This is a genomic window from Comamonas aquatica NBRC 14918 (assembly GCF_000739875.1).
Lineage (GTDB): Bacteria > Pseudomonadota > Gammaproteobacteria > Burkholderiales > Burkholderiaceae_C > Comamonas > Comamonas aquatica.
Genome location: NZ_BBJR01000002.1, coordinates 1 through 43,367, shown reverse-complemented (window position 1 = coordinate 43,367; position 43,367 = coordinate 1). Strand labels below are relative to the sequence as shown.

Annotated in this window: 36 protein-coding genes, 1 tRNA gene and 1 pseudogene; 15 read left to right on the top strand and 23 right to left on the bottom strand. The window is 66.7% G+C overall.

From position 1 onward, the window contains the following. From CA2_RS17360 to CA2_RS01250, 4 genes are all read right to left on the bottom strand, one after another. The coding region (locus tag CA2_RS17360) for a tyrosine-type recombinase/integrase (protein ID WP_081888814.1) at window positions 1–1,236 on the bottom strand (1,236 nt) is incomplete at its 3' end. A 431-nt stretch (window positions 1,237–1,667) separates the two neighbouring features. Next, a complete protein-coding gene (locus CA2_RS01260; protein ID WP_042411758.1) occupies window positions 1,668–2,375 on the bottom strand; it encodes a DUF1266 domain-containing protein in 708 nt (235 codons plus the stop codon). Beyond that, window positions 2,372–3,586 (bottom strand): hypothetical protein, encoded by a 1,215-nt coding sequence (locus CA2_RS01255; RefSeq protein WP_042411780.1) that lies wholly within the window; start codon window positions 3,584–3,586, stop codon window positions 2,372–2,374. Before CA2_RS01255 ends, CA2_RS01260 begins: the two co-directional genes overlap by 4 nt. Continuing rightward, window positions 3,568–5,877, bottom strand: coding sequence for a hypothetical protein (locus CA2_RS01250; protein WP_042411778.1), 2,310 nt, complete (start codon window positions 5,875–5,877; stop codon window positions 3,568–3,570). Before CA2_RS01250 ends, CA2_RS01255 begins: the two co-directional genes overlap by 19 nt. 354 nt (window positions 5,878–6,231) lie before the next feature. Here CA2_RS01250 and msrP point away from each other — a divergent pair, with 354 nt between their 5' ends. Then, window positions 6,232–7,212, top strand: coding sequence for a protein-methionine-sulfoxide reductase catalytic subunit MsrP (gene msrP / locus CA2_RS01245; RefSeq protein ID WP_042411757.1), 981 nt, complete (start codon window positions 6,232–6,234; stop codon window positions 7,210–7,212). A 9-nt stretch (window positions 7,213–7,221) separates the two neighbouring features. Continuing rightward, on the top strand, window positions 7,222–7,851 hold the full coding sequence (gene msrQ, locus CA2_RS01240) for a protein-methionine-sulfoxide reductase heme-binding subunit MsrQ (protein ID WP_042411748.1): 630 nt from the start codon (window positions 7,222–7,224) through the stop codon (window positions 7,849–7,851). 39 nt (window positions 7,852–7,890) lie between these two features. Here msrQ and miaB read toward each other — a convergent pair whose 3' ends face one another. The 3 genes from miaB to CA2_RS01225 form a co-directional block, all read right to left on the bottom strand. Beyond that, window positions 7,891–9,219, bottom strand: coding sequence for a tRNA (N6-isopentenyl adenosine(37)-C2)-methylthiotransferase MiaB (gene miaB, locus CA2_RS01235; RefSeq protein ID WP_042411746.1), 1,329 nt, complete (start codon window positions 9,217–9,219; stop codon window positions 7,891–7,893). A gap of 129 nt (window positions 9,220–9,348) precedes the next feature. Next, window positions 9,349–9,735: a hypothetical protein gene (locus CA2_RS01230; protein ID WP_042411776.1), complete on the bottom strand. Its 387-nt coding sequence runs from the start codon at window positions 9,733–9,735 to the stop codon at window positions 9,349–9,351. A 108-nt stretch (window positions 9,736–9,843) separates the two neighbouring features. Continuing rightward, complete coding sequence (locus tag CA2_RS01225) at window positions 9,844–10,821, bottom strand: bile acid:sodium symporter family protein (RefSeq protein WP_042411745.1); 978 nt, start codon at window positions 10,819–10,821, stop codon at window positions 9,844–9,846. Window positions 10,822–10,957: 136 nt separating this feature from the next. Here CA2_RS01225 and CA2_RS01220 point away from each other — a divergent pair, with 136 nt between their 5' ends. After that, the gene (locus CA2_RS01220; RefSeq protein ID WP_042411743.1) at window positions 10,958–11,782 is read left to right on the top strand and encodes an AraC family transcriptional regulator; all 825 of its coding nucleotides are present in this window, start codon (window positions 10,958–10,960) and stop codon (window positions 11,780–11,782) included. 289 nt (window positions 11,783–12,071) lie between these two features. Here the strand turns inward: CA2_RS01220 and fdhD are convergent, their stop codons facing one another. The 8 genes from fdhD to modA all read right to left on the bottom strand — a co-directional run bounded on the left by fdhD (window position 12,072) and on the right by modA (window position 21,765). Further along, window positions 12,072–12,959, bottom strand: coding sequence for a formate dehydrogenase accessory sulfurtransferase FdhD (gene fdhD, locus CA2_RS01215; protein ID WP_042411741.1), 888 nt, complete (start codon window positions 12,957–12,959; stop codon window positions 12,072–12,074). Between the two features lie 184 nt (window positions 12,960–13,143). Further along, window positions 13,144–14,103 (bottom strand): formate dehydrogenase accessory protein FdhE, encoded by a 960-nt coding sequence (fdhE, locus tag CA2_RS01210; RefSeq protein ID WP_042411737.1) that lies wholly within the window; start codon window positions 14,101–14,103, stop codon window positions 13,144–13,146. After that, complete coding sequence (locus tag CA2_RS01205) at window positions 14,100–14,762, bottom strand: formate dehydrogenase subunit gamma (RefSeq protein WP_042411735.1); 663 nt, start codon at window positions 14,760–14,762, stop codon at window positions 14,100–14,102. Before CA2_RS01205 ends, fdhE begins: the two co-directional genes overlap by 4 nt. After that, a complete protein-coding gene (gene fdxH / locus CA2_RS01200; protein ID WP_042411732.1) occupies window positions 14,759–15,658 on the bottom strand; it encodes a formate dehydrogenase subunit beta in 900 nt (299 codons plus the stop codon). The genes CA2_RS01205 and fdxH overlap by 4 nt, the downstream gene beginning before the upstream one ends. Before the next feature lie 9 nt (window positions 15,659–15,667). Next, window positions 15,668–18,718, bottom strand: coding sequence for a formate dehydrogenase-N subunit alpha (gene fdnG, locus CA2_RS01195; protein WP_081888812.1), 3,051 nt, complete (start codon window positions 18,716–18,718; stop codon window positions 15,668–15,670). Between the two features lie 406 nt (window positions 18,719–19,124). Beyond that, window positions 19,125–20,207 (bottom strand): molybdenum ABC transporter ATP-binding protein, encoded by a 1,083-nt coding sequence (gene modC, locus CA2_RS01190; RefSeq protein WP_042411728.1) that lies wholly within the window; start codon window positions 20,205–20,207, stop codon window positions 19,125–19,127. A gap of 14 nt (window positions 20,208–20,221) precedes the next feature. Then, a complete protein-coding gene (gene modB / locus CA2_RS01185; RefSeq protein WP_042411769.1) occupies window positions 20,222–20,908 on the bottom strand; it encodes a molybdate ABC transporter permease subunit in 687 nt (228 codons plus the stop codon). Window positions 20,909–21,009: 101 nt separating this feature from the next. Continuing rightward, window positions 21,010–21,765, bottom strand: a complete 756-nt coding sequence (modA, locus tag CA2_RS01180) for a molybdate ABC transporter substrate-binding protein (protein WP_042411726.1) — start codon at window positions 21,763–21,765, stop codon at window positions 21,010–21,012. An 81-nt stretch (window positions 21,766–21,846) separates the two neighbouring features. Here modA and CA2_RS01175 point away from each other — a divergent pair, with 81 nt between their 5' ends. Together CA2_RS01175 and CA2_RS01170 are read left to right on the top strand one after the other, a co-directional pair. Then, a complete protein-coding gene (locus CA2_RS01175) occupies window positions 21,847–22,623 on the top strand; it encodes a TOBE domain-containing protein (RefSeq protein ID WP_042411724.1) in 777 nt (258 codons plus the stop codon). 206 nt (window positions 22,624–22,829) lie between these two features. After that, window positions 22,830–23,366 carry a hypothetical protein gene (locus CA2_RS01170; RefSeq protein WP_156105925.1) on the top strand — a complete coding sequence of 179 codons (537 nt, stop codon included), beginning with the start codon at window positions 22,830–22,832 and terminating at the stop codon, window positions 23,364–23,366. Window positions 23,367–23,432: 66 nt separating this feature from the next. On the opposite strand, the gene CA2_RS17110 is transcribed toward CA2_RS01170, so the two are convergent. Beyond that, window positions 23,433–24,455: a DNA/RNA non-specific endonuclease gene (locus CA2_RS17110; protein ID WP_217997611.1), complete on the bottom strand. Its 1,023-nt coding sequence runs from the start codon at window positions 24,453–24,455 to the stop codon at window positions 23,433–23,435. 201 nt (window positions 24,456–24,656) lie between these two features. Here CA2_RS17110 and CA2_RS01160 point away from each other — a divergent pair. Then, window positions 24,657–24,733, top strand: a tRNA-Arg gene (locus tag CA2_RS01160). A gap of 571 nt (window positions 24,734–25,304) precedes the next feature. On the opposite strand, the gene CA2_RS01155 is transcribed toward CA2_RS01160, so the two are convergent. From CA2_RS01155 to CA2_RS01140, 4 genes are all read right to left on the bottom strand, one after another. Then, window positions 25,305–26,609 (bottom strand): tryptophan--tRNA ligase, encoded by a 1,305-nt coding sequence (locus CA2_RS01155; protein ID WP_042411720.1) that lies wholly within the window; start codon window positions 26,607–26,609, stop codon window positions 25,305–25,307. 62 nt (window positions 26,610–26,671) lie between these two features. After that, window positions 26,672–27,340: a site-2 protease family protein gene (locus CA2_RS01150; protein WP_042411718.1), complete on the bottom strand. Its 669-nt coding sequence runs from the start codon at window positions 27,338–27,340 to the stop codon at window positions 26,672–26,674. A 42-nt stretch (window positions 27,341–27,382) separates the two neighbouring features. Beyond that, on the bottom strand, window positions 27,383–28,018 hold the full coding sequence (locus CA2_RS01145) for an L-threonylcarbamoyladenylate synthase (RefSeq protein ID WP_042411716.1): 636 nt from the start codon (window positions 28,016–28,018) through the stop codon (window positions 27,383–27,385). Between the two features lie 108 nt (window positions 28,019–28,126). Further along, window positions 28,127–28,996, bottom strand: coding sequence for a PHP domain-containing protein (locus tag CA2_RS01140; protein WP_042411713.1), 870 nt, complete (start codon window positions 28,994–28,996; stop codon window positions 28,127–28,129). A 234-nt stretch (window positions 28,997–29,230) separates the two neighbouring features. On the opposite strand from CA2_RS01140, the gene CA2_RS01135 reads away from it, so the two are divergent. Both CA2_RS01135 and CA2_RS01130 read left to right on the top strand, forming a co-directional pair. Continuing rightward, entirely contained in the window at window positions 29,231–30,988 is a 1,758-nt protein-coding gene (locus CA2_RS01135; RefSeq protein WP_042411711.1) for a methyl-accepting chemotaxis protein, read from the top strand. Between the two features lie 184 nt (window positions 30,989–31,172). After that, a complete protein-coding gene (locus CA2_RS01130; RefSeq protein ID WP_042411709.1) occupies window positions 31,173–32,957 on the top strand; it encodes a methyl-accepting chemotaxis protein in 1,785 nt (594 codons plus the stop codon). Between the two features lie 205 nt (window positions 32,958–33,162). Here the strand turns inward: CA2_RS01130 and recJ are convergent, their stop codons facing one another. After that, on the bottom strand, window positions 33,163–34,872 hold the full coding sequence (recJ, locus tag CA2_RS01125; protein ID WP_042411708.1) for a single-stranded-DNA-specific exonuclease RecJ: 1,710 nt from the start codon (window positions 34,870–34,872) through the stop codon (window positions 33,163–33,165). Further along, window positions 34,869–35,870 carry a hypothetical protein gene (locus CA2_RS01120; RefSeq protein ID WP_052369783.1) on the bottom strand — a complete coding sequence of 334 codons (1,002 nt, stop codon included), beginning with the start codon at window positions 35,868–35,870 and terminating at the stop codon, window positions 34,869–34,871. Before CA2_RS01120 ends, recJ begins: the two co-directional genes overlap by 4 nt. Window positions 35,871–35,957: 87 nt before the next feature. On the opposite strand from CA2_RS01120, the gene CA2_RS01115 reads away from it, so the two are divergent. Next, window positions 35,958–37,211, top strand: a complete 1,254-nt coding sequence (locus tag CA2_RS01115; protein ID WP_042411706.1) for a lipoprotein-releasing ABC transporter permease subunit — start codon at window positions 35,958–35,960, stop codon at window positions 37,209–37,211. Further along, window positions 37,204–37,881 carry a lipoprotein-releasing ABC transporter ATP-binding protein LolD gene (gene lolD, locus CA2_RS01110; protein ID WP_042411704.1) on the top strand — a complete coding sequence of 226 codons (678 nt, stop codon included), beginning with the start codon at window positions 37,204–37,206 and terminating at the stop codon, window positions 37,879–37,881. The genes CA2_RS01115 and lolD overlap by 8 nt, the downstream gene beginning before the upstream one ends. Before the next feature lie 34 nt (window positions 37,882–37,915). Here the strand turns inward: lolD and CA2_RS18865 are convergent. Beyond that, a pseudogene (locus tag CA2_RS18865) lies at window positions 37,916–39,329 on the bottom strand (methyl-accepting chemotaxis protein). Window positions 39,330–39,473: 144 nt separating this feature from the next. Between CA2_RS18865 and CA2_RS01100 the strand changes: the two are divergent. The 5 genes from CA2_RS01100 to CA2_RS01080 form a co-directional block, all read left to right on the top strand. Then, window positions 39,474–40,310, top strand: a complete 837-nt coding sequence (locus CA2_RS01100) for a TatD family hydrolase (protein WP_042411701.1) — start codon at window positions 39,474–39,476, stop codon at window positions 40,308–40,310. Window positions 40,311–40,393: 83 nt separating this feature from the next. Further along, window positions 40,394–40,957, top strand: a complete 564-nt coding sequence (locus CA2_RS01095; protein WP_245620853.1) for a DNA-deoxyinosine glycosylase — start codon at window positions 40,394–40,396, stop codon at window positions 40,955–40,957. A 3-nt stretch (window positions 40,958–40,960) separates the two neighbouring features. Beyond that, entirely contained in the window at window positions 40,961–41,761 is an 801-nt protein-coding gene (locus CA2_RS01090; RefSeq protein WP_042411698.1) for a class I SAM-dependent methyltransferase, read from the top strand. 54 nt (window positions 41,762–41,815) lie between these two features. Next, window positions 41,816–42,148 carry a FlxA-like family protein gene (locus CA2_RS01085; protein ID WP_042411694.1) on the top strand — a complete coding sequence of 111 codons (333 nt, stop codon included), beginning with the start codon at window positions 41,816–41,818 and terminating at the stop codon, window positions 42,146–42,148. Between the two features lie 66 nt (window positions 42,149–42,214). After that, a partial coding sequence (locus CA2_RS01080) for a GspE/PulE family protein (protein WP_169741435.1) occupies window positions 42,215–43,367 on the top strand: 1,153 nt, incomplete at its 3' end.

The window sequence follows — 43,367 nt, the reverse complement described above, 5'->3', positions numbered from 1 at the left end:
TACATCGATTCGTTCGTGATGCACGCGAAGTAAGTCAAGAGGGCGGACGGTGTAATGCTTTTCTGCTGTGGCGCTGGGCTTGTGCCCTTGAATTTGAGCAACTACCCCGGCAGGTACCTCTAGCCATTCAGTGAGACTTTTAAAGCTGCGACGCAGTCCATGCAGAGTTAAGTCTGGAATGTCTGCTGCTTTGCAAGCTCGGTCGTGAGCGTGATTGGGCTCTGTGATCGCTGCTTGGACTTTGCGGTCGCTGGCAAAGACATATTCGTTGCGGCGCGGCAAGGCGGCAATGAGGTGGTGGACGTAGGGAGTTAGTGGAATAACTCTTTCTCCTTCGACCTTGTCACGGATTTTGAGCCCTCGCCAGTGAAGATCTATATCGTCCCAGCGTATATCTATCACTTCTCCTGGACGCGCTCCAGTCAAGAGAAGAATCTGCAGATAGGCCGAGACAACTGGATTCCCTATAGCGCAGACAGCGGTGAACCATGCTGGTAGTTGCTCTTTCAGTAGTGCATCTTGCTTCACGCGGGGCTTACCCAATGCCTCGCGCGACTTGCGGGTTTTGGCTGGGTTCGTACTGGGAACGATTGATGAGTATTGAGGGTGTTCTGAGCACCAGGTTAGAAAAGTGCGTAGTAGTCGCCAAGCTAATCTTGCGGCGGTTGGGCGTGTTTTACCTTCTGTCGTTGCCCAAGACTCAATGACTGAAGCGCTTAGTTCGCGTAGAGGCAGATGCATGAGTGAATGAAGGGGGCCTGCATTAGTCACGCCACTCCCTCTGGTTCCTCGAATCGCTTGTTTCCCCCCGCTGCGCGTTAGACGCTCATGATCATTGATGTGATGTTGGCCCCAATACGGTGTCCTTTCTTGAAGATAGGCTTGCCATGCTTCTTCAGCCGTAATGGCTTCGATCTTTTCAATTTGCTCTTTTGCCGCTTGTGCAGCGAGCGCATCACGTTTGAGCTGCCTTGGATCTTTTCCCTCGTCGATCAACCTTTGTAATTCGCGAGCCTTGGCTTGAGCGTCGGGGATTTTCCAAGCCTCTGTTCCACCTATGGTGATGCGAATGTCCTTACCTTGATAGACGCCTTGGAATACATAAGAGGGTTTTCCGCTTGGGGTAGCGCGTAAACCAAGGCCGGGAGCGGTTGAGTCCCACATGAAAGCTTGGCGCTTATCGGCAGGGCACTTGAAGGCGTTAATGCGGGGAACCGTAAATGCGACCTTGGCCATAGGGTGTGTTTTACGAAAGTCTTACATCGCCAAGTATGTAAGGGCGAATGTAAGACTTTTTGATGAAAAAAGGCGAATTTAGATCAACACTGAGACCAAGCGGAATGGCTTGAAATTCTTGTATATTGTTGATTTAATTGAATTGTATGTATATCAATCAACAAAGGCAAATGCTGATTTTTTGGGACTCATAATCCCTTGGTCGTCGGTTCAAGTCCGCCACGCCCTACCAAAAAATAACCGATGAAAACAAGGCTCTGCGAGAAATCGTGGGGCCTTTTTTCTTGGGCGGTTGCCACCCGCTGCAGACGCCGACCGCGGATGGCATCGGGGGCTGCAATCGGCTCAACTCCACGGCAAGCGCCGCGCAGGTCCTTGTCGATGTGGGGATCAAGCCAAGCGGAGGTTCACTCGATGCAGCGCAAGCCCGCTCAGGCGGCTGCCGGTGTCGCCACCGTCGCGGCATCGTTGGCCAGTGGCAGATCCCAGCGCATCGCATGCCAGGGGTGCTGGGGCTGCGTCACCCATTGCGCCACGTCTTCGGGGGTGAAGACAGTCCCCAGCACATCGCTGCGCCCGGTAGCTGTCCATTGCGCACGGCCTTGGGCGTAGGCCTGGCCGAAGGCCTGCCAGCTGTCAAAGCACTGCTGGGCGCGCTGGGCATTGAGCATCAGCACCTGCCACTGGGTGGTATCGTCGAGCCAGCCCAGCAATCTGGCGCTGCGCACAAAGAAGGTCACGCGCGCGCAGGCAAAGGCCATGGCGGCACGGGCGTTGTCGTGGCGTTGTAGGCGCTGCAGGTCAAGCATGAACCAGCGCTGACGCAGCGCATCGGGTAATTGCTGGCGCACCTGTGCGTCGCTGAGATCGGTGCGCAGGCCCATGTGGTGCAAGACCATCGGGCGCAGCTGCTTGGCCAGCGATTCGGTGGCGCCATCCAGGTCGCTGGCAAAGCCCCCTTGCATGGCGTGGTAGGCCATGGGGTGGGCCAGCGCCAAAGCCCAGTTGTATGCGGCGCTCCCTGCCTGGTAGCTGATGATGTCGCCGCGCTGCTTGGCGGCCTTGAGGCGCTGGAAGCCGCTGCGCAGCACCCAGTAGATCAGGGCGATGACCAGCAAGAAAATCATCCAGCCGTTCATGTACGCATTCCCGTGCGGCCTGGCCGCTGTTTGGCCAGCAGCAGGGTCTGCTGCAGCGCCGGCGAAAGGTGCATGCGCTCCAGGGTTTCGTGGCCGACGGCATCCTTGCGGGCGGCCACCATCCATTGCACCAACGGTGAGTGCAACTCCAGCAGCGGCAGCAGACGGGGGTGCTGCTGCACCAGCCACAGCTGTTCGTCGTCGGTGCGCAGCGCCTGCACCGTGCACCACGGGGCAAGCCCGGGGTGTGCCTGCAGTAGTTCGGGGGGGCGGCGGACGATGCCCATCGCCAGGGCGTCCTCCGGCACTTCGTCGTTGAGGGGCAGGTGGTTGAGCAGGTCCACCACATCGGCGGCATAACGCGCAATCGGCGGGCGGTTCTGCTTGCCCTTGATCTGCTCGATCTGCAGTGAGCCGTCGGTTTGCACATAAGCGTTGACGGTGATGCGCGGCTGGGCCGAGCCGGTGCGGTAGCTGAACAGCCGCATGCGGCCAGATTCAAGCCCTGTGGCGTAGTGTTCGCCATAGCCACCGCTGAAACCCTGGCGGTTGGCGAACTGGCCGACGCAGTGCCCCATCATCTGGCTCTCATAGGCCATTTCCTGGCGCAGCTGCGGACTGCGGGCATCGAACTCCACAAACGTGCCATGCTGGCCACGCAGCAGCCCTTGCACGGCGTGCTGGCTGTGCGCCACCCGGCCGCTGTTTTGCTTCTTCTCGAAAGCCAGGTGCTCCAGCGTCCAGCGTGCCAGTGCCTGCGGGCAGTTGATGCGCTGCAGCTTGCCTTCCAGCGAGGTGCCTTTGCGGGTGGAGAGAAACTCCACCAGCCGCGTTTCCAGTGTGAGCACCGCCGCGCTGTCGGGCTGGATCCACCACAGCGCAGGCAGGGCTTCGCCGGCTTGCTGGCGGGCCAGCCGCTCCAATGTCCATCGCGCAGGCTCTTGCAGCCCTGCCAGCTCCTGCAACTGCGGGGCATCGTCAATGCGAAGGATGGCCGGCGCATCTGCCTGCAGATTGCCCACCACATGGCGGTAGAAATGGTTGGCCAGCCAGGCGGCCACCTCGGCAGCATCGCCACGCGCGGCGCTGCGCTGCTGGATGTGCTGCTTGATGGCGGGTGCATTGACGACATCGCGCGCCTGGTAGGCGCTGGCCACGGCGGGCGCAACGGGGCGGGTCTCCGTGGCTTGGCTCACCAGAACCTCCACCAGGGCCGACGGTCTGCTGTGGCACTGCTGGACGGTGCGTCGCGCTCGGCCAGTTTGCGCTGGGCACGCTCGATGCCAGAGAGCACCATCTGCTCCTCCTCCTCGCCATCCTCCGGGACCAGGTAGCTGTGGGCTTGCTGGTGCAGCGCCACGCACTCTTCGAGCAGCTCGGGGTAGGCTTCCAGGGCACAGGCCAGGCGGCGCAGTGCATAGCAGTCCTTGAGGGCGATCACTTCGTCCTGGTGCTCGCGCAGGCGTGGCAGCACCAGCTCGGGGCGGGTGCTGGAAAAGAAGTCCAGCAAAGACATCAGGGCCGACAGGTAGTTGCGCCGCACGCTGCGCTGGACATCCGGAGCCAGTTCGCCAAACCATTCGTCCAGGCGCTCCATCCAGATGCTGATTTCATCGTCGCGGTCGAGCCTGTAGAGCGCATAGCCCACACTGGGCAGATAGCGCGTGGGCTCGTGGCGGCTGTAGCCATGCTCCTGGGCGTAGTGCCACAGACGCTCGGCGTCTGCCACGGTCTGCGCGTCGTTGTCCATGCCCACGGAGCACCAGATCAGGCTGTTGTGGTGCTCGGCAAACGGGCTGCTGCCCAGGCCTTTGTGGTGCAACTCGGCCGCCTCGTCGTAGCGCCCCATGAAGCGGTATTTGATGGCCAGGTTGTTGCACAGCATGGAGTACACGTGCAGGTCGGCATCGTGGTGGCGGCCTTCGCCGGTGGCCCAGAAATGCTCGAAGCGGCGCAGGCCTTCTTCGTAATAGCGCACGACCAGCGGCTCGCGGGCGGTCTGTGCGGGCACTTTCTTTTTGCCGCCCATCAGCGGGGCCAGATCGTCGGCATCGTCCAGCACCACACCGGCGGCGTAGCACCAGTGTGCGCCCTCTGCGGTGGGGAAGGGGCGCGCCAGCGCCTCCTCCAGTGGCAGCGCGGCAAAACGCGCCGCCCAGAGTGCGGACAGCTTGTTGCCGTCGGCCATCTCGGGGTGCTGGCCCACGCCGATTTCCAGCAAGGGCAGGGCCAGCTCCAGCTGGCGCTGCTTGGCCAGGCGCATGCCTTCGATCAGCGCCAGCACCGGGTGCTGGGGCTGTGTGGCACGCACCCTGTCTAGGTAGAAGTTGGCCGGGTGCGGTGCCCGGGTTTGCTGGGCCAGCAGGCGGCGCACGTCTTCATCGGTCTGGCTGATGGCCAGCACCAGCGCCCAGGTGGTGGCATGGGCAGGGTCGCCGGGGAACTGCTGCTTGGCCAGGTTGAAGGCGGCGACGGCCGAGCCCGGGCGGGCGTGGAGCACGCTTTCCAGCGCCAGATCGGCGGCCTCGCGCATGCGGCCGGCCTGTACCAGCCAGCCCAGAGACAGGGCGCTGAAGGCATCCGTGTTGTCATCGGTCAGGCTGACGCGGCCCTTGGGCGCCAGCTGCAGCGCAGCGTCCAGTTGCCCGGCCTGGGCACAAGCCTGCGCTTGCAGGCGGGTGATCTTGACCTGGCGGTGGGCTTGCACCGCCTGGGAGGGTGGGGGACTCTCCCGCTGTGCCAGCTTGTGCTCGCAATCCATGAGCAGGGTGGGCAGGCTGTGCGGGGCCAAAGGCAAGACATGTTCCGCCAGCGTCATCCAGCGGTCAAAGTCCACATGCTGGTCGGCGGGGGCATCGCGCAAAGTGTGGATGGCGCTTTGCACCAGGGCCGGCACCTCGGCGTGGCGCCCCGCCTTGTGCCGGTAGTCGGCCGTGCGCACCAGCAGCAAGGCGTCGAGGTAGGCGGCATCTTCGGCCAGCTCCGGGTTGCCGCGCTCTTGCGCGCGTTGCAGCGGGAGCGCGTCGGCCACGGCCTCCCACGCGTGCAGCTGGTGGGCGAGCCAGTTCCAGCTCTGCCAATACCGGTCGTCGTCACTGTCACGGAAGCGCGCGTCGATCGCCTGGGCCGTCGGGGGCAGCAAGGCGCGGGCGGCGTCGGGGTCAAACCCCATGCGGCTGTGAATGTCGCAGAGGTTGAGCCGGATGGCCGCTTCCGCGCGGGCGTGGCCTTCTGCGGCCAGCACGCGCTCGCGGTGCTGCTGCAGTGCCGCGTTGGCCGTGGCAGGCTGCTCCAGCTTTAACCAAAAGTCGTGCAGCAGCGCCAGCTCGTCGGCACTGGCGGGCGCTAAAGGCTGTTGGTTCAGCAGCTCGGCCGCGGCGGCCATCCGCTCTTGGGGCTGGATGGTGGTGTGGCGGTTTTCGCCGTAGTCGTGGAGCAGGTCTCGGGCTTGTTCGAGCAGCGCGTAGAGGGCTTCGCCCTGAAGTGCGGCAGTGGGGTTCATGGTGTCCAAAGGGCAGTCTGTCGGCGTGGGGTCGGTGCCGGTGCACGGTCTGGGGTCGGTCTGGGTGGATGGTCCCGCTTTCCCTGGGTGGCGCTTGGTCGCGCGGCATCGCATGCCCTGCACTCTATCGGAGACGGGCCCTGCGCAGACCGAATCGCCCCGGATTGGTGCTCCATCGCATCTGGGTGATGGCATCGGAGGACAGTGCGATGCGTGTGCGGGCCGAGGCCTGTGGGGCCGGGTGGTGCCCCTGCCGGCCGTGGTGCTTCCGGGGCGGCGCGCGGGCGCTGTGGAACTTCGGCGCTACCGTGTGCTCTGAAGCAGGGCGTGTGAACCTGATCCAAGGATATGACTATGCTGATTCAGACTGGTGCTTCGGGCTTTATCCACCCGCATGGCAGCGAGATCACCCCGGAAGGCGTGTACCTGCGCCGGCGCGAATTGCTGCAGTGGGCCGCCCTGGGCGGTATGACGGTGGCGTCGGGGAGCGCCTTTGCCAAGGCGGACACCCCGGACGCTCTGGCGCCCTTGCGCGCCCTGCCTTCCAACGTGCCGGGTGCGCTGGCCCTGGACAAGCAGACCCCGTTTGCCGATGCCTCCAGCTACAACAATTTCTATGAGTTCGGCCTGGACAAGGGGGACCCGGTGCGCAATGCGCAGGCGCTGCCCACCCGGCCGTGGACGGTGCGTGTGGAAGGGCTGGTCCAGCAGCCCAAGACCTTCGACCTGGATGCGCTGCGCAAGCTCAGCGCCCTCGAGGAACGCATCTACCGCCTGCGCTGCGTGGAGGGCTGGTCCATGGTGATTCCCTGGATCGGCTATTCGCTGTCCAAGCTGCTGGCCGAGGTGCAACCCCTGGGCAGCGCCAAGTATGTGGAGTTCGTCACGCTGGCCGATCCCAAGGTGATGCCGGGGCTGCGGCGCTCGGTGCTGGACTGGCCCTACACCGAGGGGCTGCGCATGGACGAGGCCATGCACCCGCTGACCCTGCTGACCCTGGGCATGTACGGCCACGAGCTGCCCAAGCAGAACGGGGCCCCGGTGCGCGTGGTGGTGCCCTGGAAGTACGGTTTCAAGAGCGCCAAAAGCATCGTCACCATCCGCCTGGTTGAGCGGGAGCCGGGCACCGCCTGGAACAAGGCGGCGCGCAATGAATATGGCTTTTATTCCAACGTCAACCCGGATGTGCCGCATCCGCGCTGGAGCCAGGCCACCGAGCGGCGCATTGGCGAGGGCGGCCTGTTTGCCCCCAAGCGCAAGACCCAGCTGTTCAACGGCTACGAGGCCCAGGTGGGGCAGCTGTATGCGGGCATGGACCTGCGCAAGCACTTCTGACGGGGCGCGATGTCGTTGTCACTGAAAGGCCTGCAGCGCGTGGCGCTGCATCTGCTGTGCCTGGTGCCGGTACTGTGGCTGTTCTCTCTGGCGGCCACCGACGGTCTGGGGGCCAACCCGGCCGAGGCCCTGCTGCGCGACCTGGGTCTGTGGGCCCTGCGTTTCGTGTGCCTGGCGCTGGCCGTCACGCCGCTGCGCGTGTGGCTGGGCTGGACCCGGCTGGCGGCCTACCGGCGCATGCTGGGGCTGTATGCCTTCTTCTACGGCAGCCTGCACTGGGTGTGCTACCTGCTGCTGGACATGGGGCTGGACTGGGCGGCGGTGCTGGAGGATCTGGCCAAGCGGCCCTTCATCCTGGTGGGCACCCTCGCCTGGGGGATTTTGCTGGTGCTGGCCGTCACGTCCATCCCACGGCTCATCCGGCGCCTGGGGGGCAAGCGCTGGCAGGCCCTGCACCGCGCGGTCTATGCGGCGGCGGCGCTGGCCGTGCTGCACTTCTGGTGGATGCGTGCCGGCAAGAACAACCTGGCCGAGGTGGGTGTCTACCTGGCCATCGTGGCCGCGCTGCTGCTGGCGCGCGTGCTGCACCGCTACACCAAGGGGCGGCGCATCGGTCCCCCCAGGCAGCCGGCGCGCTGACGCCTGGACCGGCCCTGTGGGCCGGCCGGGCGCACCTGCTCAGGCCTGGATCAGGACTTCACCGCGCAGGGTGTAGGTCATGGCCTCGGTGATCTTGACGTCGACCAGCTGTCCGATCAGGCGCTCCTGGCCAGGGAAGTTGACCACGCGGTTGCACTCGGTGCGGCCCATCAGCTCGCCGTTGTCGCGCTTGCTGAAGCCTTCGACCAGCAGCTTTTGCACGGTCCCCACGCGTTCCAGGCTGATGTCCTTGATGTTCTGGTTGATCACGGCCTGCAGCTCTTGCAGGCGGCGCAGCTTGACCTCGTGCGGGGTGTCATCGTGCAGGTTGGCTGCGGGCGTGCCGGGGCGGGGGCTGAAGATGAAGCTGAACGAGTTGTCAAAGCGCACGTCGTGGATCAGCTTCATCATCTTCTGGAAGTCGTCCTCGGTCTCGCCGGGGAAGCCGACGATGAAGTCGCTGCTCATCGCCAGATCGGGGCGGATGGCGCGCAGCTTGCGCACCGTGCTCTTGTATTCCATAGCGGTATACCCGCGCTTCATGGCCATCAGGATCTTGTCGCTGCCGTGCTGCACGGGCAGGTGCAGGTGGCTGACCAGCTGGGGGATCTTGGCGTAGGCTTCGATCAGGCGCGGAGTGAACTCGTTGGGGTGGCTGGTGGTGTAGCGGATGCGCTCGATGCCGGGGATTTCGGCCACGTATTCCAGCAGCAGGGCAAAGTCGCAGATCTCGGCCGTGTCGCCCATCTTGCCCTGGTAGGCATTCACGTTCTGGCCCAGCAGCGTGACTTCCTTCACCCCCTGGTCGGCCAGGCCGGCCACTTCCACCAGCACGTCCTCGAAGGGGCGGCTGACTTCCTCGCCGCGCGTGTAGGGCACGACGCAGTAGCTGCAGTACTTGGAGCAGCCTTCCATGATGGACACAAAGGCGGAGGCACCTTCCACGCGCGCGGGTGGCAGGTGGTCGAACTTCTCGATCTCGGGGAAGCTGATGTCCACCTGCGGCTTGGCCTTGGCGGCGCGGGCATTCAGCAGCTCGGGCAGGCGGTGCAGGGTCTGGGGGCCGAAGACCACGTCCACATAGGGCGCGCGCTTGATGATTTCGTCGCCTTCCTGGCTGGCCACGCAGCCGCCGACGCCGATGAGCACGCCCTTTTCCTTCAGGTGCTTGACGCGGCCCAGGTCGGAGAACACCTTCTCCTGCGCCTTCTCGCGCACCGAGCAGGTGTTGAAGAGGATCAGGTCGGCCTCGTCCATGTTCTGCGTGGGCTCGTAACCCTGGGCGGCACCCAGCACGTCGGCCATCTTGTCCGAGTCGTACTCGTTCATCTGGCAGCCGAAGGTTTTGATAAAGACTTTTTTGCTCATGGTGGTCGCAACACAGCCGTCGTGGTGGCGGCTGGTTTTCCAAGTAAAAACGGCCGCCCAGGCAAGCAGGGCGGGCGCAACAGGTCTAAAAAGGGTAGCGTTGAAACGCGGGCAGGGGCGGTCGCCGCGTCAGCGCTTGACCGAATAGTGGGCGAGTTCCTCGGGGGTGAGGATCCACGCCGTCAGCAGCCACTGGGTGCTGGCTTCCTTGACATAGGCCACCCGCAGCTCCTGGTTCAGCACGGTGTGGGCAAAGATCAGCTTGTTGTCGGCGCTGAACAGGCGAAAGCCCGGCGCGGTGCGGATGGGCTGGCCATTGATCTGCGCGTTGGGCACCTGGTCGATGCGCAGCACCCCCACCAGCGCGGTACTGGGGAAGGTGCGCAGGCCGGGGTGGGGCACCGGCTTGATGGTTTGTACGGCAGGCAAGGTGCTGGGGGCTTCTTGGGCCGCGCAGGTGGCAGCCACCGCCAGCAGGGGCGCGGCCATCCAGGAAGCAAGCGAGCAGCGGTTCATGGTGTTCATCCAGGGGCTGACAGACTGCGGCATTCTAAAGAAAACTCCACGCCAGCGAAGCGCGCTCAGATATGGCCGGGCGGGCCGCCGAGGTGGCGGCCGCGCGCATCAGGCCCGTGGCTCCTCCGGGCGGTCGGCGAAGCGCTTGGACAGCACGGCGCAGACCAGCAGCTGGATCTGGTGGAACAGCATGATGGGCAGCAGCAGCGTGCCCATGGCACCACCCACGAACAGCACCTGGGCCATGGGCACGCCCGTGGCCAGGCTCTTCTTGGAGCCACAGAACAGGATGGTGATGCGGTCGGGCAGGTCAAAGCCCAGGCGGTGGCCCAGCCACCAGGTCGTGCCCAGCACCAGGGCCAGCAGCACGCAGCAGGCCACGGCCAGCGCCAGGATCTGCTGCAGCGGCAGCTGCGACCACAGGCCTTCGACCACGGCGCTGCTGAAGGCCGTGTAGACCACCAGGTAGATCGAGGTCTGGTCCACATGCTTGAGCCAGGCCTTGTTGCGGTCCACCCAGGCCCCGATCCAGCGGCGCGCCAGCTGGCCCAGCACAAATGGCAGCAGCAGCTGCAGCATGATCTTGAGCACGGCATCACCGAACGGCAGGCTCTGGGCGCTCTGGCCCAGCATCAGCAGCACCAGCAGGGGCGTGATGAAGATGCCCATCAGGCTGGAGGTGGCGGCCGAGCAGATGGCGGCGGGGATGTTGCCGCGCGCGATCGAGGTGAAGGCGATGGACGACTGCACGGTCGATGGCAGGGCGCTGAGATAGAGCATGCCGCGGAACAGCTCCGGCCCCAGCAGGGGCAGCAGCACGGGCTTGAGCGCGTAGGTCAGCAGCGGGAACAACAGAAAGGTGCAGGCGAACACCAGCGAATGCAGGCGCCAGTGGCCCATGCCCTTGACGATGGCCTGCAGCGACAGCTTGGCGCCGTGCAGGAAGAACAGCAGGGCGATCGCCAGGTTGGTCACCGTGGTGGCGTAGCCGGCATAGACGCCGCGCACGGGCAGGACGCTGGCCAGCAGGAGCATGGCCAGCAGGATGAGCATGAAGTTGTCGGGCAGGAAACGGGGGCGTCGCATGGCAGGGGCGGGGCAAACGTGGCCGCCACCGACGGCGGCCAACAGGGGGTGGGAACAGGGGCAAACCACGGCGGCCGGGCCGCGCTGGCCTGCACTCTAGTACGCTGGCGACTTTCCTGCTAACGACATCAGGCGCATGGATATCGCTGAAACGACAAAACGCCGGGATCTGGCCTCGCGCCCCGTGCCTGTGCTGGCGCGGCTGCCGCGGCCGGTGTATGCGCGCGCCGAGCAGATGCAGCGCAAGGCCGCCACCGTGGCCCACGCCCATGGCTGGGTGCAGTTCTCCTATGCCAGCCGCGGTGTGCTGCAGGTGCAGACGCACCAGGGCCTGTTCATCGCACCGCCGCAGTGGGCCATTCTGATCCCGCCGCACTGCGTGCACAGCGTGGTCAATGCGCCGCACACCGAGATCCGCAGCCTCTACATCGAGACCGGGGCCATGCCGGCCCTGGGCACGGACTGCGTGGTGCTGGAGGTCTCGGACCTGCTGCGCGAGATGATCCGCCACTTCGCCACCCTGCCGGTGGAGTACGCCCAGGAGGGCGCCGAGGGGCGGTTCGTGCAGGCCCTGCTGGACCAGATCCATGCCGCACCACCGGCCGCGCTGCGCCTGCCCTGGCCCGAGGACGAGCGCCTGCGCGCCTGGTGCCGCCACCTGCTGGACGTGCCCGAGGCGCCGCTGCAGCTGGGGGCCTGGAGCTGGGCCCTGGGCGTGTCCGAGCGCACCCTGGGCCGGCTGTTCCAGAAGCAGACGCAGATGAGCTTTCGCCAATGGCGCCAGCGCGCGCGCCTGCTGGCCGCCCTGCCGCAGCTGCAGGACCAGCAGAGCGTGACCGAGGTGGCCCTGGCCTGCGGCTACGACTCGACCTCGGCCTTCATCGCCGCGTTTCGCCAGTTGTTTGGGCGCACGCCTGGCCAGTTCCTGCGCGCCCGCGCTGCGGCCACCTCCTTGTCCTGAAGGGGTGTTTGCGCAGGGGGGGACTGTGGACGGTACAGTGGCTGGGCAACCGGTCCACCACCGACGGTGGGGATGCGCTCCCTCGGCCCTCGCCCGGATCGGCACGGTGGGCTGCAGCGGTGGAAGCGGTGCCGTCGCGTGCTTGGGGGCCCTGTTTCACCCGCGCGTGGCTGGTGCCGGCGATGGTCCGTGGCCAGCCTGCAGCCCGGGTCTGGCGTGGCGTCGCTGGGCTGTTCGACGCGGTTGCGGGCCCTGCTGCGGCCTTGGGGCTGGGGCTGCGCGGCGGTGTTCAGGCCGACTGCGCGCCGGGTGCGTAGAGCACGGCCTGGGGCGGGCGGCACAGGCCCCAAAAGCGCAGGCCGGTCAGTTCGGCCATGCGCACGCCCATGGCCGTGGGGGCCGAGATGGTGGCCAGTGCACCCACGCCCAGCTTGGCGCATTTGCGCACCAGTTCATGACTGCCGCGGCTGGAGAGCACGACAAACCCGGGTTCGCTCAGGCGCCCGGTGCGGGCCAGCCGGCCCAGCAGCTTGTCGAGTGCGTTGTGGCGGCCCACGTCTTCCAGCACCTCGTGCACCTGGCCGTCCAGCGTGGCCCAGCCCGCGGCGTGGATGGCGCCGGCCTGGGCGTTGAGCACCTGCCGGGGCGGCAGGTTGGCGATCGCCTGCAGCACGGTGGGCAGGTCCACCCGGGCCACCCAGTCGCGCGCCGGCAGGGCGTCGAACGACAGGTCCAGCGCGGCGAAGCTTTCCACGCCGCAGACGCCGCAGCCGGTGCGCCCGCTCATGCTGCGGCGGTGGTCCTTGAGGCGGGCGAAGCAGCGCGAGGCGATCTCCAGCTGCACTTCCATGCCGTCCATGCCGGCGGGCAGGCCGGCGGCGGCCGCGGCCACGGGCTGGACGTCCACGCCGTAGCAATCGGTGGCGCTGTCGATGATGCCTTCGCTGAGCGCAAAGCCGATGGCGAAATCCTCCAGGTCCAGCGGCGTGCCCATCATCACCGCGTGGGCGATGCCGTTGAAGACCAGGGCAATCGGCACTTCGTTGGCCAGCACCCGGTCTTGGTTCAGCACGCCACGCTCGGCATGGTGCAGCTGCACGGCCTGGGTGTGCAGCGCGGGGACGGCGGTGGGCGGGGCGGGGGCCAGCGTGCAGGCGGTGGCGGCAGGCAGTGTCATGCGGCGATTATCCCTGCCGTGGCGGAACCATCGCAGCCGCGTGGGTTGTTGCGTGTGGCTCATGAAAAAAGGAGCTGCTGGCGCTCGATCCACAAGGTTTTCAGCACGAAAAAATGCGGAAAACCAGGTGCATCCAACGCCTACAGCTCCTTTTATAGCGGGGCGTGCGGGGGCTGCGCCGGCCTCAGCCCGGCGCACCCAGCAGTGGCAGCATCAGCGGGTTGATGCCGCTGCGCGCCAGGTCCTGGGCTTCCATCTCGGCGTCCAGGGCCAGGCTGGCGAGGTCGTCGGCCACCAGTTCCAACTGGTGGTCGGCCTGCTGGTAGAAGGCCTTGAGGTAGGTCTGGCAGTCGGTGCAGCCCTCGGCCTTGATGGGTGCATGCTCGTCTTCCAGGCACCAGTAGTCCAGCGCCTGCGTGCTGTCGCAGTTGGTGCAGGTGCTGCGCACCACGTGCCACTGGCATTCGCACAGGCTGCACTGCAGGTAGCGCAGGCCGGCCTGCGCGCCGCCTTGCACCAGGCTGCCGGTGGGCACATGGCCGCAGACCGGGCACAGGTGGCGCGGTGCGCCCAGCGTGGCCTGGCCGGTGGCGGGCAAGTGGCTGGCCAGTTGGCGCCAGTACAGCGACAGGGCTGCCCACAGCAACTGGGCCACGCCGGCCTCGGGCAGGGCGTGGGCCTCGGTCACGGCGTCGCTGCGCAGCGCACTCAGCAGGGCCTCGGCCCAGGCGTCGCGCTGTGCGGCATCGGCCTGCTGCAAACGGGCCAGCGCCTGCTGGATGGCGGCGGTCTGCATGCGCGGCTGCTGGGCCATGCGGTGCAGCAATCCATCGAGCAGGGCCTGCCAGTGCGCCGAGCGTGGCCAGGTGGCGGAGTGCAGCGGCGTTTGCGGATGCTGCTGCAGGACCGCGGTCAGGCGGTCGGCCTCCTCGGCGGGCAGGGGCAGGGCCTCGGCCGTGGCCTGCTGGGCGTGGGCCAGGTCGGCCGCCCACAGCAGGTAGTCGGCCATGGCATGGCCCTGGGCCAGGTGCTGCAGGCGGCTGGCGCGCCGCGCATAGGGCAGCTGGGCGGCGGGCAGTTGCACGGGTTCGACGGGCCCCACGCCCGGCGAGCGCTCGGACTCCGGAACGATCTGGATGCTCATCGCGTGCGGCCCCCCTTGGCCTTGGTGGGCGTTGTGGGCGGGGTGCTGATCTCGGCGTGCCAGCGGTCATGGTGGGTGCGGGCCCAGGCATGGCTGACGTAGCCGGTGACCATGCCGCGGATCGATCCTTTGACCCACAGTGCCAGGTAGATGTGGCCAATGATCAGCAAGATCAGGCTAATGCCTGCCAAGGAATGCACCAGCAAGGCGAGGCGCAGCGCCGGGATGGGAAACAGGTGCGCAAAGTACGCGCGCCAGATCATCAAGCCCGAGACCAAGAGCACGCAGATCAAGGCCATCGTGCCCCAGAACAGGAACTTCTGCCCCGCGTTGTACTTGCCAATGCGCAGTTTTTTGCTGTGGTCACCGGCCAGCACAGACTGGATGTTGTCCGCCCAGATTTTGTCTTCCTTGACGAACAGGTTGTATTTCACAAACCGCACGAACAAGTAGACCAGGGCCACAAACACCACGATGCCCAAGATGGGGTGCAGCAGGCGCGCCAGCTGCGGCGTACCGAGCACGCCGTTGAGCCAGTTCAGGCTGGGGAACACCCAGGAGATGCCCGACAGCGCCACCAGAAAAAAGCACACCACCATGGCCCAGTGGCACAGGCGATCGGGCAGGGGGGTGCGCAAAATCATGCGGTCTTTTTTCATGCCTTCTCTCCTTCGCTGGTCTTGGTTTCCTCGTCCTCATCGACCTCGTTGGGGCCGGTGGTGATGTAGTGGGCGGCCGCGCCCGCCAGCGCGGTGACAAAGCCCAGCGCCGCCAGCGGCTTGAACCAGCCCTTCCAGCCCTGGACCACGCTGCTGATCCGGGGATCCTTGGGCAGGTTGTGGTAGAGCTGCGGCTGGTCGGCGTGGTGCAGCACGTACATCACGTGGGTGCCGCCCACGCCCTGCGGGTTGTAGACGCCGGCCTGGTCGAAGCCGCGGGTCTGCATCTCGGCCACACGGCCTTCGGCCTTGACCAGCATGTCGTCCTTGGTGCCGAAGGCGATGGCGCCTGTGGGGCAGGTCTTGACGCAGGCCGGCTCCTGGCCCACGGCCACGCGGTCGGAACACAGCGTGCACTTGTAGGCCTTGTTGTCCTTCTCGCTGATGCGCGGGATGTTGAACGGGCAGCCGGCCACGCAGTAGCCGCAGCCAATGCACTGCTCGGACTGGAAGTCCACGATGCCATTCGCGTACTGCACGATGGCGCCGGGCTGGGGGCAGGCCTTGAGGCAGCCGGGGTCCTCGCAGTGCATGCAGCCGTCCTTGCGGATCAGCCACTCCAGCTTGCCCTGTTCGTTGACGTGCTCGTCAAAGCGCATCAGCGTCCAGCTCTGCGGCGAGAGGTCGCGCGGGTTGTCGTAGACGCCGAAGTTCTCGCCCACGTCGTCGCGCAGGTCGTTCCATTCGCTGCAGGCCACCTGGCAGGCCTTGCAGCCAATGCAAATGCTCACATCGATGAGTTTGGCCACGTCCGCCTTGTGGTCGCGGACGTGGGCGGCGGGCGTGAGGTCGTTGGTCGCCGAGCGCCGCACGATATCTTGGGTTTGCATGCTCATGGGCGCGCCTTATGCTTTCTCGATGTTGACCAGGAAGGCCTTGAACTCCGGGGTTTGCGCATTCGCATCGCCAATCCCGGGGCTGAGCGTGTTGGCCAGATAGCCCTTGCGCGTGGTGCCTTCGTAGCCCCAGTGGCAGGGAATGCCGATCTGCTCGATTTCCTGGCCATCGACCTGCAGCGTCATCACGCGCTTGGTGACCACGGCCTTGCCCTTGATGTGGCCGCGCTTGCTGGACACGCGGATCACGTCACCGGCCTGGATGCCCTTCTTGGCGGCCAGCTTTTCCGACAGCTCGATGAACTGCTCGGGCTGGACGATGGCGTTCAGGCGCGAATGCTTGGTCCAGTGGCGGAACATCTCGGTGATCGAGTAGGTAGTGGCCACATAGGGGAACTGCTCGCGCGAGCCCATGCGCGCGGCATCGTCGGCAAACACACGCGCCACGGGGCTCTGGCTGACCTTGGGGTGCAGCGGGTTGGCCGCAATCGGGCTCTCGGTGGGCTCGTAGTGCTCGGGGAAGGGGCCGTCGTTCATGCCCTTGGCCGAGAACAGGCGGCCCACGCCTTCGGGTAGCATGATGAAAGGGTTCACGCCGCTGTTCGGGGCGGTGGTGGCGGGGTAGTCCGGCACATCGCTGCCGCCCCACTTCTTGCCGTCCCAGTGCAGGATCTGGCGCTTGGGATCCCAGGGCTTGCCCGAGGGATCGGCCGAAGCGCGGTTGTACAGCACGCGGCGGTTGGCCGGCCAGGCCCAGGCCCAGCCGGGCGTGTTGCCATGGCCGGTGTCGGTGTTGTCGCGGCGCGCCATCTGGTTGCCGGCCTCGGTCCACGAGCCGGCAAAGATCCAGCAGAAGCTGGCGGTGCTGCCGTCGTCGCGCAGCATGCCGAAGTCGGACAACAACTGGCCCTGCTTGGCGATCAGCTTGCCGCTGTCGTCGTACAGGTCGGCCAGGGCGTAGCCGTTGGCTTCCTTGGCCACTTCCTCGGGGTGGGGGTCCTGCGGGTTGTGGTAGTCCCAGCGCATGTTCATCAGCGGCTCGGGGCAGGTGCCGCCCTCCTGGGCGTACAGCTCGCGCAGCTTCGTGAAGATGCCACCCAGGATGCGGCCGTCATGGCGCGCCTCGAACGGTGGCTCCTGCGCGGCCCAGTGCCATTGCAGCCAGCGGCTGGAGTTGACGATGGCACCGTTTTCCTCGGCGAAGCACGAGGACGGCAGACGGAACACCGTGGTCTGGATCTGCGCTGGGTCTACGTCGTTGAACTCGCCGTGGTTCTTCCAGAAGGTGGAGGTCTCGGTCTGCAGCGGGTCGATGACGACCAGGAACTTGAGCTTGGCCAGCGCGTCGCGAATCTTGCCGGAGTCTGGCATGGCCGCCACGGGGTTGAAGCCCTGGGCGATGTAGCCGTTCACCTTGCCGCGGTACATCAGGTCGAAGTAGGCCAGCATGTCGTAGCTGCGGTCCCACTTGGGCAGCCAGTTGTAGCCCCAGTTGTTGTCTTTGGTGGCGTGCTCGCCGTACAGGTCCTTCAGCAGGCTGACGAAGAACTTGGGCGTGTTCTTCCAGAAGTTGACCTGGCCGGCCACATCGGCCTTGGGCGTGATGTCGTTGAGGTAGCCCTCCAGGCTCTGCTGGGCGTCCTTGGGCAGGTCCATGTAGCCGGGCAGTCGCGTGGACAGCAGGCCCAGGTCGGTGTAGCCCTGGATGTTGGAGTGACCACGCAGCGCGTTCACACCGCCGCCGGCCATGCCGATGTTGCCCAGCAGCAGCTGGATCATGGCCGCGCCGCGGATGATCTGTGCACCCGCCGTGTGGTGGGTCCAGCCCAGGGCGTACAGGAAGGTGGCGGTGCGGTCGGGCACGCAGGTGCTGGCCAGCTGTTCGCACACGTGCAGGAAGTCGGCGACCTGGGTGCCGGTGATGGTGTTGACCATCTCGGGCGTGTAGCGCTCCACATGCTTTTTCAGCAGGTTCAGCACGCAGCGCGGGTGCTGCAGGGTCTCGTCCTTCAGGGCGTGGCCCTGGGCGTCGCGCTCATAGGTCCAGCTGCTCTTGTCGTAGACCTTCTTGTCTTCGTCGTAGCCGCTGAACAGGCCCTCGTCGAAGCTGTAGTCCTCGCGCACGATCAGGCTGGCGTTGGTGTAGGCCTTGACGTAGTCGTGCTGGATCTTGCCGTGCTGCAGCAGGTAGTTCACCACGCCCATCAGGAAGGCGGCGTCCGAGCCGGCGCGGATGGGAGCGTAGAAGTCGGCGACGGACGCCGTGCGGTTGAAGCGCGGGTCCACCACCATCAGGTGGGCCTGGTTGTGGATCTTGGCCTCGATCGCCCACTTGAAGCCCACGGGGTGGGCCTCGGCGGGGTTGCCACCCATGACCAGGATCACGTTGGCGTTCTTGATGTCCACCCAGTGGTTGGTCATGGCGCCGCGGCCGAACGAGGGCGCCAGCGCGGCCACGGTGGGGCCGTGGCACAGGCGCGCCTGGCAGTCGAAGCCGACCATGCCCAGTGCACGGGCAAAGCGGAAGTCCAGCACCCCGGTTTCGTTCGAGGCGGCCGACGAGGCCAGCATGCCGGTGGACAGCCAGCGGTTGACCAGCTGGCCCTTCTCGTTCTTCTCGATGAAGTTGGCGTCGCGGTCGTCCTTGAGCAGGCGGGCAATGCGGGTGTTGGCTTCTTCCCAGCTGATGCGCTTCCAGGCGTTGGTGCCGGCTTCGCGCACCTCGGGGTACTTCAGGCGCTGGTCGGAGTGGATGTAGTCCAGCGCGCCCGCGCCCTTGGGGCACAGCGAGCCGCGGCTGACCGGGTGGTCTGGATCGCCCTCGATGTGGAAGATCTTGGCCTTGGCATTCTTCGCACCATCACCCAGGCTGTACATCAGCATGCCGCAGCCGACCGAGCAGTAGGTGCAGTTGTTGCGGGTTTCCTTGGCGCGCAGCAGCTTGTACTGGCGAGGCTGGGTGGCCAGGGCCACCGAGGGCGCAAAGCCCAGGGATGCAGCAGTGGCGCCAGCGACGCCGGCACCGCACAGCTTGAAGAACCGTCTTCTGCCGTGATTCATCGTGAGTTGTTTTCTTCAACCGCGCTCCCATGACCATGGAGGGCGTTAGGTTTGCAGGCCATGCATGCAGGGCACGCACGCCTGGTGAGCCGGGGGAACAGCCCGGACTCGGGGCCTCGACCTTGGCGACTGCCCGCGCATTGCCGGACCTCACGGGCCACGTCGAATGTTGAGGGATGCCAATGGCAAGCAATTGAACCCGCGCGTGGGGCGTGGGTTCGCAAGGCGAGGAAACGAAGGGTGAAGGCCCTCAAGCCTTCCTTTTTCGCGCTGAATTTAGATCAGGTCGAAAAGCCGGCGAATCTAGTCCCATGCCCAGGCACTGTCCAGCGTGGGTGTCCAAATGGTGAGCAAATCGCTGCGATATGTCACGGCGTGCTTGCCATGGGCCAAAGTTTGATGCTGCTCAGTCCAGCAATGCCACGCTTTTGACCTGGATGAACAGCGATTGCCCGGTTTCGAGGTGGAGCTGCTGCGCCGAGTATTGGCTGATGCGCGCCAGCAGGTGGGTGTGGCCGGTGCGCACCGCCACCATGGCGTAGCCCGGCGTGTCCTCACGCACCGACTGCACGGTGGCCGACAGGGTGTTGAGGATGCTGCTGTGCTGGGGCGGTTGCAGGCACAGGCTGACATCACGGGCCTGGATGCGCAGGCGGCGTTGGCTGCCCACCACGGGTGGCTGCGGGGTGATCAGCCGCAGGTGGCCGCCATCGAAGGCCAGCGTGCTCAGGTGGGTGGCGGCGTCGTGCGCCAGGACCCGGGCATCGATCACGGCCGTGGCGGTGTCACCCTGGGACAGCGGCAGGTCCAGGCGCGAGAGCATGGTCGCCGTCGCGCCCTGGGCCAGCACGCGGCCGGCGCGCAGCAGCACCAGGTGGCTGGCCAGGCGCGCCACCTCGTCCAGCGCATGGCTGACGTAGAGCACGGGAATGTCCAGATGGGCCTGCAGGCGGTCCAGATAGGGCAGGACTTCGGCCTTGCGTTCGGCGTCCAGGGCGGACAGGGGTTCGTCCATCAGCAGCATCTGCGGGCTGGTGGCCAGGGCGCGGGCAATGGCCACGCGCTGGCGTTCGCCGCCGGACAAGGTGGCGGGCTTGCGGCCCAGCAGTTGTGTGATGCCCAGCAGCTCCAGCAGTTGTTCCAGCGCGACACGCTGGCGGGCCACGGGGGTGCGACGCAGGCCGTAATGGATGTTGTCGTGCACGCTCAGGTGCGGGAACAGGCTGGCCTCCTGGAACACATAGCCCAGGCCGCGCCGGTGCGTGGGCAGCCAGCAGCGGCTGGCATCGTCCTGCCAGACATGGCCGTTGACGCGCACCTGGCCCTGGGCACGTTCCAGCCCGGCGATGCTGCGCAGGCAGGTGGTCTTGCCGCAGCCCGAGGGGCCGAACAGCGCGGTAATGCCCTGGCCGGGCAGTTGCAGGTCCACGTCGAGCACAAAGTCGGCGCGTTGCAGCTGCAGGCGGGCGGAGATCACACGGTCATTCATGGGGCAGGCCCGGGTTACAGGGGGGAGCTGTGGCGGTGCGCGCGCGGTTGCAGCCAGTGCAGCAGCACCAGCACCACGAAGGCAAAGACCACCATGCCGCCCGCCAGCCAGTGGGCCTGGGCGTATTCCATGGCTTCCACGTGGTCGTAGATCTGCACGGATACCACGCGGGTCACGCCCGGGATGTTGCCGCCGATCATCAGCACCACGCCGAACTCGCCCACGGTGTGCGCAAAGCTGAGCACGGCGGCGGTGATGAAGCCGGGGCGCGCCAGGGGCAGCACCACGCTGAAGAAGGTGTCCAGCTTGCTGGCGCCCAGGGTGGCGGCCACTTCCAGCGGGCGCTGGCCCAGGCTTTCAAAGGCCCGCTGCAGCGGCTGCACGGCAAACGGCAGCGAGTAGATCAGCGAGCCGACCACCAGGCCGGCGAAGGTGAACGGCAGCCGCCCCAGCCCCAGCCATTGCGTGAACTGCCCGACGGGGCCGTTGGGTCCCATGGTGACCAGCAGGTAAAAGCCGATCACGGTGGGCGGCAGCACCAGGGGCAGGGCCACGACGGCGCCGATCGGCCCTTTCCAGCGCGAAGACGTGTGGGCCAGCCACCAGGCCAGCGGGGTGCACAGCACGAGCAGCAGCACGGTGGTGACGCTGGCCAGCTGGAGGGTGAGGGCGATTGCGGCCCAGTCTTCGGTGGAGAGCATGCCCAAAGGGGTTGGTGAAAAAGTGAGCTGCTTGCGCAGCTAAAACAAGCACTTCAGCATCGAAACATGCTGAAGTGCTCAGAAACGGCGCGCTGCCTGCTTCAGAAAGCGTAGCCGAACGAGGTGATGATGGCGCGCGCCTTGTCGCCGCGGAGGTAGTCCATCAGCGCCTTGGCGGCGGCGTTGTCCTTGGCCGTGTTCAGCACGATGGCATCCTGGCGGATGGGTTCGTGCATGTTGGGCGGCACCAGCCAGGCCGAGCCAGACTTGATTTTGCCGTCTTCCATCACCTGCGACAGGGCCACGAAGCCCAGCTCGGCATTGCCGGTGGCGGCAAACTGGTAGGTCTGGCCGATGTTTTCACCCTGCACGAACTTGGGCTTGATCTGCTCCAGCAGACCCAGCTGGGTCAGCGTCTGCTCCGCGGCCAGGCCGTAGGGCGCCAGCTTGGGGTTGGCAATCGCCACGTGCTGGAACTTGCCGGTCTTGAGCACCGCGCCCTGGGCGTCGACGTAGCCGTCCTGCTTGCTCCACAGCACCAGCTTGCCCACGGCGTAGGTGAAGCGCGAGTCGGCCACGCCCTTGCCCTCGCGGGCGATCTTGGCGGGGGTGGTGTCATCGGCGGCCAGCAGCACGCCAAACGGCGCGCCGTTGCTGATCTGCGCATAGAACTTGCCGGTGGCACCGAACGACAGCTCGGCCTTGTGGCCGGTGTCCTTGGCGAATTCCGCGGCAATCTTCTGCATCGGGGCGGTGAAGTTGGCCGCTACGGCCACCGACACGGTGTCGGCATGGGCGGCGCTCGCCAGCAGGGCGGTCAGGATCAGGCTGCGGCGCAGGGTGGGCAGGGTGAACATGGATCGCTATTCCTTTCGTGAATAGCGAAAGTATAGCCATGCTGTGCCGGTACGGTGGGCAATTGGCGGCATGATGCGCGCATGTCCCAGTCTTCGAACGATTCTTCCGCAGCGCCCGTCTGGATGCAGGCGCTGGGCCACCCGCAAACCGACCGCCGCCTGGAGGTGCTGCGCGGCATTGCGCGTAGTGGCTCCATCTCGCAGGCCGCCCGCGATGTGGGCGTCAGCTACAAGGCCGCCTGGCAGGCGATCGATACGCTGACCAACCTGGCGGGCGTGGCCCTGGTGGAAAAATCCGTTGGCGGCGCGGGCGGTGGCGGGGCCCGGCTGACGGCGGCCGGGCAGGAGCTGCTGACGGCCGCCGATGCCCTGGCCCAGGTGCGCGGCTCGGTCATGCAGCAGCTGCGGGCACCGGTGGCGGTGCAGCGCCTGGGCGTGCAGACCAGCATGCGCAACCAGTGGCCCTGTGTGGTGCAGCAGGTGCAGGTGGCCGGGCCGCTGGCCCTGGTGCAACTGCGCAGCCAGCACGCCGAACTGGAGCTGACGGCGCGCATCACGGCCGAAAGCGCCCAACTGCTGGGCCTGCAGGCCGGGTTGCCCGTGCTGGCCCTGTGCAAGGCCACGGCCGTGCTGGTGCAGGCCTGGCAGCTGGCTGCGCAGACCGGACCGGTGCCGAATGCCTGGCGCGGCAAGGTCACGCGGGTGGCCATCGGGGCGATCGGCGATGAGGTGGCGGTGCAGACCGCCGCCGGGGTGCAACTGGTCGGCTTTGCCATTGCGGGTAGTGGCTTGCGCGTTGGGCGCAAGGTGGTGGTGCAGGTACCGGAGTCGTCCGTGGTGCTGGCGCTGCTGGCGTGAGCCGCTGGACTGCCGCGTCGTTGACGCAGGTCAAGCTGGCCGGGCATGAAGCCGTTGATAGTTGCTAATCGTTAAAAAATCGGGCGTTGCCAAGGTTATCGGATGGGGCGCAGCATCGGTTTGCGTGGCTTTTTGCCACAATAGGCCCCTGAACGGAGTGGTTATGGCCTGACCCTGAGGTAGGCAGAACGGAAAGACACAGCGCAGTGAGTATTTTTGATCGGTTGATTTCGACATTGACAGGGGCGGAAGACAAGCCCGCCCCAGCCCCCGCGCCGACCCGGGCCACCAGCTCGCAGGAGGAGGAGCCACGTCGCCGCTTCATGGGCCGCGATGGCCTGGCCGACGAGTCGGAGCCGGCGGTCGTCGAAAAGGGCTTGGAGCATGCACCGGCCGAATTCTGGGTGCACATCCAGCCCGCCACCCAGCGCCTGCTGCTGGTGCCCGATCTCGGGGTGGCCGAGGGCGAAGAGTTCACCGCCCGCATGATGGCCGACCTGCAGCGTGCTGGCTGGTGCGAGGAAGTGGCCTACCACGCGGGCTATGACCAGTACTGGAAGATGCCTTCGCAGGAGTCCATCTTGCGTGCGCCTTCGCTCTACCACATCCCCACACCGCTGCTCAACCGCATGAAGATGGAGACCAAGCTGGTCAAGCAGGGCGAGCCACGGGGCTTCTGGCTGCGGGTGCGCATGCGCTCGGCGGAGGAGCTGTCTGCGGGGGGCGAGCACCCAGCGGCCTGAGTCTGCGGACCTGTATCCCCACACGGCGCCTTGGCAGGCGCCTTTTTTACGCCCGGTGTGCGGGGCTCAACGGATGCTGCCCACCACTGGCAGTCCTCGCAGCAGTGGCCAGCCGGTGCGCTCGACGAAATCGGCGTAATCCATGGGGCGGGTGATCTGTGCATCGGCCCGGTTGGGCAGCACATAGGCCCAGGCACGCTGCTGGCTTTCGTCGTACACCAGCTTGAACAGGTGGCTGGGAATCCACACGGCATTGCGCCCCAGCGTCTGCGTCGGCCCCTCGTGCAGGCTGCCGGTGAACACATAGACATTGCCCGCCGTGCGCAGCGCGTACTTGCGCACATCGGCTTCCAGCTTGGACCACAGCCTGCGGTTGTGCGTCGGGTCTTGGGGCACCATGTTGCTCAGCGCAAATGACTGGGCCATGGCCTGGGCATCTGGCTGGTTGGCCGCTGCGGCCAGGTGGCCACGGTCATACCCACTGCCCTGGTAGTCGGACAGGTCGGCGCGCCATGGCGCAGGAATGCGGGTGTCGGCGTAGAACGCGTCGGTGCGCGCCAGGCCGGCGGCGTGCTGCAGGCGCTGGCGGTTGAGTTTTTCCACCACCACCAGGGGCGTCTTGGTCAGGCCCGAATACAGCACGGCGAAGGCATCGGCACACAGGGCCAAGGGGGCCCACTGGGTGCTGGTGTCCGCCACGTGCAGGGGGCGTTGGGCCGGAAACTGGTCGGCGCAATCGGCAAAGTCGCCACTGCGCGTGGCTGCGGGCGGTGGGGCTGGATCCTGGGGGCGTGTGTCCTCGGTGCGCGCGCGCAGCCAGTGCGTGGTGGCCTCGCCCAGGGCCGCGCTGACCGAATTCCCCAGCTGACGCACCTCGGCGCGCAGCAGGTCCAGCCCCTGCCGTGCCGCGGTGCTGAGCATGTGCTCGGGCGGCTCCAGCAGCAGGTTCAGGGGCTGAATGGGGTGGCTGAGCACGGCATTGCCCAGGATGGCCCCCCAGACAAAGCAGGCCATGCGGCTGGTCAGGCGCTGGCGCCATGCACGCAGCCAGGAGAGAGGGGCAAAGGTTTTCTTTTTACGCGTCGCCATGGGCCAGCACATGCCCAGGCAAGAAAGTTTGCTTGTACATCGATAGCATGCAGCCCATCATTCTAGGGCCGGTCTGCTATATTTTTCGATAAAAACTGTATGCAAATACAGTGATTTGGGAGTGCAATCTGCTGCACCCCACAGGAAAAAGACCGTTTTTCGGATTTGTGCCGCCAAAACCTGCCTATAATCACGGCTTCAGCGGCTGTAGCTCAGCTGGATAGAGTACTTGGCTACGAACCAAGGGGTCGTGGGTTCGATTCCTGCCAGCCGCACCAAAACGACAAGCCTCAGAACTGCAAAGTTCTGAGGCTTTTTCGTTGGTGCTGACGGAACTGTGCGCAACTGTTTGCTGCATCCATAGTGCTGGCTTTGGCTTGCGCCGCGCAGGCGCCAAGACCACAAGATGGCTGGCAGGCGATTCGCCTGTCCGCCGCAGTCATCGGGTGGGGCAGTCCATCCCGTCAGCGCGTGGCAGAGACTTGCGTTTGGGCAGCGAAAGTCGTGTCACTGCTGCCACGCTAAGGACGTGGGCGTTTTCTCGGTGTGACCCGTGACTGGGCGGAGGCCATTCTCCCTCTACGCCCGTCGACGACTGTGCGAGGCGGTCGCCGCTCGCTGCCAGCCTTTAGCACCGGTTGGCGCTCCCAACCTTCTACCCTAGGGCGGGTTGAGGGCCATCCAACGATGGAGTGACCAGTGCACCGCGCTGCTGCACGCTGCGGTAGAGCCTCTGGGGGTCGATGGCACAACAGACCTTCGCAGGCCGTGCGACAGGGCGTGCAGGGATGGCCCAATGCGGCGGGGCCGCGTGCCTCAGCCCCGCCCCCGCAGCCATGACGCAGGGCCTCAGGCCTGGCTGGCTTCCTGCAAGACGTGCAGGGCGTGCACGACGTCATCGCTGCTGATGGCGTCTGCCAGCTGGACCGCCGTGCCCAGCGCTGCCAGGGCTGTGGCGCCCTGTTGCTGCAACTGTGCAATCGTCTGGCCCGCGACCTTGGGCTGGTCAAAGCCGGTGCTTTGCAGCAGCAGGCGGCCATCGGCAGCCAGGAACTTGAAATAGAACTTGCCGTCTTTCTCGCGGTACTGCTTGAAGCTGGGCTGGGCCGCCTTCGCCGCCTTGGCCTGCTTGGCGCCGGTGTCCTGGCTGGCCAGGCTGCGCAGGCCGACGGCCGCGCGCAGGGTGGCGATCAGCGGGCGGCTCAGCGCGCGGGCGCGCTCGGCCCCGATCTGCAGGGCCGCTTCCACCTTTTCGGGGTGGGCCATCAGGTCGTCGTAGCGCGCGCGCATGGGCGCCAGCTCGGCATCGATGCGCTCAAACAGCATCTGCTTGGCATCGCCCCAGCCAATCCCGTCGGCAAAGGCCTGGCGCATGGCGGCGGTGTCCTCGGGGGTGGAAAAGGCCTGGTAGAGCTGGAACAGCGCCGAGCCTTCGGTGTCCTTGGGTTCGCCGGGGGCGCGCGAATCGGTGACGATGCTGCCGATCAGCTTCTTGAGCTGCTCGCGCGGCGCAAACAGCGGGATGGTGTTGTCGTAGCTCTTGCTCATCTTGCGGCCATCCAGGCCGGGCAAGGTGGCCACGCTTTCCTCAATGGCGGCTTCGGGCAGCACGAAGTGCTCGCCGTACAGGTGGTTGAAGCTGGAGGCCATGTCGCGCGCCATCTCGATGTGCTGGATCTGGTCGCGGCCCACGGGCACCTTGTGGGCGTTGAACATCAGGATGTCGGCGGCCATCAGCACGGGGTACATGAACAGGCCGGCCGTCACGCCATCGTCCAGGTCCTTGCCGGCTTCGGCATTCTTGTCCTGGGACGCCTTGTAGGCGTGGGCGCGGTTGAGCACGCCCTTGCCGGTGACGCAGGTCAGGAACCAGTTCAGCTCGGGGATCTCGGGCACGTCGGACTGGCGGTAGAACACCACGTGTTCAGGGTTCAGGCCGCAGGCCAGCCAGCTGGCGGCAATCTCCAGGGTCGAGCGGTGCACGCGCGCGGGATCCTGGCACTTGATCAGGGCGTGGTAGTCGGCCAGGAAATAAAAGCTTTCAACGCCTGCCGTGCGGCTGGCCGCCACGGCCGGGCGGATGGAGCCTGCGTAATTGCCCAGGTGCGGGGTGCCGGAAGGGGTGATGCCAGTCAGGAAACGGGTGGTGCTCATAGCTCAAACCAAGTTCAAAGTCGGTGGCTGCGCAGGGCTGCGCAGCGCAGAAAAATGTCGCTTCAGCGCAGCAGCGCCAGCAGGGGGGTGATGATCCAGTCGATCACGGTGTAGCCCATGTCCATCAGCGGCCGCAGCCACAGGCTGCCCACGATGCCCAGCAGCACCAGGGCCAGCACGATGAAAAAGCCAAATGGCTCCACGCGCGACAGCAGGAGGGCGGCCCGTGTCGGCAGCAGGCCCACCAGGATGCGACCCCCATCCAGAGGAGGCAGAGGGAACAGGTTGAAGGCCCACATCACCAGGTTCACCAAAATGCCGGCGCGGGCCATCTCGATGAAAAAGCGCTCCTGCGTGCCGGCCACGGCCAGGATCACCAGCAGCACAGCCCAGGCGATGGCTTGGACGAAATTGGAGGCGGGGCCGGCCAGGGCCACCCAGATCATGTCGCGTTTGGGGTGGCGCAGGTTGCCGAAGTTCACCGGCACTGGCTTGGCATAGCCGAACAGGAAGGCCCCGGAGGTGGAGAAGTACAGCAACAGCGGCATCAGGATGGTGCCGATGGGGTCGATGTGCTTGAGGGGGTTGAGGGTGATGCGGCCCATCATCGCGGCGGTCTGGTCGCCAAAATGGCGTGCAGCATAGCCGTGGGCCGCCTCGTGCACTGTGATGGCGAACAGCACAGGCAGGGCGTAGATGAGGACGGTTTGTATGAGGTCAGAGGCGTTCACCGCCTCATTGTCGCAAACCTGGCGCCCCGTTGGTGCGTGGGCCTACAAACCAATGCGGTCCAGCAGGCCGGCGCCTTGTCGCAACACCGCCGGCTCGTCCCCTGCGCCCATCGGGGTCAGGTCTAGCACGGTGGTGGGCTCCAGGGGGCAGGCACCGGCGTCGATGACGGCGTCAATTTCGTGCTCCCAGCGGGCGCGGATGGCCAGCGGGTCGTTCATGGGCTCGCTCTCGCCGGGGGCGATCAGCGTGGTGGCCAGCAGGGGGGCGCCATGCAGCTCCAGCAGCATCTGGGTGCCCTTGCGGTCGGGCACGCGCAGGCCAATGGTCTTGCGCGAAGGGTGGCTGACCCGCCGTGGTACCTCCTTGGTGGCGTCCAGGATGAAGGTGTAGGGGCCTGGCGTGGCCAGCTTCATTAGGCGGTACTGCTTGTTGTCCACGATGGCGTAGTTGGCCAGTTCCGACAGGTCCCGGCACAGCAGCGTCAGGTGGTGCTTGTCGTTCACCTGGCGGATCCGGCGCAGCCGGTCCACGGCGTTCCGGTCGTCCAGCTGGCAGACCAGGGCATAGCTGGAGTCGGTGGGGATGGCCAGCACCCCGCCCTTTTGCAGCAGGGCCACGGCCTGCTTGAGCAGCCGGGGCTGGGGGTTGTCGGGATGAATCTCGAAATACTGTGCCATGGACGATCCTTGGTGATGTCGTGGTGGCAAGCCTAGCGCAGCTGGGCCCAGTCTGTCGTCAGTCCGGTGGAATTTGTCGCCCACCGTGGGCGCGGCAGTCCCGGTGCTTCAGGGCGTCGGAGCACGCACGATGCGGTCCTGCAGCAAGTCCCAGACGGGTTGCAGCCCCGGCAGATCGGCAGGCAGCCCCCCCAGGTCGATCTTGGACTCCTGCGGGCTGTGAAAGTCGCTGCCGCGCGAGGCGGCTAGGCCCAGCTCGCGGGCCAGCGCGGCATAGGTCGCGTATTCGTGCGGCGCGTGGCTGCCAGTCACCACTTCCACGGCCTGACCACCACAGGCGCAAAAGCTGCTGAACAGGGCATGCTCTTCGTTGGCCGTGAATCCATAGCGGGCAGGGTGGGCCATCACGGCGACACCCTGTGCCTGCGTGATCCAGCCGACGGCTTCCTGCAGGCTGGCCCAGCGCTGGGGCACGTGCCCGGGCTTGCCATCGGCCAGGTAGTGCTTGAACACCTCGGGGATGTCCTTGCAGACGCCGGTCTCCACCAGATGGCGTGCAAAGTGGGTGCGCGAGATCAGGGCCGGGTTGCCCACATAGCGCAGTGCGCCTTCGTAGGCGTTGGGGATGCCCACGGCCTCCAACTGGCGGCCCATCTCCTGGGCGCGTGGGCCGCGGCTGTTGCGCAGGTCGGCCAGACCTTGCTGCAGCGCAGGATGTTCCGGATCAACGCCCAGCCCGACGATGTGCACGCAGGCCTGGGCAAAGCTGACGGAGATTTCGACCCCGGCCAGAAAGTCCAGCCCCTGCGCGGCGGCCGCCTGCTGGGCGGCAGGGATGCCGGCCAGCTCATCGTGGTCGGTCAGCGCCCACAGCGTGACGCCGGCCGTGCGGGCGCGTTGCGCCAGTTGTGCGGGCGTGAGGGTTCCATCCGAAAACGTGGAATGGCAGTGAAGGTCGGCATGGAACCTGGCAGGCATGGGGTGGGGGACTCAAGGGTTGTGTAAGTGGGTACAAACTGCCTGCGCAAAAACGCAGACAAAAAGCAACTGTGTTTTTAACGCGGTTTGCTTTGGCGCAATAGCTGTCGGGAATCCTGGGTCGGCAAAAGGGCTTCTTCCAGATACTGCGTCGGCAGGTGTCGGGCGCATTGCACCAGCCACCGTCTGGGCTGCGCCCTGCCGCAACAACAAAGCGCAAAGGGAGGGAGGGGTATGCAATTCAAGAACTGGTCGGTGTCCAAGAAAATCTGGGTGTTGCTGTTTGGCGTGCTGGCCTTGACGTTGGCCGCCGGCTTCGGCATGACCACCTACATCGGGCGTGTGGAAGCACAGGTGCGCTCGGAAATCCAGAATTATGAAAGCCGCATCCGCCTGGCGGTGCAGTGGCGTGGCGTGACGGACTTGGCGATTGCCAACGTGGTCCTGGGGGCGATGTCGAGCGAGGACGAGGTCAGCCGCTACGCCGCGGGCAAGGTCCAGCAAGGGGTCGAGGGGGCCTCGGCCCTGCAGCAGCAGCTCGAACAGGTGCTGACCAGCCAGGAAGGTCACCAGCAGCTGGAAAAGATCGCCCAGGCGCGCAGCAAGGTGCTGGAGATCAATGGCCAATTGAGCACGCTGCGCAACCGCGGCGAGCTGGCGCATGCCCGTCAGATGCTCGACAGCCAGTTGCTGCCGGCCGTTGCGGTCTACAACCAGGCGCAGACCGATCTGGTGACGCAGCAGGAGCGCATGCGGGACCAGGCCCTGGCCGACAGTGCCCAGGATCGCGACGCCGCCATGCTGGTGGGCAGTGCGGCGCTGTTGGCGGTGGTGGTGCTGGGCCTGCTGCTGTCCATCGTCATCGTGCGCCAGATCACGGTTCCGCTGGACCAGGCGGTGGCGCTGGCGGACACGATTGCCGCGGGCGATCTCACGGCCGAGGTGCAGGACGATCGCAAGGATGAACTGGGCCGCTTGCTGCGCAGCCTCCAAGCCATGGCGCAGCGCCTGCGCGACGTGGTGTCGGAAGTGCGCAATGGCGTGGAGGCGGTGTCGTCGGCAGCCTCGCAGATCGCCACCGGTAACCATGACCTGTCCGGCCGCACCGAGCAGACCGCCGCCAACCTGGAAGAGACCGCCGCCAGCATCGAGGAGCTGACCTCTACGGTCTCGCAGTCGACCGACACGGCGCGCCAGGCCAACCAGCTGGCGACGACCGCGGTCCAGGCCGCCGAACGTGGTGGCCATGTGGTGGAGCAGGTGGTGACCAGCATGCAGCAGATCACCCACAGCAGCCACAAGATCAGCGACATCATTGGCGTGATCGACGGCATCGCCTTCCAGACCAACATCCTGGCGCTGAACGCCGCCGTCGAAGCCGCGCGTGCCGGTGAGCAGGGCCGCGGCTTTGCCGTGGTGGCGGGCGAGGTGCGTTTGCTGGCAGGCCGCAGCGCCGAGGCGGCCAAGGAAATCAAGGCCCTGATTTCGGCCAGCGTCAGCAATGTGGATGTCGGCTCGGCCCAGGTGGCCCAGGCCGGTGCCAGCATGCAGGAGATCGTGGCCAGCGTGCGCCGGGTGACCGACCTCATCGGTGAAATCAGCGCCGCCGCCAGCGAGCAGCACGACGGGTTTGCGCAGGTGAACCAGGCGGTCAGTAACCTGGACCAGATGACCCAGCAGAACGCCGCCCTGGTCGAGGAATCCAGTGCGGCGGCCATGTCCATGAACGAGCAGGCCCAGCGCCTGGCCCAGGTGGTGGCGGTCTTCAACGTGGGACAGGCCGGCATGCCCAGCCCCTGCCCGCTGGCAGCCAGCCGCCCAGGGGCGAACGTGGCGCGGGCCGCATCGGCCGCGACGGCGCGCCAGGTGCCGGTCCCAGCGCTGCGGCCCCAGGCCGCGCCCTTGCCCTTGCCGGGTGCGGCGGCGAAGGCCGGCGGCCATGCGCCGAGCCAGCCGGCTTCGGCCGACGTGGGGGCGTGGGAGGACTTCTAGCCTGGGGCGCCGCGGCTTTATCCGATCAGGGTTTGCCAGGGACTGCCCGTTCACGGGGCGGTGAAAAAATCAAACACCCTCCAGGGGCCAGGCCCCGGAGGGTGTTTGCACATGGGAGGCTGGCCGACCCCGCCACGGGGCCGGTCCGCAGACAACAACAAGGAATGGAGAGAGGGCCATCATCATGCGTTTGAACAATTTGCCTGTGGCCGTGAAGCTGTGGGGGGTGGTATTGGGGTCCATGGGGGCCATGCTGACGCTGGCATTCAGCCTGTTGGTGTTCGCCGAGCGCACCGCCGAGCAGGTGAACGTCAAGACCCAGGCGGCGGATGTGCGCATCGCCACCACCATGCGCTGGAAGGCGCTGACCGAGCTGTCGGTGGAGCGGGTGGTGGTCAGCGCCATGTCGTCGGAGTCGGTGCTGGTGCAGGAAATGAAAGCGCTCAGCACTCAGGGCATTGCGCGCATCAGCGAATTGCAGAAAGAGGTCGAGGCCCAGGCCGATTCGGAGCAGGAAAAAGCCCAGCTGGCCGTGGTGGCTGGCAACCGCGCCAAGGCGCTGGAAGCCGTGGCCAAGATCAACCGTTCGCGCGAAGAGGGCGATGTGCTGCAGGCGATGGAGCTGGCCGTTCAGGCGCTGCGCCCCGCGGCTGCGGTGTATGTGAAGTCCCAGGATGATCTGGTACAACTGCAGGAGCAGATGCGCAACCAGGTGCGCGAGCAGGCCCTGCAGGAGCGCCAGCGCACCTACTGGGTGGTGGGCGCGGCCAGCCTGGTGCTGGTGCTGGTGGGCGTGGCCCTGGCCGGCATGATCGTGCGCTCCATCACGCGGCCGCTGGGCCGTGCCGTGCACCTGGCGGACACGATTGCCGCCGGCGACCTGACCGTGGACGTGCACGACGAGCGCAAGGACGAACTGGGCCACCTGCTGCGCAGCCTGAGTGCCATGACGCAGAAGCTGCGGACCGTGGTGGGCGAGGTGCGCAATGGCGTGGACTCCGTCTCCTCGGCCGCCAGCCAGATTGCCACCGGCAACCAGGACCTGTCGGCCCGAACCGAGCAGACCGCTGCTAATTTGGAGGAAACCGCTGCCAGCATTGAGGAGCTGACCGCCACCGTGACCCAGTCGGCCGACACCGCGCGCCAGGCCAACCAATTGGCTTCCACGGCGGTGCAGGCTGCCGAGCGTGGCGGCGAGGTGGTCCAGCAGGTGGTGCACAGCATGGAGCAGATCAATGCCTCCAGCCGCAAGATCAGCGACATCATTGGCGTGATCGATGGCATCGCCTTCCAGACCAACATCCTGGCGCTGAATGCCGCGGTGGAAGCCGCGCGGGCCGGTGAGCAGGGCCGTGGCTTTGCCGTGGTGGCCGGTGAGGTGCGTTCCCTGGCCGGCCGCAGTGCTGAGGCGGCCAAGGAGATCAAGCAACTGATCACCGCCAGCGTGGGCAATGTGGACGCCGGGTCTGCCCAGGTGGCGCAGGCTGGCGAGAGCATGCAGGAGATCGTGGCCAGCGTGCGCCGCGTGACGGATCTGATTGGCGAGATCACGGCCTCGGCCACCGAGCAGCGCGATGGCATCGGCCAGGTCAACCAGGCGGTCAGCAACCTGGACCAGATGACGCAGCAGAACGCCGCCCTGGTGGAGGAATCCAGCGCGGCAGCCATGTCCATGAACGAGCAAGCCCAGCGCCTGGCCGATGTAGTGGCGGTGTTCAACGTCGGCGCCGGCAGTGTGGCGCCACGCGCCGTGCCGCAGCCGTCTGTGCCGACCATGAAGGCCCCCGTGCCGGTGGTCGCCAAGGCGCCGGCCGCGCCGGTCCGGGCAGCACCCGCGGCCCTGGGTGGGGCGGCGCCCCAGCGCCCTGCTGCGGTGGCGGCCGCACCAGCCCCTGCCAAGCCCGCACCCGCTGCGGCGCCCAAGGCCGCCGTCGCCCAGGGGGGCGAGGACGAATGGGAAAGCTTCTGAAGTCGCCATCTCGCGGTGGCGCCTAGCTTGCGGCAGCAGTGCGGGGGAAGCGCCCCCGCCGCCCAGGCGGACATTCCAAGACCTGCATGTGCAGGTCTTTTTTTATAGCTGGATGCGCTGGTGAATCCTGGAGTTTCAGCAGTTTTAGTGCTGAAAGCAATGAAAAATCAGCGCTGCCAGCTCTGCTTTTGCGGTTGCTGCGGCCTCAGCCTTCGGCGCCTTCGACCAGGAACTGCACCTTGCGCTCGCCGCGCCACTCGTTGATGTCCAGGCGGAAGGCCAGGTGCACCCAGCCGGGCAGGGGCTCGGTGCGGCCGAACCAGATGCCGTCCACCACGTCGCCGCGGTGGCGCAGCTGCAGCTTCAGGTGCTTTTCACCCACCAGCCGCTGCGACAGCACCTCCACGTCCTCGCTGAAGGTAGGTGGAGCAAAGCCCTGGCCCCAGACTTCCAGGTTCAGCTGCTCGACCACCTCGGCCTGGCGGAAGGCCGGGTCCAGCGGGCCGTCGGTCTCCACGCAGCGTGTCAGGGTCTTGGCGTCCAGCCATTCCTGAGCGACCTGGGCAAAGCCCTGCTCGAAGGTGTGGAAGTGCTCTTCGGCGATGGTGCAGCCGGCCGCCATGGCGTGGCCGCCAAAGCGCAGCAGCACGCCGGGGTGGCGCTTGGCCACCAGGTCCAGCGCATCGCGCAGGTGAAAGCCGGGGATGGAGCGGCCCGAGCCCTTGAGCTCGTGCGCCTTGCCCTCGGCCTGGCTGGCGGCGAAGACGAAGGTGGGGCGGTGCAGGCGGTCCTTGACACGCGAGGCGACGATGCCGACCACGCCTTCGTGGAAGTCCGGGTCGAACACGCTGATGGCGGCCGGCGGCAGCACGCCGTCTTCGAACAGCTCATCGGCCAGGGCAAAGGCCTGCAGGCGCATGCCGGACTCCATCTCCTGGCGCTCGCGGTTGATGCGCGTCAGCGTGTGCGCCAGTTCCAGCGCCTTGGGGTAGTCATCGGTCAGCAGGCACTCGATGCCGATCGTCATGTCGGCCAGGCGGCCGGCGGCATTGATGCGCGGGCCCAGTGCAAAGCCGAAATCCGTGGTGCTGGCCTGCCAATAATCCTTGCCGGCGGCCTCGTACAGGCCGCGAATGCCGGCCGGCATGTGGCCTTTGCGGATGCGCTGCAGGCCCTGCGCCACCAGGCGGCGGTTGTTGGCGTCCAGCTTGACCACGTCGGCCACGGTGCCCAGGGCCACCAGGGGCAGCAGGGTGTCCAGCTTGGGCTGATGGGTGGCGTCGAACACCCCGCGTGCGCGCAGCTCGGCGCGCAGCACCAGCAGCACGTAGAACATCACGCCCACGCCGGCCAGGGACTTGCTCTCGAACGTGCAGCCGGGCTGGTTGGGGTTGACCATGGCGTCGGGCGCGGGCAACTGCTCGCCGGGCAGGTGGTGGTCGGTCACCACCACGGTCAGGCCCAGGGCCTTGGCCTGGGCCACGCCGTCCACGCTGCCGATGCCGTTGTCCACGGTCAGCAGCAGCTCGTGCCCCTTGGCGTGCACGCGGCGTGCAATCGGGGCGGACAGGCCGTAGCCGTCGGTGATGCGGTCCGGCACCTCATAGCTCACATGCTGGGCGCCCAGCATGCGCAGGCCGCGGATGCCGACCGCGCAGGCGGTGGCACCGTCGCAGTCGTAGTCGGCCACGATGCAGATGCGCTGCTGCCGCGCGATGGCGTCGGCCAGCACGCGGGCCGCCTCTTGGATGCCCTTGAGGCCGGAAGGCGGCAGCAGCTTGCCCAGGCCGGTGTCCAGCTCTTCGCAGGACTGCACGCCGCGCGCCACGTACAGGCGCGCCAGCAAGGGGTTGATGCCGGACTGCACCAGGGTTTGGACGGTGCTTTCCGGGATCGTTCGTTCAATGATCTTCATAGCGCTTGGTGCAAGCCAGCAAAGCGCTGGGGGCTGAAAACGTTCTTGATCTTGTCCACCAACCCCCGTGGCTGGCTGTCCCAGCTGCGGGCGTGGTGTTCGCCGCACAGGCTCAGGGTGGCCGGGCCGCCCTGGGCCACATGCTGCGCCAGTTCGGCCAGGGGGCCGGCATCGGCGGCCAGCCAGGCCTGCTTCCACGCCGGCCAGTCCTGGCGCAGGGCCGCCTGGCGCAGCCCGTCCACCACCTGCAGCTGGACCTGGGCGGCAGCCTGCTGGCTGTGCGCCAGCGCGTCGGCATCCAGGCGGCCCGCGCCGTGCAGCCAGAAGGCGTTGATCGGCTGCAGGCCGCGTTCGGCGCGCCGGTCGTTGAAGGCGTGGGTGTACAGCAGCATCTGCACCTCGCTGTGCAGGCGGTGCAGGGTGCGTGCAGTCTGGGCACTGGGCAGCCAGGGGCTGACGTCGCGCAGCAGCACCCGGTCCAGCGAGGCCGGGTGCAGGTCGGCCAGCGGTGCACCGGCGATGCGCCACAGCAGCGGCGTGACGATGTCCAGCGACAGGCCATCCTGGGCAAACCAGGGTTGCAGCAGGGCGTGCAGGGCCTGGGCATCGGCCAGTTCCAATTGCAGGCTGGCCGGGTCGTCCATGCGCACCTGGTCGGCCCCGGCGGTCCAGTGGCAGGGCGTCAGCCAGGCACAGGGCGTGTCGACGGTCTGCGTGGCCAGGGCGGCCCAGGCGGGCCGCTCGGCGTCCAGCGCCCAGGCGCGCGCCACCACGCGTTCGTGCGGCGGAATCGGCTGGTCGGGCTGGCCCGGCGTTGCCCCGGCAGGGCGCAGGCTGCGCAGCAGGCGCTCCAGCTGGGGCAGCTCGAGGGTGGACAGCAGGTGCTGGCAGCTGTCGTCCAGCAGGGCGGCATAGGGCAGCACCAGGTGGCGGTGGGCGGCGGCCGGGGCGGGCGACGCCAGGAATGGCGCGGGCAGTGCGGGCGGGGAAAGCGACATGGGGCCGTATTGTCCCTAAACCGCTGCCCAGCGTCAGTCTTGTATGACAAGGCCGGGCGGCGGCCAGTGCCACAATGCGGGCCACGTATGCAAATTCCTTACGAACTCGCTTTGGGCTGGCGCTACACGCGCGCCGGCCGCGCCACACGGCGCAATGGCTTCATCTCCTTCATCTCCGGGGTCTCCATGCTGGGCATCGCCCTGGGCGTGGCCGCGCTCATCATCGTGCTGTCGGTGATGAACGGCTTTCAGAAAGAAGTGCGCGACCGCATGCTCAGCGTGGTGTCGCACATCGAGATCTTTGCGCCCAACGGCCAGGCGCTGCAGGACGTGGACGCCACCATGCGCCAGGCCAAGCAGCACCCCGAGGTGATTGGTGCCGCGCCCTTTGTGGCGGCGCAGGGGCTGATTGCCCGTGGCGAGGACATGAAGGGCGCCATCGTGCGCGGCATCGACCCTGCGCGTGAGGGCGAGGTGACCGATCTGGCCGCCACCAATGCCGAGGTGCTCAAGCTGCTGACGCCGGGCACCTTCAACATCGTGCTGGGCCAGGAGCTGGCGCGCCAGATGGGCGTGGGCGTGGGCGATGTGGTGACGCTGATCGCGCCCAGCGGCCAGGTGACGCCCGCCGGTGTGGTGCCGCGCCTCAAGCAGATGACCGTGGCGGGCACCTTTGATTCGGGCCACTACGAGTACGACTCGGCCATGGTCATGCTGCATTACGAGGATGCGCAGCGCATCTTCCGCCTGGAGGGGCCGACCGGCATCCGCCTCAAGCTCAAGGACCTGCACCAGGCGCCGCGTGTGGTGCAGGAGCTGTCGGGCATGATCACCGAGTTCCTCTACCTGCGCGACTGGACGCAGCAGAACAAGACCTGGTTTGCCGCCGTGCAGCTGGAAAAACGCATGATGTTCATCATCCTGACGTTGATCGTGGCCGTGGCCGCGTTCAACCTGGTGTCCACCCTGGTGATGACGGTGACCGACAAGCGCGCCGACATCGCCATCCTGCGCACCCTGGGGGCCTCGCCGGGGTCCATCATGGGCATCTTCATGGTGCAGGGCGCCATGGTCGGGGTGATCGGCACCCTGGCCGGGCTGCTGCTGGGCCTGGGTGTGGCGCTGAACATCGACGTCATTGTGCCGGCCATCGAGCACGCCCTGGGCGCCACCTTCCTGCCCAAGGACATCTACCTGATCAGCAAGATGCCCAGCGATCCGCAAAGCAGCGACATCGTGCCGATTGCCGTCATTTCCCTGATTCTGGCCTTCGTGGCCACGATTTATCCCAGCTGGCGCGCCAGCCGCGTGAACCCAGCGGAGGCCCTGCGCTATGAGTAAGCAACTGGTCCTGGATGCGCGCAGCATCACCAAGCGTTTCGAGGACGGGCGCCTGAATGTGCAGGTGCTGCATGGCGTGGACCTGCAGGTCCATGCCGGGGAGACCCTGGCCATCGTCGGGGCCTCGGGCTCGGGCAAGAGCACCTTGCTGCACCTGCTGGGCGGGCTGGACGCGCCCAGCCAGGGCAGCGTCCATCTGATGGGCCAGCCCCTGCACACCCTGAGCCCGAAACGCCAGGGCGAGCTGCGCAACCAGCATCTGGGCTTCATCTACCAGTTCCACCACCTGCTGCCCGAGTTCAGCGCCCAGGACAACGTGGCCATGCCGCTGCGCATCCGCCGCGAGACCCGGCCGCAGGCGCTGGCGCAGGCGGCCCGCATGCTGGAGGCCGTGGGCCTGAAGGAGCGCATGGAGCACCGGCCTGCTGAACTGTCGGGTGGCGAGCGCCAGCGTGTGGCGATTGCCCGCGCCCTGGTGGCCCAGCCCGCTTGTGTGCTGGCGGACGAGCCCACGGGCAACCTGGACCGATCCACGGCCGACAGTGTGTTCGCTCTGATGCTGCAACTGGCCCGCAACCACGGCACGGCGTTTGTCATGGTCACGCACGACGAATCGCTGGCCGCCAAGTGCGACCGCGTGGTGCGTCTGGTGCAGGGCCGGCTGGCCTGAGGGCCGCCACCCTGGGCCTGTGGGGGCGCAGCCCCTAGGCCAGCAGGGCGCCCGGGCGCGGGGTGGGCGCAAACGAGAACACCGGCATGCTGGTGACCGCCGGCGGCGGTGCCAGCTCCGGCACGGGCGCCGGGTCCTGGGGTCTATGGTCCAGGGCCTCGGTCACCGCACGCAGCTGGGCCGACTGGTGCACGGCCGCTTCGGCCACCTCGTGGATGATGGTCGTCACCTGCTTGGAGGCGCCCATGATGTCCTGCATGGTCTGACCGGCCTGGCGCACCTGTTCCGCGCCGCAGTTCACCTGCTGGCAGGACACCTCGATCAGCTGCTTGATTTCCTTGGCCGCCGCCGCGCTGTGCTGCGCCAGGTTGCGCACCTCTGCAGCCACCACGGCAAAGCCACGGCCCTGCTCGCCGGCACGCGCGGCCTCGACGGCCGCATTCAGGGCCAGCAGGTTGGTCTGGAAGGCGATGGTGTCCATGACGCCGATGATGTCGCCGATCTTGCGGGAGCTGGCGCTGATGCGCTCCATGGTGTCCATGACTTCGTGCACCGTGTGTCCCCCGGATTCGGCCACCTGGCTGGCCTGCTCTGCCAGGGTGCGGGCCTGGGTCGAGCGCTGCACGCTGTCGCACAGGCCTTCCACCGCCGAGCGCAGCGTGGCCGCCGCCATGTGGCGTGCCGTGATGTCCGTGGCGTATTTGACGACCTTGAAGGGGCGGCCGCTGGCGTCGAAGATGGGGTTGTAGCTGGCCTCGATCCAGATCGGGCGCCCCTGCTTGCCCAGGCGCCGGTACTCCCCGGCATCGTGTTCGCCGCGCGCCAGCTTGCGCCAGAAGACCTGGTACGCGGCGCTGCGGGCGTCCTCGGGGGGGCATGAAGATGCGGTGGTGCTGGCCCACGATCTCGTGCAGGGCATAGCCGGTGGCGCGCAGGAACAGGGCGTTGGCGTGCAGGATGGTGCCATCCAGCTCGAACTCGATGATGGCCTGCACCTTGGCAATTGCCTGCAACTGGCCCTGGGCGTCGGCCTCGCGGTACTGCTGCTCGGTGATGTCCGTGGCGTATTTGACGACCTTGAAGGGCTGGCCGTGGCTGTCGAAGATGGGGTTGTAGCTGGCCTGCAGCCAGATCTCGCGCCCGTCCTTGGCGATGCGGCGGTAGCGGCCGGCATCGTGCTGGCCCTGCCCCAGCCGCTGCCAGAACGCGGCGTACTCTGCACTGTTGCGTGTGGCCTCATCGACAAACATGCGGTGGTGCTGGCCCTGGATTTCTGCCAGCGTGTAGCCGGTGGCCTGCAGGAAGTTGTCATTGGCATGCAGCACATGGCCTTGCAGGTCGAACTCGATCACGGCCTGCACGGCCTGGATGGCGGCCAGCTGGCCCTGCTGGTCTGCGGCTTTGCGGGTGTGGCGATTGAGCAGTTGTTTCCAATCAAAGTGCGGCATGGAAGGGCCTTGTGCGGGGAGCGGCAGGGAACCATCGTTTGGGTGGTGAAAAACGATGTTGCACATGTTTCTGTTTGTGATTTGTAGGAGAGCGCGCACACCCAGCGCCGCGAGGGGCGGGCAGGGGCATGGCATCATCAATCCATGACTGCCTGGATCGACACCCATTGCCACCTGGATGCTGCGGAATTCAGCCCAGACCGCGCCCAGGTGCGTGCCGTGGCCCGGCAGGCCGGCGTGGCGCACCTGGTGATTCCCGCCGTGCAGCGCACCCACTGGGCGGAGGTGGTGGCCCTGGCCCACCAGCACGGCGACAGCTATGCCCTGGGCATCCACCCCCTGTACACCCCGCAGGCGCAGGAGGGCGATATTGCCGCCTTGCGCCACTGGCTGGCGCAGCACCGGGACGACCCCCACCTGGTGGCGCTGGGGGAGATCGGTCTGGACTTCTTTGTGCCCGGCCTGGAGGCGGAGCGCCAGATCTGGTTCTACGAGCAGCAGGTGCAGCTGGCGCGGGAGTTCGGCCTGCCCGTGATCCTGCATGTGCGCAAGAGCAGCGACCGCCTGCTCAAGACCTTGCGGGCCACACCGGTGGTGGGGGGCATTGCCCATGCCTTCAATGGCAGCGCCCAGCAGGCCCAGGCCTTCATTGACCTGGGCTTCAAGCTGGGCTTCGGCGGTGCCGTGACCTATGAGCGTGCGCTGAAGCTGCGCGAGCTGGCGGCCCGCCTGCCGCTGGACAGCCTGGTGCTGGAGACCGATGCCCCCGACATTCCCCCGCACTGGCTCTACACCACGGCCGAGCAGCGCGCCGCTGGCCAGCCCCAGGGGCGCAACACCAGTGCCGAGCTGCCGCGCATCGCGGCCGAGGTGGCACGGCTGCGCGGCCTGCCGCTGTCTGCGCTGGCCCAGGCCACGGGCCGCAACGCCCGCGCGGCGCTGCGTGGCCTGCCGGCCTGGCCGGTGGCTGCCACGGACTGAGAATCTGCATGTTTTATGCCTTCAGCCCTCGCCAAGTCTGCGCAGCCAGCTATGTTTTCTAATCCTGTGCAGGGCACACCGCCATGCATTTGCCCGCACAATCGGGCGCCATGTCCGTGATGCCTTGCTCTTCCAACGACCGTCTGCAGGGGCTGGCCCCGGTGGCCGACGGCCGCACGCGGCTGGTGATCCTGGGCAGCTTTCCCGGTGTGGCCTCGCTGCAGGCGCAGCAGTACTACGCCCATCCGCAGAACAAGTTCTGGCCCATCCTGGCGGCCCTGTGGCCCACCGTGCCGCAGCCCGGGCGAGATGCCTATGGCGCGCGCTGCGAATGGCTGCTGGCGCGGGGCCTGGGGCTGTGGGATGTGTACGACAGCTGTGAGCGCCGCGGCAGCCTGGACAGCGCCATTCGCGTGCCGCAGGTCAACGACTTCGCGGCACTGCGCACCGCGTGTCCGCAGCTGCAGGCCGTGGCGCACAACGGCGGCGAGAGCTACAAGCACGCCCGCCAGCTTGCCGGCCTGGGGCTGCAGGTGTACCAGTTGCCTTCGACCAGCCCGGCGAACGCCGCGTGGAGCTTCGAGCGCAAGCTGGCCGCGTGGCGCGCGGTGATGCAGGCGGCGGGCCTTTTACAGAAAGACGATTGAACCGTGGCAGCACGCAAGAAGAACTCCAGCACATCGGGCGACGACGGCCTGCCCCAGGTCAGCGTCTCGGACGATGGCGTGGCCCGCTACCTGCATCTGGGTACGCCCTGGGTGCAGGGTTCGATGAAGCTCAAGGAGCCGTTCGAGATCGACCTGGAATACGTGCAGCGCATGATGGCTTGGCTGCTGTTCGTCGACCCCGACAGCGTGGCCGAGCGCCGCGCTGTGCAGTTGGGCCTGGGCGCGGCCGCGCTGACCAAGTTCCACTACAAGAAGCTCAAGATGCGCACCGCCGCCATCGAAATCAACCCGCTGGTGGTCAACATCTGCCGCAGCTGGTTCAAGCTGCCGCCGGACAACGACATGCTGGAGGTGGTGCTGGGCGATGCCTCGCTGGAGATCCTCCAGCCGCGCTGGCAAGGCGCGGTCGATGCCCTGCAGGTGGACCTGTACGACCACAACGCGGCCGCACCGGTGCTGGACAGCGTGGAGTTCTATGCCGACTGCCGCGCCATGCTCACCCCCGAGGGCAGCATGACGGTCAACCTGTTCGGCCGGGCCTCGAGCTACCAGCGCAGCCTGGACAAGATCACCGAGGCCTTCGGCGCAGGCCATGTCTGGGCCTTCCGACCGACGCGCGAGGGCAACACCATCGTGCTGGCGCAGCGCGTGGCCACACCGCTGGCGCGCGAGGAACTGCAGGCCCGGGCCGAGGCCGTGCAGGCGCGCTGGGGCCTGCCGGCGACCAAGTGGCTCAAGGTGTTCAAGCGCATCGAGCCAGCGGCGGATCTGTCCGCAGACTAAGGCCGGCGAAAGACCTACACTGGTCGCTTTCTTTTTGTTTCTACGGTGTCCGATATGTCTGTTTCCGCCATCTCCAGCAGCCCGGGAGCTGCCACCAGTGCATCCAATGTGTCCAGCCAGATCGCCAAGTTGCAGGGCAAGCTCAAGGAGCTGACCCAGAAGCTCAAGGACACGGCCAACTCCGACATGGAGGCAAAGCTGAAGGTGCAGACCGCGAAGATGCTGCAGGCCCAGATCCAGGCCATCCAGGCGCAGATCCAGGCTTTGCAGCAACAGCAGGCGCAGCAAAAGTCGGCGGGTAAGGCCAGTTCCCCGCAGGTTGCCGAGGGCACCGAGGAACGCCCCAACTACAGCCCACTGGGCGTCCAGGTCGATACCTACGCCTGAGTGGACCGGCCCCAGGGTGGGCCAAGGCGGCACAATGTCCGTTGACGACCGACTTCCTGGCACGCCATGAACGCATCCCTAGCCCCTTCCGCCTCTTCCTTGTCCTTGCGCGCCGTGGACGGCCCCCACAGCGGCTGTGCCCTGGAGTGGCGGCTGGTGCTGCAGTGGCTGCGCGAGGATGGCGTGATCGACGCGGCCGAGGCCGAGCGTGTGCATGCGCGCTGCGCCACGGCCGAGAGCAGCCAGCACCCCTTGATCCGTCTGGCCAGCGTGGGCGTCACGCGGGCCAGCGACGGGGTGCCGCTGGACCTGGAGAGCCTGACGGCCTTTGTCGCGGCCAGCACTGGAATGGGCTACCAGCGCATCGATCCGCTGAAGGTGGATGTGGGGCGCGTGGGCGAGGCCATGAGCGCGCCCTATGCACAGCGGCACAAGGTGTTGCCGGTGCAGGTCGGACACAGCGAGATCGTGATCGCCACGGCCGAGCCCTTTGTGCAGCACTGGGTGGCCGAGGTGGAGCGCCAGACCCGCAAGAACGTGCGCCGTGTGATGGCCAATCCGGCGGACATCCAGCGCTACACGGCGGAGTTCTTTGCCCTGGCCAACTCGGTGCGTTCGGCGCAGCGCAGCGGCGGAGCGTCGGCCGCGGCCAGCTTCGAGCAACTGGTGGAGCTGGGGCGCAGCAACAAGCAGCTCGATGCCAACGACACCGGGGTGATCCGCGTGGTGGACTGGCTGTGGCAGTACGCCTTCGATCAGCGCGCCAGCGACATCCACCTGGAGCCCCGGCGCGAGCAGGGCGTGATCCGTTTTCGCATCGACGGGGTGCTGCACTCCGTCTACCGCATGCCCATGGGCGTGCTCAATGCCATGCTGGCCCGCGTCAAGCTGCTGGGGCGCATGGACGTGGTCGAAAAGCGCCGGCCGCAGGATGGCCGCATCAAGACCCGCAATCCGCGTGGCGAAGAGGTGGAAATGCGCCTGTCCACCTTGCCGACGGCCTTCGGCGAGAAGATGGTGATGCGCATCTTCGACCCGGACAACACCATCAAGCAGCTCGATCAGCTGGGCTTCACGCCCCACGATGCCGCGCGCTGGGAGTCGCTGGTGCAGCGGCCCCACGGCATCATCCTGGTCACCGGCCCCACGGGATCGGGCAAGACCACCACGCTGTACTCCACGCTCAAGCGCGTGGCGACCGAGGAGGTCAATGTCAGCA

Excerpts from the sequence above, each read along its gene's own strand:
- CA2_RS01260 (WP_042411758.1), bottom strand. The coding sequence starts at position 2,375 with ATGAACGGCTGGATGATTTTCTTGCTGGTCATCGCCCTGATCTACTGG.
- CA2_RS01250 (WP_042411778.1), bottom strand. The coding sequence starts at position 5,877 with ATGAACCCCACTGCCGCACTTCAGGGCGAAGCCCTCTACGCGCTGCTC.
- msrP (WP_042411757.1), top strand. The coding sequence starts at position 6,232 with ATGCTGATTCAGACTGGTGCTTCGGGCTTTATCCACCCGCATGGCAGC.
- msrQ (WP_042411748.1), top strand. The coding sequence starts at position 7,222 with ATGTCGTTGTCACTGAAAGGCCTGCAGCGCGTGGCGCTGCATCTGCTG.
- miaB (WP_042411746.1), bottom strand. The coding sequence starts at position 9,219 with ATGAGCAAAAAAGTCTTTATCAAAACCTTCGGCTGCCAGATGAACGAG.
- CA2_RS01230 (WP_042411776.1), bottom strand. The coding sequence starts at position 9,735 with ATGAACCGCTGCTCGCTTGCTTCCTGGATGGCCGCGCCCCTGCTGGCG.
- CA2_RS01225 (WP_042411745.1), bottom strand. The coding sequence starts at position 10,821 with ATGCGACGCCCCCGTTTCCTGCCCGACAACTTCATGCTCATCCTGCTG.
- CA2_RS01220 (WP_042411743.1), top strand. The coding sequence starts at position 10,958 with ATGGATATCGCTGAAACGACAAAACGCCGGGATCTGGCCTCGCGCCCC.
- fdhD (WP_042411741.1), bottom strand. The coding sequence starts at position 12,959 with ATGACACTGCCTGCCGCCACCGCCTGCACGCTGGCCCCCGCCCCGCCC.
- fdhE (WP_042411737.1), bottom strand. The coding sequence starts at position 14,103 with ATGAGCATCCAGATCGTTCCGGAGTCCGAGCGCTCGCCGGGCGTGGGG.
- CA2_RS01205 (WP_042411735.1), bottom strand. The coding sequence starts at position 14,762 with ATGAAAAAAGACCGCATGATTTTGCGCACCCCCCTGCCCGATCGCCTG.
- fdxH (WP_042411732.1), bottom strand. The coding sequence starts at position 15,658 with ATGAGCATGCAAACCCAAGATATCGTGCGGCGCTCGGCGACCAACGAC.
- fdnG (WP_081888812.1), bottom strand. The coding sequence starts at position 18,718 with ATGAATCACGGCAGAAGACGGTTCTTCAAGCTGTGCGGTGCCGGCGTC.
- modC (WP_042411728.1), bottom strand. The coding sequence starts at position 20,207 with ATGAATGACCGTGTGATCTCCGCCCGCCTGCAGCTGCAACGCGCCGAC.
- modB (WP_042411769.1), bottom strand. The coding sequence starts at position 20,908 with ATGCTCTCCACCGAAGACTGGGCCGCAATCGCCCTCACCCTCCAGCTG.
- modA (WP_042411726.1), bottom strand. The coding sequence starts at position 21,765 with ATGTTCACCCTGCCCACCCTGCGCCGCAGCCTGATCCTGACCGCCCTG.
- CA2_RS01175 (WP_042411724.1), top strand. The coding sequence starts at position 21,847 with ATGTCCCAGTCTTCGAACGATTCTTCCGCAGCGCCCGTCTGGATGCAG.
- CA2_RS17110 (WP_217997611.1), bottom strand. The coding sequence starts at position 24,455 with ATGGCGACGCGTAAAAAGAAAACCTTTGCCCCTCTCTCCTGGCTGCGT.
- CA2_RS01155 (WP_042411720.1), bottom strand. The coding sequence starts at position 26,609 with ATGAGCACCACCCGTTTCCTGACTGGCATCACCCCTTCCGGCACCCCG.
- CA2_RS01145 (WP_042411716.1), bottom strand. The coding sequence starts at position 28,018 with ATGGCACAGTATTTCGAGATTCATCCCGACAACCCCCAGCCCCGGCTG.
- CA2_RS01140 (WP_042411713.1), bottom strand. The coding sequence starts at position 28,996 with ATGCCTGCCAGGTTCCATGCCGACCTTCACTGCCATTCCACGTTTTCG.
- CA2_RS01135 (WP_042411711.1), top strand. The coding sequence starts at position 29,231 with ATGCAATTCAAGAACTGGTCGGTGTCCAAGAAAATCTGGGTGTTGCTG.
- CA2_RS01130 (WP_042411709.1), top strand. The coding sequence starts at position 31,173 with ATGCGTTTGAACAATTTGCCTGTGGCCGTGAAGCTGTGGGGGGTGGTA.
- recJ (WP_042411708.1), bottom strand. The coding sequence starts at position 34,872 with ATGAAGATCATTGAACGAACGATCCCGGAAAGCACCGTCCAAACCCTG.
- CA2_RS01120 (WP_052369783.1), bottom strand. The coding sequence starts at position 35,870 with ATGTCGCTTTCCCCGCCCGCACTGCCCGCGCCATTCCTGGCGTCGCCC.
- CA2_RS01115 (WP_042411706.1), top strand. The coding sequence starts at position 35,958 with ATGCAAATTCCTTACGAACTCGCTTTGGGCTGGCGCTACACGCGCGCC.
- lolD (WP_042411704.1), top strand. The coding sequence starts at position 37,204 with ATGAGTAAGCAACTGGTCCTGGATGCGCGCAGCATCACCAAGCGTTTC.
- CA2_RS01100 (WP_042411701.1), top strand. The coding sequence starts at position 39,474 with ATGACTGCCTGGATCGACACCCATTGCCACCTGGATGCTGCGGAATTC.
- CA2_RS01095 (WP_245620853.1), top strand. The coding sequence starts at position 40,394 with ATGCATTTGCCCGCACAATCGGGCGCCATGTCCGTGATGCCTTGCTCT.
- CA2_RS01085 (WP_042411694.1), top strand. The coding sequence starts at position 41,816 with ATGTCTGTTTCCGCCATCTCCAGCAGCCCGGGAGCTGCCACCAGTGCA.